The organism is Streptomyces sp. NPDC001515 (assembly GCF_053597115.1).
In genome coordinates, this window is the sequence record NZ_JBSFHN010000018.1 from 113,201 (window position 1) to 170,871 (window position 57,671).

Here is a 57,671-nt window from a genome sequence, read left to right on the forward strand (position 1 = left end):
GGTGTGGCTGGCGTCGGCGGCGCTGGACCCCGGCGCCTGCCGGTGGGCGTGGGAGCGCGATCCGTGGCGGGTGGCGCTCCTCCCGGCCGGCCGGCGCTGGGACGTGCTGACGGTGCCGGGGGAGTGGGGGCGCGTGACGCTGGAGGTGCTCGTCCGGCTCACCGGCCGGCCGGGGCCGGTCCTCGCCGACTCCGGCACCGGGCGGACCGGCTTCTTCGTGCCGCCGGGCACGGCCGCCCACTGGGTGGGCACGGGGGTGCGCGGCGCGGGGGAGGGCGACTGGATCGCCGTGCCCCGTCCGGGCCGGGCGGCGGGCGGGCTGTGCTGGCTGGTGGCGCCGGACGGGTCGGGCACGCTCACCGCGCTGACCACGCTGGAAACGGCGATGCACGAGGCCGCGGCGGTGCTCCGGTGGAGGGGAGGCGGATGCCAGAGGTCTTGACAACCCGATTGGTCTGGACCATGTTGTGCGCCACCATCAATTCCCCCCTGCACGGAGGCCGTTGTGGAACGCACGGGACCCCCCGCCCGCATGACCGGACTTCTGGCCGCCTTCTCGGCCGCCCTGCTGGCCGCCGGCGGACTGGCGGCAGCCGCGCCGTCCGCCGCCGCGGCCGACGGCGACCTGGCGCGCAACGGCACCTTCGAGGCCGGTCTCACCGGCTGGAACTGTTCGGGCGGCACCGGAGCCGTCGTCAGCACCCCGGTGCACGGCGGCACCTCGGCGCTCAAGGCCACCCCGGCCGGCGCCGACAACGCCAAGTGCTCCCAGACCGTGGCGGTCAAGCCCGGCTCCACGTACACGCTCAGCGCCTGGGTGCAGGGCAGCTACGTCTACCTGGGCGCCGAGGGCACCGGCACCACCGACGGCTACACCTGGACCCAGTCGGCCGGTGCCTGGAAGCAGCTCACCACCACCTTCACGACGGGCGCCTCGACCAAGTCCGTCACCATCTACACCCACGGCTGGTACGGCACCCCCGCCTACTACGCCGACGACCTCACCCTCGTCGGACCCGGCGGCGACCCGGTCGTGGTCCCCGCCGCGCCCACCGGGCTGAAGACCTCCTCGGTGACCTCGACCTCGGTCGGCCTGTCCTGGACCGGTTCCACCGGCGCCACCGGCTACAACGTCTACCGGAGCGGCACCAAGGTCGCCTCCACCACGGGCACCTCCGCGACCGTGTCCGGGCTGACCGCCTCGACGGCGTACAGCTTCCAGGTCTCCGCCACCAACGAGGCGGGCGAATCGGCGAAGTCCGCCGCGGTCTCGGCCACCACCACCGCGGGCGGCGGGGACGGCGGCACCTCCGACCTGCCCGCCCACGCCCTCGTCGGCTACCTCCACGCCAGCTTCGCCAACGGCTCCGGCTACACGCGCATGGCGGACGTGCCCGACTCCTGGGACGTCATCGACCTCGCCTTCGGCGAGCCGACCTCCGTCACCTCCGGCGACATCCGCTTCAAGCTCTGCCCGGTCACCGAGTGCCCGAACGTCGAGTCGGAGGCCGAGTTCAAGGCGGCCATCAAGGCCAAGCAGGCGGCCGGCAAGAAGGTCCTGATCTCCATCGGCGGCCAGAACGGCCAGGTGCAGCTCGCCACCACGGCGGCGCGCGACACCTTCGTCTCCTCCGTCAGCAAGATCATCGACGAGTACGGGCTGGACGGCCTGGACATCGACTTCGAGGGCCACTCCCTCTCGCTGAACACCGGCGACACCGACTTCCGGAACCCGACCACGCCGGTGGTCGTCAACCTGATCTCCGCGGTGAAGACCCTCAAGGCCAAGTACGGCGCGAAGTTCGTGCTCACCATGGCCCCCGAGACCTTCTTCGTGCAGCTCGGCTACCAGTACTACGGCTCCGGCCCCTGGGGCGGCCAGGACCCGCGCGCCGGCGCCTACCTGCCGGTGATCCACGCGCTGCGCGACGACCTCACGCTGCTGCACGTCCAGGACTACAACTCGGGCTCGATCATGGGCCTGGACAACCAGTACCACTCCATGGGCGGCGCGGACTTCCACATCGCCATGACCGACATGCTGCTCACCGGCTTCCCGGTGGCCGGAGACCAGAGCAAGATCTTCCCCGGACTCCGCCCCGGCCAGGTCGCGATCGGCCTGCCGGCCTCCACCCAGGCGGGCAACGGGCACACCTCGCCCGCCGAGGTCACCAAGGCCCTCAACTGCCTGACCAAGAAGACCGACTGCGGCTCCTACCAGACCCACGGCACCTGGTCGGGCCTGCGCGGCCTGATGACCTGGTCCATCAACTGGGACCGCTTCAACAACGGGGAGTTCTCGAAGAACTTCGACGCGTACTTCGGCACGTGACCACGTACGCCGGCGCGCGGCGGCCGGTCACGTACGCCGGACGCGCCCGCTGACCACCGCGAGCACCACCAGCACCACCCCGCACAGGCACCAACTGCCCGCCACGTCCAGCGGCCAGTGGTAACCGCGCAGCACCAGCCCGATGCCCGTCGCCACCGTCAGCAGGACGGTGGCGACGGGCATCGTCCATCGGCGCGTCGTGTACCGGGCCAGCAGCACCGCCGCCGCACCGTACGCCACGGCGGCGGTCGCCGCGTGCCCCGACGGGTAGTAGCCGGTGTCCGGGGTCAGCGGCCCCGGCCGGGCCACCCACTCCTTCACCGGGACGACGAGCAGCGGCACCAGCCCCATGGCCAGGGCCGCCGCCAGGGGCGCCCGGCGCTCCCCGCGCCACAGGCACCACAGCAGCGCGCAGCCCAGCACGGGCAGCGCGACCTGCGTATTGCCGAGATCGGCCAGGAATTCGGTCAGCCACCGAGGGCCGTGCCCGGTCACGGCCCGCCCGGCGCGCTCGTCCAGGCGGCGCAGCGGCCCATCGGCGGCGACCTGCCAGGTGATCAGGGCGAACAGGGCCGACACCACCGCCACCAGGGAAACGAGAAGAGCCGTCCGTCCCGGAACAGGGGGGGTTGTTCCGGGACGGACGGCCGGACCGGTGCGCCGCGCGCCCCGGGGGGTGTGGGGCGGGCGGCCGTCCGATCGGTGAGGAGTTCCGGAGCCGGAGGCTCCAGTGGTGTGCGCGAAGGCACCACCGGGACGGTGCCGGGGAAGCCCCGACCCGGTGTCGTCCGCAGGATCCTGCGGACCGGGTGTTTCTCTCATCTGCGGAAACCGTAGCGTCAGGCGGTGGGGACGGACAGCGGGAACGGTATCCCGCCATGGCCCCCGCACACCTTCTTCACAGGCCCCCACACGGTCACCGGGGCATCCCCGGAGAAAACGCCGCGCGCCGCCCCCGGCCCCCGGATCAGATGCGGGCGAACGCCTGCTCGATCACGTCCAGGCCCTCGGCGAGAAGGTCCTCGCCGATCACCAGCGGCGGCAGGAAGCGCAGCACGTTGCCGTAGGTGCCGCAGGTCAGGACGAGAACGCCCTCGGCGTGGCAGGCCTTCGCCAGAGCGCCGGCCGCCTCCGGGTGCGGGTCCTTCGTGCCCGGCTTCACCAGCTCGATCGCGATCATGGCGCCCCGGCCCCGGATGTCACCGATCAGGTCGCCGTTCGGCAGCTTCTCCCGCATCTCGGCGAGCCGGCCCTTCATGACCTCCTCGATGCGCTTCGCCTTCCCGTTCAGGTCCAGCTCGCGCATCGTCTCGATGGCCCCGAGCGCCGCCGCGCACGCCACCGGGTTGCCGCCGTACGTGCCGCCGAGGCCGCCGGAGTGCGCGGCGTCCATGATCTCGGCGCGCCCGGTCACGGCGGAGAGCGGAAGACCGCCCGCGATGCCCTTGGCGGTGGTGATCAGGTCCGGGACGATGCCCTCGTCCTCGCAGGCGAACCACTGGCCGGTCCGGCAGAAGCCCGACTGGATCTCGTCGGCGACGAAGACGATGCCGTTGTCCTTGGCGAACGCCGCGATCGCCGGGAGGAAGCCCTTGGCCGGCTCGATGAAGCCGCCCTCGCCGAGCACCGGCTCGATGATGATCGCCGCGACGTTCTCCGCGCCGATCTGCTTGGTGATCTGGTCGATGGCCTGCGCGGACGCCTCCGCCCCGGCGTTCTCCGCGCCGGTCGGCCAGCGGTAGCCGTACGCCACCGGCACCCGGTAGACCTCGGGTGCGAACGGGCCGAAGCCGTGCTTGTACGGCATGTTCTTCGCGGTCAGCGCCATCGTCAGGTTGGTGCGGCCGTGGTAGCCGTGGTCGAAGACCACCACGGCGGTGCGCTTGGTGTAGGCGCGGGCGATCTTCACCGCGTTCTCCACCGCCTCGGCGCCGGAGTTGAACAGCGCCGACTTCTTGTCGTGGTCGCCCGGGGTGAGCGCGGCCAGCTCCTCGCACACCTCGACGTAGCCCTCGTACGGCGTGACCATGAAACAGGTGTGGGTGAAGTCCGCGAGCTGCGTGGAGGCGCGGCGCACGACGGCCTCGGCGGAGGCCCCGACCGAGGTCACGGCGATCCCGGAACCGAAGTCGATCAGCCGGTTGCCGTCCACGTCCTCGATGATCCCGCCCCCCGCGCGGGCGGTGAACACCGGCAGCGTGGAGCCCACACCGGCGGCGACCGCCGAGAGCCGGCGGGCCTGGAGCTCCGCGGACTTCGGGCCGGGAATGGCGGTGACGAGGCGGCGCTCCTGCGGGATAGCGGTCATGCGGGGCTCCTGGGGGGTGTCTCGGACGCTCTTGTTTCTGCAGGCTAGGCGGGGCGAGGGGGCGCGGGCATGCTCCGAACGGGAGTGGTGCGGGGCGTGTCCTTGTCCGCGACGGACAGAACGCCCCGCGCCCACCGCGCCGCCCCGGGCGGACGCCGTACGGGCGCGTCGCCGGACCCCCCGTGCGACGGCACCCGCGCCGGACCCCGCGAGCCCCGCCCGAACCGGAGGACAGGCACTAGATTGACGGGTGCAGCGGTCGGACCCGGCTGGTCAGGGGGCAACGGTTCATGGAGAACGACGGTACGTACGGCGGGCGGGGCACGCGGGGGGCGCAGCCGCCCGACGACCGTGCCGGCGGGCCGGGCGGCACGGTGCCGCGGCCGGCCGGACCGCCGCCCTCGTTCCCGCCCACCGTCCCGGCGCCCGCCGCGCCGCCGGCCGCGCCCGCGCCCCGGGAGGCCGCCCCGCCCGCGTCGGCCACGGCCACCTGGCTGAACACCCCGCGCCCCCGGACCGCGCCGGGGGTGTGGCGCTTCGCCCATGTGCCCCGGCCCGCCGAGCGGCCACCGCGCCCCTCGCTGGTCGGCCCGCTGGCCACCCTGGTGCTCTGGCTGCTGCTCTGGCTGCTCCTCACCGAGCGCGCCGTCCCCTATGTGTACAAGCCGATCGAGATCATCACCGGACCCGAGTGGTGGTCCTTCGGCGGCCTCAGGGAGGACGCGCCGCCCCTCGTCGTCAACTCCACCACCCTCTACTACCAGGTGCTGGTGCTCGCCCTCGGCTTCTGGGCCGCCCGTCTCGGCGGCTGGGCCGACGTCTTCCGCCACTTCGCGGGGGACCGGGTCGCCCGCGCCCGGCTGTGGCTGACCGTCGGCGGCGCGGCCCTGACCGTCTGGCTCGTCTGGACCCGCCGGGTGCCGCTCGCCGACATCATCCTGCCCGCCGTCCCCACCAGCTGGATGCGGGGCGGCGGCAACCCGTACGCGGCGCTCCTCGTCGCGCTCGTGCTCTACGCCCTGATCGGCACCGCGATCGTCTGGCCCTTCGCCCGCACCGGCCAGTGGGCCGCCGAACTGCGCCGCCGCACCGGCCGCCCCGCGCCCGCCCCGCCCCGCCCCGACGCCGCGCCCGCCCAGCCCGGCGAGGACCGCGCCCACTGGCCCGAACTGCGGGCGGCCGGACACCAGGACGCCGCCGACGCGCTCACCGCCGCCGTGCGCAACGACCGGCTCAACGACGTGGACTGCGTACGGCTGCGCCACGCCTGGAGCACCGCCCGCCACCGTCCCGACCTGCGCGAGAGCTTCACCGCGGCCGTCCTGCGCCAGGGCGCCGACGCCTGTCTGCACCCCTCCGGCCTGCGCGATCTGCCCCGGCGCACCGCCCTCCACGACGCGCTCACCGGACAGGTGCGGATCGGCGCCTGCGCCGACGACCCGCGCAACCCCTACGCGCGCCGGGGCGTCGGCATGGCCCTGGACCCCGCCTCGCTCGGCACCTCGCTGCTCGTCGTCGGACCGCCCGGGTCCGGGAAGACCGAGCGGGTGGTCCGGCCGGTCGTCGAATCCCTCGCCCTGCGGGCGCTCACCGGCCAGGCCGCCGTGCTCGCCGTCGGCGGCGCGGGCGACCGGCTCGGCCCGGACGGCGCCTACGACGTCGTCGTGCGCATCGGCGACCCCGCCTCCGTCCACGACTTCGACCTCTACGGCGGCACCACCGACCCCGACGAGGCGGCGGCCGCCCTCGCCGAGGGGCTGGCCGGCGATCTGCCCACCCTGGACACCCGGCGCGCGGCCACCGCGCTCGGCCAGTTGCTGGGCCCCTACCGCGCGGTCCACGGCACCTTCCCCTCCGTCCCCGAACTGCGCGAACTCCTCGAAGGACCCGGGCCCGTCCTGGACGGTCTGCGCCGGGCCCTGGAGGCGGCCGGCCACCACCCGATGCTCCGCGAACTCGACGCCCGCAGGCGCCAGGCCGGTGCCCCCGGGGACCCCGGCGCGGTGCTCGCCGACCGGATCGCGGTCCTCGACCGGCCCGCCTTCGCCGGGTTCTTCGCCACCGGCCCCGAGGCCCGCCCCTTCTCGCTGCGCTCCCTGGAGCAGCACCCGCTGCGGGTCCGCGTCGACCTGCCCGAACGGGCCCACGCGGAGGCCTCCCGGGTGCTGGCCCGGCTGATCCTCGCCCAGTTCAACGCCATCGCCGCGGCACGCGCCGACCGCACGCTCTTCGTCTGCCTGGTCCTGGACGACGCGACCCACACGCTCACCGCCGACACCGTCCGGGGCATCCGGCGGCTGCGCTCCGTCAACGCCGGGGCCGTCCTCGCCCTGCGCACCCTGGACGACGTGCCCGAGGACCTGCACACCGCGCTGCTCGGCGCGGTGGGCTGCGCCATGGCCTTCCCCGGCGTCACCACCTGGGACGGCAAGCGCTTCGCCGAGGCCTGGGGCAAGGAGTGGGTGGAGGTCCGCGAGGTCGCCCAGCACGGCGTCTTCGCCGACCAGCCGCTCACCCGCGCCCTGCACTCCCTGCGGAAACTGGCCACCGGCAAGGCCGTCACCACGGACGCCGTCACCGTCCGCCAGGTGGAGCGCGAACGGTGGTCCGCCTCCGCCCTCGCCTACGAACTGCCGCCGGGACACGCGGTGCTCTCGCTCACCACGGTCGGCGGCGACCACGCCCCGCCGCTCCTCGTCCGGCTCGGCGACTGACTCCTCCGTACGGCGACGGTGACGGGGACTGCGCCACCCTGGCACAATCGGCCCGAGCCGTTCATACGCGACGGCGCAATCGCCCCCGTCCGAAGGTCCCCCCATTCCCATGCCGCCCACGCTCGCCTCGCTCGTCCGGCACTCGGCCCTCAGACTCACGGTGCGGGCCGGGGCGGACCGCCTGGGCGTCCCGGTGCGCTGGGCGCACGCCAGCGAGCTGGCCGACCCCGTCCCCTACATGGAGGGCGGGGAACTGCTGCTGGTCACCGCCACCAACCTCGACGCCGAGGACCCCGCGTCCATGCGGCGCTATGTGCGGCGGCTGGCCGGGGCCGGGGTCGTCGGGCTGGGCTTCGCGGTCGGCGTCACCTACGACGAGGTGCCCCAGCCGCTGATCGACGCCGCCGAGGAGGCCGGTCTCCCGCTGCTCGAAGTGCCGCGCCGCACCCCGTTCCTGGCCATCGCCAAGGCCGTCTCCTCGGAGATCGCCGCCGACCAGTACCGGGCCGTCACCGCCGGCTTCGAGGCCCAGCGGGAGCTGACCCGGGCCGCGCTCACCGGGGACGGACCCGCCGAACTGCTCACCCGGCTCGCCGCGCACGTCGACGGCTGGGCCGCGCTCTACGACGCCTCGGGCGCCGTCGTCGCCGCCGCACCCGACTGGGCGGCCCGCCGCGCCGCCCGGCTCACCCCCGACGTGGTGCGGCTGCGGGAGCGCCCCGCGCCGGCCAGCGTCGTCGTCGGCGGCGCCGAGGACCGCGTCGAACTCCAGTCCCTGGGCACCGGCCGGCGCGTCCGGGGCGCCCTGGCCGTCGGCACCGGAGCGGCGCTCGGCACCGCCGAACGGTACGCGGTGCACTCCGCCGTCGCCCTGCTCACCCTCACCACCGCCCGCAACCGCTCGCTCCAGGGCGCCGAACAGCGGCTCGGCGCCGCCGTGCTGCGGATGCTGCTGGCCGGGCAGTCCGACCACGCCCGCGCCGTCGCCGGGGACCTGTACGGCGGACTGCTCGACGCCCCGTTCCGGCTGGTCATCGCCGAGGCCGCGGACGCCCAGGACACCGCGCCGCTGGCCGAGGTCATGGAGACCGCCGCCGCCCGCTGCGGCGAGACGCTGCTGATGGTGCCCGAGGGCGAACGCCTGGTCGTGCTGGCCGCGGACGGCGGCGCGGCCGTTGCCGCCTGCACCGGCTACGCCGAGGCACGGGAGGCCGCGCCGCCGGGCGACCCGGCGGCGGAGGAGCCTGCGGTGACCGTCGGCCTCTCCGCCCCGGCCGGCCCGATCGCCGTCTCCGCCGCGTACAAACAGGCCGAACAGGCCCTCTCCGTGGCCCGCCGGCGCGGCAGGGCCCTGGTCGAGCACGAGGAACTGGCCACGGGCTCCGTGCTGCCGCTGCTCGCCGACGACGCGGTCCGGGCCTTCGCCGACGGCATGCTCCGCGCGCTGTACGAGCACGACGCCAAGGGGCGCGGCGACCTCGTCGCCTCGCTGCGCGCCTGGCTCGCCCACCACGGCCAGTGGGACGCGGCCGCCGCGGACCTGGGCGTCCACCGGCACACCCTGCGCTACCGGATGCGCCGCGTCGAGGAGATCCTCGGGCGTTCGCTCGACGACCCGGACGCCCGCATGGAGCTGTGGCTGGCCCTCAAGGTCACCGGATCCCCGGCCACCGCCTGACCCGTGCGCGGCCACCGCGCCGCCTCGGACAATCCGGCGCACTCGCGAACGCCTCCGCTCCATGCCGGACAAACGCCGGGCGGCCGTCACGGCCCTACGGTGGGGACGGCACACCCCACGACTCGGAAGGGCCGGAACCTCCATGACCTCCACCCACGCCTTCTGGCTGGCCGGCCGCGAGGCCACCGGCGAGGACAGCTTCGACGTCACCAACCCCTGGGACGGACGCCTGGTCGGCACCGTCGGCGTGCCCACCGAGGCCCAGGTGGAGGAGGCCGTGGCCGCCGCGCACGCGGTGCGCGAGGAGTTCGCCGCCACCCCGGCCCACGTCCGGGCCGCCGCCCTCGACCACGTCGCCCGGCGGCTGGCCGAGCGCACCGAGGAGATCGCCCAGGTGATCTCCGCCGAGAACGGCAAGCCCATCAAGTGGGCCCGCGGCGAGGTCGGCCGGGCCGTCTCCGTGTTCCGCTTCGCCTCCGAGGAGGCCCGGCGCTTCAACAGCGGCGACGCCCAGCGCCTGGACACCGACGCCGGCGGCACCGGCCGGCTCGGCCTGACCCGCCGCTTCCCGCGCGGCACCGTCCTCGGCATCGCGCCCTTCAACTTCCCGCTCAACCTGAGCGCCCACAAGGTCGCCCCGGCCATCGCCGTCGGCGCCCCGATCATCCTCAAGCCGGCCCCGGCCACCCCGATCTCCTCGCTGATCCTGGGCGAGCTGCTGGCCGAGACCGACCTCCCGGCCGGCTCCTGGTCGGTCCTCACGGTCCCCAACGACCGGATGCCCGCCCTCGTCCAGGACGAGCGGCTGCCCGTGATCTCGTTCACCGGCTCCGCCCCGGTCGGCTACGCGATCATGGACTCGGTGCCCCGCAAGCACGTCACCCTGGAACTCGGCGGCAACGGCGCCGCCGTCGTCCTCGGCGACTACGCCTCCGACGCCGACCTCGACTGGGCCGCCACCCGCATCGCCACCTTCTCCAACTACCAGGGCGGCCAGTCCTGCATCTCGGTGCAGCGGGTCATCGCCGACGCCGCCGTCCACGACCGGCTGCTGCCCCGGATCGTCGCGGCCGTCGAAGCCCAGGTCACCGGCGACCCCTCCGACGCCGCCACCGACGTCGGCCCGCTCGTCGACGAGAAGGCCGCCCAGCGCGTCGAGTCCTGGGTCGACGAGGCCGTCGCGGCCGGCGCCCAGCTCCTCGCGGGCGGCACGCGCGACGGGGCGACCTACGCGCCGACCGTCCTCGCCGGGCTCCCCGACGACGTCACCCTCGCCCACGAGGAGGTCTTCGGCCCGGTCCTCTCGGTCCGCAGGGTGGACGGCGAGGCAGAGGCGTTCGCCGCCGTCAACTCCTCCAAGTACGGCCTGCAGGCAGGCGTGTTCACCCACGACATCCAGGCCGCCTTCCGCGCCCACCGCGCCCTGGAGGTCGGCGGCGTGATCATCGGCGACGTCCCCTCCTACCGCGCCGACCAGATGCCGTACGGCGGCGCCAAGCAGTCCGGCGTCGGCCGCGAGGGCGTCCGCTTCGCCATGGAGGACTACACCTACGAGCGCGTCCTGGTCCTCACCGGCCTCGCCCTGTAGGACCACCGACACCACGGACCCCGCCGGCCGCCGCAGGCTTCCGCCCGGACAGCGAGACGGCGGCGGCGGACGGCGGGGGAGCGGCCCGAACCCGGACTGTGCGGGGGTTCGGGCCGCTCCGGTGCCCGGCCGGGGCGTCCACCCGATGGACGCGCCCCGCCGCCGGCCGCCCCGCACGGCAGGATGGGCGCCCGTGACCGTCATCCATCTCCCCGGTTCCAAGTCCGTCACCGCGCGCGCCCTCTTCCTGGCCGCCGCCGCGCACGGCACCACCACCCTCGTACGCCCCCTGGAGTCCGACGACACCGAGGGCTTCGCCGAGGGCCTCGCGACGCTCGGCTACCGGGTGGAGCGCGAGCCGGACGTCTGGCGCCTCACCGGCCGCCCGTCCGGGCCGGCCGCCGCCGAGGCCGACGTCTACTGCCGGGACGGGGCGACCACCGCCCGGTTCCTGCCGACCCTGGCCGCCGCGGGGCGCGGCAGCTTCCGCTTCGACGCCTCCGCTCAGATGCGCCGCCGCCCCCTCGGCCCGCTCACCGAGGCGCTGCGCGCCCTCGGCGTCGACCTCCGCCACGAGGAGGCGGACGGCCACCACCCGCTGCGCATCGAGGCCGCCGGAATCGAGGGCGGCGCGCTCACCCTGGACGCGGGCCAGTCCAGCCAGTACCTCACCGCCCTGCTGATGCTCGGGCCGCTGACCGAGACCGGCCTCACGATCACCGTCACCGACCTGGTGTCCGCCCCGTACATCGAGATCACCCTCGCGATGATGCGGGACTTCGGCGTCGAGGTCGCCCGGAGCGGCCCCGGCGGCACCGTCTTCACCGTGCCGCCCGGCGGCTACCGCGCCACCACCTACGCCGTCGAGCCCGACGCCTCCACCGCGAGCTACTTCTTCGCCGCGGCGGCCCTCGCGGGCGGCGAGGTCACCGTGCCCGGCCTCGGGGAGAACGCCCTCCAGGGCGATCTGGCCTTCGTCGACGTGCTCCGGCGGATGGGCGCGGACGTCCGAACGACGGCCGAGGGCACGACGGTCCGCTCCACCGGCCGCCTCGACGGCCTCACCGTCACCATGCGCGACATCTCCGACACCATGCCGACCCTCGCCGCGATCGCCCCCTTCGCCTCCGGACCGGTCCGCATCGAGGACGTCGGCAACACCCGGGTCAAGGAGTGCGACCGGCTGGAGGCGTGCGCGGCCAACCTCCGGCGCATGGGCATCACCGTCACCACCGGCCCCGACTGGATCGAGATCCTCCCCGGCACCCCCGCACCCGCCCGGATCGAGACCCACGGCGACCACCGCATCGTCATGTCCTTCGCCGTCACCGCGCTGCGCACGCCCGGCATCACCTACGACGACCCCGGCTGCGTCCGCAAGACCTTCCCCGGCTTCCACGACGCCTTCGCCGCCTTCGCGGAGCGGCTGGAGCGGGAGACCCCGCGCGGCACGGGAGGATAGGCTCCCAGCCATGATGTCCGCGTCCGAAGTGCTGTCCGTACTCGCTCTGTTGGAGGAGGCCGGTACGGAGGTGGCGCTGGCCGGCGGCTGGGGGGTCGATGCCCTCGTCGGCGAGGAGACCCGCGCGCACGGCGACCTCGATCTGCTGCACCGGCAGGAACAGGAACCGGCCGTCGTGGCCGCGCTCGCCGCCGCCGGCTACACCGAGACGCTCGACCGGCGCCCCGTGCGTTTCGTCATGAGCCGCCCCGACGGTGCCTCGATCGATCTGCACCCGCTCCGGTTCGCCGCCGACGGGTCCGCCGTCCAGTCCTCGTTCGACCCGGGGGAGCCGTTCGCCTACCCGGCGGACTGCTTCGTCACCGGCACGGTCGGGGGGCGCGAGGTGCGCTGCGTCTCGGCCGCCCGGCAGGCCGACTTCCACCGCGGCTACGAGCCGCGCCCGCAGGACCTGCACGACATGGCCCTGCTGCGGAGCGCGTTCGGCGTGACGACGCACTTCTGAGGCCGCGCGGCCCGGCGGCCCCGGACCGCGCACACGCAGCACAATCGACCGTCGGCCGGCGGCGCGAACGAGCGGGCGCCGGAGGATCAGGAAATGGGGACAGGCATGCACGGGGTGAGGAACCAGCGGGTGCGGTGGCGCCGGACGGCGGCCCTCGGGATCGCCGTCGCGGCGCTGCTCGGGGCGTCCGCCTGCGGCAGCGACAAGGACGAGGACGCCGGGGCGACCGCGGACGCCAAGGCATCGGCCCCCGCGGCCGGGACACCGGCCCCGGCGGACGGCGCGCCCGACGAGGCCCGGCTGACGGCGGCCGCCCTCACCGACGGTCAGAAGGTGGGCCGCTACACCGCCTCCGAGTACGTCCTCGACGGCCCGCTCGGCGACGGCTACACCGCCTCCCCCGCCGTCTGCCAGCCGCTCGTCAGCCTCGCCGCCGAGGCCGCCGACCCGGACCCGGCCGCGCAGGTGCAGCGCAAGGTCGACATCCCGGACGAGATGCTCGGTCTCACCGTCGACGTCACCCTGCGCGGCTACGGCGGCGACGGGGCGGCCACCGTGATGAAGGCCCTGGACACGGCGGGGAAGGAGTGCGCCGGCGGATTCACCGAACAGCGCGCGATCGCCTCGGCGAAGTACCTGAAGGTCGAACCGGCCAAGGCCCCCGCCTTCGCGTCCGAGGCCGACGAGGCGACGGCGTACCGCTTCACGATCCTCGACGTGAAGGGGAAGGCCACGCTGTACGAGTACCTCACGGTGGTCCGTTCCGGCTCCACGACCCTCGCCTTCCGCGGGGAGATCACCGGCACCCGGGACATCGGCGGGATCCCCCCGGAAATCATGACCGCCGCGTGGACCGCCTTCCGCGCGGCGAAGGGCTGAGGCGCGATGAGCGAGCCGACCCGAGGCGGCGCCGGGGGCGCCCTGTCCTCGCACACAGCCGATGCGGCAACAATGGGGGGCATGAGCGACAGCCCCGCCCCCCTCGCCGACCCGCATCTCGTCTTCGACGCCGTGGACGGCCGCCGGGATCTCGTCATCCTCGGCTCCACCGGGTCCATCGGCACCCAGGCCATCGATCTGGTCCTGCGCAACCCCGACCGCTTCCGCGTCACCGCGCTCTCCGCCGCGGGCGGACGCGTCGCCCTCCTCGCCGAGCAGGCCCGCCGCCTGCGGGTGCGCACGGTCGCGGTCGCCTCCGCCGACGCGGTGCCCGCCCTGCGCGAGGCGCTGGCCGAGGAGTACGGGGCGGCCGAGCAGCCCCCCGAGATCCTGGCCGGACCCGACGCCGCCACCGAACTGGCCGCGAGCGACTGCCACACGGTGCTCAACGGCATCACCGGCTCCATCGGCCTCGCTCCGACCCTGGCCGCGCTGAAGGCGGGCCGCACCCTGGCACTCGCCAACAAGGAATCGCTCATCGTCGGCGGCCCGCTGGTCAAGGCGCTCGCCGCGCCCGGCCAGATCATCCCCGTCGACTCCGAGCACGCCGCCCTCTTCCAGGCGCTCGCCGCCGGCACCCGCGCCGATGTGCGCAAGCTCGTCGTCACCGCCTCCGGCGGACCCTTCCGGGGCCGTACCCGGGACGAACTCTCCGGCGTCACCCGGGAACAGGCCCTCGCCCATCCGACCTGGGCCATGGGCCCGGTCATCACGATCAACTCCGCGACCCTGGTCAACAAGGGGCTGGAGGTCATCGAGGCGCACCTCCTCTACGACATCCCCTTCGACCGCATCGAGGTCGTCGTCCACCCCCAGTCCTACGTGCATTCCATGGTGGAGTTCACCGACGGCTCCACGCTCGCCCAGGCCACCCCGCCCGATATGCGCGGCCCCATCGCGATCGGACTGGGCTGGCCGCAGCGGGTGCCCGACGCCGCCCCCGCCTTCGACTGGACCACGGCCTCCACCTGGGAGTTCTTCCCGCTGGACACGGAGGCCTTCCCGTCCGTCGGACTCGCCCGGCACGTGGGCGCGCTGGGCGGCACCGCGCCCGCCGTCTTCAACGCGGCGAACGAGGAGTGCGTGGCCGCGTTCCTCGACGGGAAGCTGGCCTTCAACGGGATCATGGACACGGTCACTGCCGTCGTCGAGGAGCACGGAACACCACCGGCGGGAACCTCGCTGACGGTCGCGGACGTCCTTGAAGCGGAGGCCTGGGCGCGGACCCGGGCCCGGGAACTCTCGGCCGAGGCCACCGCGGAGGCGCGCGCATGAGCATGACGACGATCCTGCTGACCATCCTCGGCATCGCGATCTTCGCCTTCGGTCTGCTGTTCTCCATCGCCTGGCACGAACTCGGCCATCTGTCGACCGCCAAGCTCTTCGGCATCCGCGTCCCGCAGTACATGGTCGGTTTCGGCCCGACGATCTGGTCGCGGAAGAAGGGCGACACGGAGTACGGCATCAAGGCCATCCCGGCCGGCGGCTACATCCGCATGATCGGGATGTTCCCGCCGGGACCGGACGGCCGGATCGAGGCGCGCTCCACCTCGCCGTGGCGCGGCATGATCGAGGACGCCAGATCCGCTTCCTTCGAGGAACTGGAACCGGGCGACGAGAGCCGCCTCTTCTACACGCGCAAGCCCTGGAAGCGCGTGATCGTGATGTTCGCCGGACCGTTCATGAACCTGGTCCTGGCCGTGGCCATCTTCCTCGGCGTCGCCATGACCTTCGGCTTCCAGACCCAGACGACCGATGTCGCCGGTGTCCAGAAGTGCGTCATCGCGCAGAGCGAGAAGCGCGAGACCTGCAAGGCGTCCGACCCGGTCTCGCCCGCCCAGGCCGCCGGGCTCGAGGTGGGCGACAAGATCGTCGCCTTCAACGGGCAGCGGGTCGACGACTGGGCGACCCTCTCCGACAGGATCCGCGACACCATCGGCCCGGCCACCATCACCGTCCAGCGCGACGGGCAGGAGCAGACCCTGCACGCCGTGCTGAAGAAGAACGCCGTGGCGAAGAAGGACTCCCACGGGGAGGTGATCCCCGGGAAGTTCGTCTCCGCCGGCTACCTCGGCTTCGCGGCCAAGACCGAGATCGTCCCGCTCTCCTTCGGCGACTCCGTCGTCCGCATGGGCGACATGATCGAGAACGGCGTCGACTCGATCGTCGCCCTGCCCTCGAAGATCCCGGCCCTGTGGGACGCGGCCTTCTCGGACGGTGAGCGCGCGGCCGACTCCCCGGTGGGCGTCGTCGGCGCGGCCAGGATCGGCGGCGAGGTGATGACGCTGGACGTCCCGGCGCAGAACCAGGTCGCGATGATGCTGTTCGTGCTCGCGACGTTCAACCTCTCGCTGTTCCTCTTCAACATGCTGCCGCTGCTCCCGCTGGACGGCGGACACATCGCGGGCGCCCTCTGGGAGGCGCTGCGCCGCAACCTCGCCAAGGTCTTCCGGCGCCCCGACCCGGGCCCGTTCGACGTGGCCAAGCTGATGCCGGTCGCCTATGTCGTCGCCGGGGTGTTCATCTGCTTCACGCTGCTCGTCCTGGTCGCGGACGTCGTCAACCCGGTCAAGATCTCCTGACCGTTCCCGGACGCGCCGCGCGAGCCTCCGTACACCCCGAGTGACGGGTGGCGCGCGCGGTGCGTCCGGGCCGCCGAATTTTCCCGGGCTCCCGGACGGGGTGTGCTCCGGGCGGCACGCGGTGACGTAACCTCGAAGGCCGGAGCCCGCCGATCTCGGGACCTTGATCCACACCTTGGGGATGCTCAGCGCATGACTGCGATTTCTCTCGGAATGCCCGACGTTCCGACCAAGCTCGCCGACCGGAGGGTCAGCCGCAAGATCCAGGTCGGCTCCGTGGCGGTCGGCGGGGACGCACCGGTCTCGGTGCAGTCGATGACCACGACGCGCACCTCGGACATCGGCGCCACCCTCCAGCAGATCGCCGAACTGACCGCCTCGGGCTGTCAGATCGTGCGCGTGGCCTGTCCCACCCAGGACGACGCGGACGCGCTGGCGACCATCGCCGCGAAGTCCCAGATCCCGGTGATCGCGGACATCCACTTCCAGCCGAAGTACGTGTTCGCCGCGATCGACGCCGGCTGCGCGGCCGTCCGCGTCAACCCGGGCAACATCAAGCAGTTCGACGACAAGGTCAAGGAGATCGCGCGCGCGGCCAAGGACGCCGGCACGCCGATCCGCATCGGCGTCAACGCCGGATCGCTGGACGCCCGCCTCCTCCAGAAGTACGGCAAGGCCACCCCCGAGGCCCTGGTCGAGTCCGCGCTCTGGGAGGCGTCGCTCTTCGAGGAGCACGACTTCCACGACATCAAGATCTCGGTCAAGCACAACGACCCGGTCGTCATGGTCAACGCCTACCGCCAGCTCGCCGCCCAGTGCGACTACCCGCTCCACCTCGGCGTCACCGAGGCCGGCCCCGCCTTCCAGGGCACCATCAAGTCCGCCGTCGCCTTCGGCGCCCTGCTCAGCGAGGGCATCGGCGACACCATCCGGGTCTCGCTGTCCGCCCCGCCCGCCGAAGAGGTCAAGGTCGGCATCCAGATCCTGGAGTCGCTCAACCTCCGCCAGCGCCGCCTGGAGATCGTCTCCTGCCCCTCCTGCGGCCGGGCCCAGGTGGACGTCTACAAGCTCGCCGATCAGGTCAGCGCCGGCCTCGAAGGCATGGAGGTGCCGCTGCGCGTCGCCGTCATGGGCTGCGTCGTCAACGGCCCCGGCGAGGCCCGCGAGGCCGACCTCGGCGTCGCCTCCGGCAACGGCAAGGGCCAGATCTTCGTCAAGGGCGAGGTCATCAAGACCGTCCCCGAGTCGAAGATCGTCGAGACCCTCATCGAAGAGGCCATGAAGATCGCCGAGCAGATGGAGAAGGACGGCATCGCCTCCGGCGAGCCCGAGGTCTCCATCAGCTGAACCCGTGCCCACCACGACCGCGCCCCGCCGGAGCCCCGCTCCGCGCGGGGCGCCGTCCGTGACCGGGGTCACCGGCCGATCCGGGCCACGAGCGGCGCACCACAGCCTCTGCGGGTACAGTGCGGAAATCAGCAGACCGTATGGTGAGGCCCCCTCGTGTTGACGCAGACCACCACCCGGGTCCTCGAACCCAGCGACCTCGGCGCCGCCCTCGCGGTGCTGGAGAGCGATCCCGTAGCCAACGCCTTCGTGACCTCCCGGGTCCAGATCGCCGGGCTCGACCCCTGGCGCCTGGGCGGCGAGATGTGGGGCTGGTACGCCGACGGGCACCTGCGCTCCCTGTGCTATTCCGGCGCCAACCTCGTCCCCATCTGCGCCACCCCCGAGGCCGTCCGCGCCTTCGCCGACCGCGCCCGCCGGGCCGGCCGCCGCTGCTCCTCGATCGTCGGCCCGGCCGAGCCCACCGCCCTGCTCTGGCGGCTGCTGGAGCCGGGCTGGGGCCCCGCCCGCGAGGTCCGCGCCAACCAGCCGCTCATGGTCACCGAGAGCCCCTCCGCCGAGGTCGCTCCCGATCCGCTGGTGCGCCGCGTCCGCAAGGACGAGATGGACGTGCTCATGCCGGCCTGCGTCGCCATGTTCACCGAGGAGGTCGGCATCTCCCCGCTCGCCGGCGACGGCGGCCTGCTCTACCAGGCCCGGGTCGCCGAACTGATCGGCGCGGGCCGCTCCTTCGCCCGGATCGAGGACGGCAAGGTCGTCTTCAAGGCCGAGATCGGCGCCACCACCCCGCAGGCCTGCCAGATCCAGGGCGTCTGGGTCGCCCCGGAGTTCCGCGGCCGGGGCCACTCCGAGACCGGCATGGCCGCCGTCCTGCGCTACGCGCTCGCCGATGTCGCCCCGGTCGTCAGCCTGTACGTCAACGACTTCAACACCCCCGCCCGCAAGGCGTACCGCCGCATCGGCTTCCGCGAGACCGGCGCCTTCATGAGCGTCCTGTTCTGACCCGCCCGGACCGTACCCCGCACCGCGCCCCGGACAGTAGGGTCGGTTCATGGCAGCACTTCCCGGGGGAGGCCCCCGCACTCCCGGCGTCCGGATCGCACCGATCGATCTCGCCGCACGCGTGGACGAGGCGCTCGCCGTGCAGGCGGTCGCCTTCGGACTCGGGCCCGACGAGGTCAACGTACGCCGCCACATCGTGCTCCGGCACCTGGAGCATCCGGGGGCCCGCGCACTCGGCGCGCTGACCCCGGCCGGAGACCTGGCCGGCTTCGTCTACGGCATGCCCAACGAACGCGGCCACTGGTGGTCCACCGTCGTCGAGCCCTATCTGCGCGCCACCGGCTCGGCCGGCTGGCTCGACGACTCCTTCGTCATCACCGAACTGCACGTCCACCCCGGCCACCAGAACCGGGGCATCGGCCGCGCCCTGATCACCACCGTCACCGACGCCGTGGACGAGCCGCGCTCCATCCTCTCCGCCATCGACACGGACAGCCCCGCCCGCGGCCTGTACCACTCGCTCGGCTACCGCGACCTGGCCCGGCAGGTGCTCTTCCCCAGCGCCCCGCTGCCGTACGCGGTCATGGGAGCCCCGCTCCCGCTGCCCCGGCGCGGCTCCCTCCGAGACGTGCCGGGACGAATCGATTTCCGCCCGCCGCCGCTGCCCGGCTAACCTCCTGCACATCACCCTTCCGAGCAGGAGTTCATCATGGCCCAGGTCCAGCGCATGTCCCGATTGATGATCAAGACACTGCGCGACGACCCGGCGGACGCCGAGACGCTCAACCACAAGCTCCTCGTCCGCGCCGGTTACGTACGCCGCACCGCGGCCGGCATCTGGTCCTGGCTGCCGCTCGGCAAGAAGGTGCTGGAGAACATCACCCGCGTCGTCCGCGAGGAGATGGACGCCATCGGCGGCCAGGAGGTGCTGCTGCCCGCGCTACTCCCCAAGGAGGCGTACGAGGCGAGCGGACGGTACGACGAGTACGGCGACCTGCTGTTCCGCCTCAAGGACCGCAAGGGCGCCGACTACCTCCTCGGCCCGACGCACGAGGAGATCTTCACCCAGGTCGTCAAGGACATGTGCTCGTCCTACAAGGACCTGCCCGTGATCCTGTACCAGATCCAGACGAAGTACCGCGACGAGGCCCGCCCCCGCGCCGGTGTGCTGCGCGGCCGCGAGTTCCAGATGAAGGACTCGTACTCCTTCGACACCACCGACGAGGGCCTGGCGGAGTCCTACCAGCTGCACCGCGCCGCCTACATCCGGATCTTCGAGCGCCTCGGCCTCGACCACCGGATCGTCTCCGCCGTCTCCGGCGCCATGGGCGGTTCCGCGTCCGAGGAGTTCCTGGCCCCCGCCCCGGCCGGCGAGGACACCTTCGTCGACTGCCCGAACTGCGACTACGCGGCCAACACCGAGGCCGTCACCTTCGTCGCCACCGGGGCCGACGGATCGGCCGTCGGCCCCGTCGAGGAGCTGGACACCCCCGACACCCCGACCATCGAGACCCTGGCCGCCCACCTCGGCGTCCCGGCCTCCGCCACCCTGAAGAACCTCCTGGTCAAGGTCGACGGCGAGATCGTCGCCGTGGGCGTGCCCGGCGACCGCGAGGTCGACCTCGGCAAGCTCGGCGAGCACCTGGCCCCCGCCGTCGTCGAGCTGGTCACGGCCGAGGACTTCGTGGGCCGCCCCGACCTGGTCCGCGGCTACGTCGGCCCCCAGGGCCTGGAGAAGGTCCGCTACATCGCCGACCCCCGGGTCGCCGCCGGCACCGCCTGGATCACCGGCGCCAACAAGGACGGCAAGCACGCGAAGAACGTCGTCGCGGGCCGCGACTTCGAGGTCGACGACTACCTCGACGTCGTGGTCGTCGAGGCGGGCGACCCCTGCCCCAAGTGCGGCACCGGCCTCCAGGTGGACCGCGCCATCGAGATCGGCCACATCTTCCAGCTCGGCCGCAAGTACGCCGACATCTTCTCGCTCGACGTCCTCGGCCAGCAGGGCAAGCCGGTCCGCGTCACGATGGGCTCGTACGGCATCGGCGTCTCCCGTGCCGTGGCCGCCCTCGCCGAGCAGACCGCCGACGACAGGGGCCTGTGCTGGCCCCGTGAGGTCGCCCCGGCCGATGTGCACGTCGTCGCCGCCGGCAAGGCGCTCCAGACCGAGCTGGCCCTGGACGTCTCCGAGAAGCTGGGCGCCGCCGGTCTGCGGGTCCTGGTCGACGACCGCCCCGGCATCTCGCCCGGCGTGAAGTTCACCGACTCCGAGCTGATCGGCGTCCCCCAGATCCTGGTCGCCGGCCGCCGCTCGGCCGAGGGCGTCCTGGAGCTGAAGGACCGCCGCACCGGCGAGCGCGAGGAGCTGACGGTCGAGGAGGCCATCGCCCGCCTCACCGCCCGCGACTGACCCGCCGTACGGCGAGGGGCCCCGCACGGACGATGGTGCGGGGCCCCTCGCCGTGTACGGGAGGCGGACGGCTACAGCCAGCCGGCGAACTCCAGCGTCACTTCGCCCTCGGCGCGGCGCCCCGCGGCCAGCGCCCGGGTGCCCGACTCGACCGCGCGGAACAGCGTCCAGCCGTAGAGCCGGTCCCGGTCCACGTCCAGCGAGTCCGCGAGCTTGCGGATCCGGCGCCGGGCGGTCCCCGCCCCGCTGGGCGAGGCGATCAGGTCCTCGACCCGGTCCCGCACCAGCCGCGCCAGATCGTAGGCGCGCTCCCCGACGACCGGCTCCGGGCCGACCGTCAGCCAGGGCGCGCGTTCGCCCGAGAGCACTTTGCTCTGGCGGAAGTTGCCGTGCAGCAGCAGCGTCTCGGGGGAGTCCGCGACCAGCTCCTCACGGGCCGCGAGAGCCGCCGCGACCATGTCCGTGAGGGCGGGGTCGGCCTCGGCGGCGGCCCGCATCGGGGCCGTCGCGCGCCCGGTCCGCTCGGCGACCGTCTCGAAGCCGTGCCCGGCCGGCGGCTCCACCCAGAGCCGTCGCACGGTCCCGGCGGCCTCCAGCAGCGCCTTGGCCTCCGGCAGCGAGCGCAGCGACACCTCGGGATGCAGCCGCTCCAGCAGCAGCGCCCCGCCCGTCTCCCGCTCCGGGGCCGGGGGCTCCTCGCCGGGTCCGGGGAGCAGCGTCACCGCACCCCAGCCGTTCCAGTGCGCCAGCGCCGCCCGTTCGCACTCCGGCGCCGCCCCCCTGGGTGCGAGCTTGAGCGCCGCGGGGGAGCCGTCGGCCGCCCGGACCAGCAGGACCAGGCTGGAGCGTCCGCCGGGCGCGGCGACCCGTTCCACGGTCAGCTCCCGGCCGCCGGCAGCCAGGGCCCGCGCGGTCAGTTCGGGAAGCCGCGCGAGCCAGTCCCCGGCGGCCGTATCCCCGTACGACTCGCCGAGCGCTCGCACCAGACGCTGCGGCGGTTCAAAACCCATACGTGCCGTGTTCCCTTTCAGAGCTGCTTCAGTGCGTCGCGCCGTCCCGGGGCTTCGCATCGGACCCGGCCCGGGTGCCGGGCCCCGCCGCCTTCTTCCCCTCGGTCCCGTCCTTGAGGGACCCGTCCGGGGCCCGCTCGGCGAGCCCGGGAAAGGCTACGCCGCCGCCCCGCCAGCGCACCGCGCGCACCGCGGCCTCCCGCAGGGCGTCCGCCGCCGAGCGCCGCAGCGGCCCCCGGGAGGCCCGTACGAGGTCGGAGTAGACGTCCGCCACCCCGTCCTCCAGCGCGGCGGCCAGCCGGACGGCGGAGGCCGCGTCCGGCACCGCGAAGGGCAGAGCGTACGCGGCGGCCGCCGCCACCGGTTCACCGCCCAGGTCCCGCACCGTGCGCACCAGCGCGTCGCGCCGGGCCCGGTGGGCGTCGTGCGCGGCGGTCGCCTCGGCGCGGCGGGCCGGTGCCACCCGGGCCCCGGCCACCCCGTAGCCGTACACGGCGGCGTGCTCGGCCGCCAGCGCCGCCTGCGCGGCCCCCAGCGTGCCCTCGTCGTCGCTCATCCCTCGGTCTCCTTCGCCAGCGCGGTCAGCAGATAGGCGTGGGCGGAGGCCGCGGCGGCGACCGAGGCGAGCAGCCGGGCCAGCTCCGGAGGGGCCTCCATCAGCGCCTCGGTGTGCGCGGCGGCGGCCTGCCGCTCCGCGGTGGCCAGGGCCCGCACGGCAGCCGCCGCGGTCGTGGTGCCGGGCCGGGTGCGGACCGCGGAGAGCGAGGCCCCGGTGCCCTTCCCGAAGGCGACGACATGGGCGCGCACCGCGTCGCGCAGCGGCGCCAGACCGGGCGCGGTCGCCGGATGGGCGGCGATCACGCTCTCGTACCGGGCCAGCAGCGTGGCGCCGGTCTCCCGTGCCGCCGTCCGCAGGGCGGTCTCCGCCCGCTCCGCCGAGATCCGGTCGGCCGAGGTCCCGGCGCCCGCGCGGGCGCCGTCCCCGTCACCGCCCCCGCCGCAGCCGGCCAGCACCGCCCCCGAGGCCACCGCACCCGCGGCGGTGAGGGCTCCCCTGCGCGTCGTCCCCGTGCGCCGCACTTGTTCTCCTTCGGGCGTGGACCTGTTGTGACTGGATCTGTCCTGAAGTGATCACCGCAGGCGAGCGTACCCGCGCCCGGGGGGCAGGCGGACGGCAACACCCCTTGCGACCGGATACCCTTTGACCTGACACGCGACGATCCCCACAACAGCACACGCGGCCGAGGAGTCACCCGGATGAGCACCACCCAGAGCGAGAGGCTGCGCGGGCTGGTCGAACCGCTCGTCAGCGCCGAGCAGCTGGATCTGGAAGAGATCGAAGTGTCCCGGGCCGGCCGACGCCGGGTCCTGCGGATCATCGTGGACTCCGACGAGGGTGTGGAGCTCGACGCCTGCGCGGACCTGAGCCGCGCGATCTCGGCCCGGCTGGACGAGACCGACGTGATGGGCGAGGACGAGTACGTCCTGGAGGTCAGCTCCCCGGGCGCCGACCGCCCGCTGACCGAGCACCGCCACTACGTGCGCGCCACCGGCCGGCTGGTCAGGCTCGTCCCCCGCCAGGGCGACGAACTGGTGGCCCGGGTGCTCGGCGTGGACGAGGAGGGCCTGGACCTGGAGGTCCCCGGCGTCAAGGGCCGCAGGCCCACCTCCCGCCGGATGGCCTTCGACGAGATCGCCAGGGCGCGCGTGGAGCTGGAATTCAACCGCAAGGACAAGAAGGAAGAGGAGGCGTAGCCGTGGACATCGATGTGAAGCTTCTGAAGGGCTTGGCGCAGGACAAGGAGATCCCGTTCGGCGTGCTCGTCGAGGCGATCGAGTCGGCCCTCCTCATCGCGTACCACCGCACCGACGGCAGCCACCGCCGGGCGCGGGTCGAGCTGGACGAGCGCGGCCATGTGACCGTGTGGGCCAAGGAGGACCCGGCCGATCTGGAGGAGGGCCAGGAGCCCAAGGAGTTCGACGACACCCCGTCGGGCTTCGGCCGGATCGCCGCGACCACCGCCAAGCAGGTCATCCTCCAGCGGCTGCGCGACGCGGAGGACGACCGGACCTTCGGCGAGTACGCGGGCCACGAGGGCGACGTCGTCACCGGCGTCGTCCAGCAGGGCAAGGACCCGAAGAACGTCCTGGTCGACATCGGCAAGCTGGAGGCCATCCTCCCCGTCCAGGAGCAGGTGCCCGGCGAGGAGTACACCCACGGCCTGCGGCTGCGCACCTATGTCGTCCGGGTCGCCAAGGGCGTCCGCGGCCCGTCCGTGACGCTGTCGCGGACCCACCCCAACCTGGTGAAGAAGCTCTTCGCGCTGGAGGTTCCGGAGATCGCCGACGGTTCCGTCGAGATCTGCGCGATCGCCCGTGAGGCCGGCCACCGCACCAAGATCGCGGTCCGCTCCACCCGCTCCGGCCTCAACGCCAAGGGCGCCTGCATCGGCCCGATGGGCGGCCGCGTCCGCAACGTGATGGCCGAGCTGCACGGCGAGAAGATCGACATCGTCGACTGGTCGGACGACCCGGCGGAGATGGTCGCCAACGCGCTTTCACCCGCCAGGGTGAGCGAGGTCGAGGTCGTTGACCTGGGGGCGCGTTCCGCCCGGGTGACCGTGCCCGACTACCAGCTCTCGCTGGCGATCGGCAAGGAGGGCCAGAACGCCCGGCTCGCCGCCCGGCTGACCGGCTGGCGCATCGACATCCGCCCCGACACCGAGACGGACGCCGAGCGCGACGTCGCGGACCGGGAGCGGGCCGAGCGGGCCCGGGAGCGTTCCGAGCGCCGCTGAGGGAATAGATCTCGACGGCACGCCGCTGAGATCACGACAACATCCGTTCGATTTTTGCCCCAAAGGGGTGAGGTCGGTGCGGGGAGGTAGACTTAACCGTGTCTGGCCGGACGCACGCCCGCGCTTGCCCCGAGCGAACCTGTGTGGGATGCCGGGAGCGAGCGGGCAAGAGCGAGCTGCTGCGCATCGTGGCGGACGGGGACGTCTGTGTCCCCGATCCACGCGGTACGCTGCCCGGCCGGGGTGCGTATGTGCACCCCGTCTCCGTCTGTCTGGACCTGGCGGTTCGCCGCCGGGCATTCCCCCGGGCCTTCAAGGCCAAGGGGCCGTTCGACCCCACTGCGGTGCAGCGGTTCGTCGAGCGGGTGACACCGTAGGAATGAACGGCACGGGTCCCCGTGCGGTCAGGTACCTCGCGAGTTGGAAGTAGGTCGAGATTGCGATGAGCACTCGATGAGTACGCGATGAGTACGCCCATGAAGTAGCGACGGTCCGGCGGTAACCCGGACCTAAAAGGAGCGAAGTGGCTAAGGTCCGGGTATACGAACTCGCCAAGGAGTTCGGTGTGGAGAGCAAGGTCGTCATGGCCAAGCTCCAGGAACTCGGTGAATTCGTCCGTTCGGCGTCCTCGACGATCGAGGCGCCGGTTGTACGCAAGTTGACTGACGCACTGCAGGGGCCCGGCGGCAACGCCGGCAAGCCCGCTGCCAAGCCGGGCGCGCCCCGTAAGGCCGCCCCCAGCAAGCCCGCGGCGCCGTCTCCGGCCGCCGCGGCACGTCCCGCTGCCCCGAAGCCCGGCGCCCCGGCCCCCAAGCCGGCCGCCGCCGAGGCCCCGCGCAGCACCCCCGCCCCCTCGGCGGGTCCGCGACCGAGCCCCAAGCCGGCGCCCCGGCCCGGCCCGGCCACCCCGGTGCCCGCGGCCGAGTTCTCGGCCCCGGCCCCGGCCCAGCCGTCGGCCCCGCAGCCGCAGCAGCAGGCACCCCGCCCGGCCGGCGCCACCCCGGGACCCCGTCCCGCGGGCGGATCGGCCCGTCCGGGTCCGGCCGGCGGCCAGCGCGACGGCGGCCGCGGCGGGGAGCGCCCCGCGCGTCCCGCCGGCCAGGGCGCCCCGCGCCCCGGCGCACGTCCGGCGGGTCCCCGTCCGGGCAACAACCCCTTCACCTCCGGCGGCTCGACGGGCATGGCCCGTCCTTCGGCGCCCCGTCCCGGCGGCGCCCCGCGTCCCGGCGGCGGTCAGGAGCGTCCGGGCGCCCCGCGTCCGCAGGGCGGCCCCGGTGGCGCCCCGCGCCCGCAGGGCCAGGGCCAGGGCGGCGCACGCCCGACCCCCGGCGGCATGCCGCGTCCGCAGGCGCCCCGTCCCGGCGGCGCCCCCGGTGGTAACCGTCCGAACCCGGGCATGATGCCGCAGCGTCCCGCTGCCGGTCCCCGTCCCGGTCCCGGCGGCCGTGGTCCCGGTGGCGGCGGCGGCCGTCCCGGCGGCGCGGGCCGTCCCGGCGGCGGTGGCTTCGCGGGCCGTCCGGCCGGTCCCGGCGGCGGTGGCGGCGGCTTCGCCGGCCGTCCCGGTGGCGGCGGCGGTGGCGGCGCGGGCCGTCCCGGCGGTGGCGGTGGCTTCGGCGGCCGTCCCGGTTTCGGTGGCCGTCCCGGCGGTCCCGGTGGCCGCGGTGGCACGCAGGGCGCCTTCGGCCGTCCCGGCGGTCCCGCGCGTCGCGGTCGCAAGTCGAAGCGGCAGAGGCGTCAGGAGTACGAGGCCATGCAGGCCCCGTCGGTGGGCGGCGTCATGCTGCCCCGCGGCAACGGGCAGGCCGTCCGGCTGTCGCGCGGTGCCTCGCTGACCGACTTCGCGGAGAAGATCAACGCCAACCCGGCGTCGCTCGTCGCCGTGATGATGAACCTCGGCGAGATGGTGACCGCCACGCAGTCGGTCTCCGACGACACGCTGAAGCTCCTCGCGGACGAGATGAACTACGTCCTGGAGATCGTCAGCCCGGAGGAGGAGGACCGCGAGCTGCTCGAGTCCTTCGACATCGAGTTCGGCGAGGACGAGGGCGGCGAAGAGGCCCTGGTCTCCCGTCCGCCGGTCGTGACCGTCATGGGTCACGTCGACCACGGTAAGACCCGCCTCCTGGACGCGATCCGCAAGACGAACGTCATCGCGGGCGAGGCCGGCGGCATCACGCAGCACATCGGTGCCTACCAGGTCTCCGCCGAGGTCAACGGCGAGGACCGTCGGATCACCTTCATCGACACCCCGGGTCACGAGGCGTTCACCGCCATGCGTGCCCGTGGTGCGAAGTCCACCGACATCGCGATCCTCGTGGTGGCGGCGAACGACGGTGTGATGCCCCAGACGATCGAGGCGCTGAACCACGCCAAGGCGGCCGACGTGCCGATCGTGGTCGCGGTCAACAAGATCGACGTCGAGGGCGCCGACCCGACCAAGGTGCGCGGACAGCTCACCGAGTTCGGTCTGGTGGCCGAGGAGTACGGCGGCGACACGATGTTCGTCGACATCTCCGCCAAGCAGGGTCTGCACATCGACCAGCTGCTGGAGGCCGTCGTCCTCACCGCCGACGCCTCGCTCGACCTGCGGGCCAACCCGGAGCAGGACGCGCAGGGCATCGCGATCGAGTCCCACCTCGACCGCGGTCGCGGTGCGGTCTCGACCGTCCTCGTCCAGCGCGGCACGCTGCGCATCGGCGACACGATGGTGGTCGGCGACGCGTACGGCCGGGTCCGGGCGATGCTCGACGACAACGGCAACAACGTCGAGGAAGCGGGTCCCTCGACCCCCGTCCTCGTGCTCGGTCTCACCAACGTCCCGGGCGCCGGCGACAACTTCCTGGTGGTCGACGAGGACCGTACGGCCCGTCAGATCGCCGAGAAGCGCGCCGCCCGCGAGCGCAACGCCAACTTCGCCCGCAAGGGCGTCCGGTTCTCCCTGGAGAATCTGGACGAGGCGCTCAAGGCCGGTCTGGTCCAGGAACTCAACCTCATCATCAAGGGCGACGCGTCCGGTTCGGTGGAGGCTCTCGAGTCCTCGCTGCTCCAGCTCGACGTCGGTGAAGAGGTCGACATCCGGGTCCTGCACCGCGGTGTGGGTGCGGTCACCGAGTCGGACATCGACCTGGCGACCGGCTCCGACGCCATCGTGATCGGCTTCAACGTGCGCGCCGCCGGGCGTGCGCAGCAGATGGCCGACCGCGAGGGTGTGGACGTCCGCTACTACTCGGTCATCTACCAGGCGATCGAGGAGATCGAGGCGGCCCTCAAGGGCATGCTCAAGCCGGAGTACGAAGAGGTCGAGCTCGGCACGGCGGAGATCCGCGAGATCTTCCGTTCGTCCAAGCTGGGCAACATCGCCGGTGTGCTGGTCCGCTCCGGAGAGGTCAAGCGCAACACCAAGGCGCGCCTGCTGCGCGATGGCAAGGTCATCGCGGAGAACCTCACCATCTCCGGTCTGCGCCGCTTCAAGGACGACGTCACCGAGATCCGCGAAGGCTTCGAGGGCGGTATCAACCTCGGCAACTTCAACGACATCAAGATCGACGACGTCATCGCGACGTACGAGATGCGCGAGAAGCCGCGAGGCTGACCCGTACCTCAACAGTCGGGGCCGGTCGACGGGACGTATTTCCGTCGATCGGCCCCGGCCGTTCCGTGTACGGTTCTGATGTCCCCGCCATCGACCGGCGGGGCGCGAACCCGAACCGGCGGGACATCCGGACACACATGTATGTGGGGACACTCTCCTTCGACCTGCTTCTCGGCGACGTACGGTCGTTGAAGGAGAAGCGTTCAGTGGTCCGCCCGATCGTCGCCGAACTCCAGCGCAGGTACGCGGTGAGCGTGGCGGAGACGGGCGGGCAGGATCTCCATCGCAGGGCCGAGATCGGCCTCGCCGTGGTCTCCGGGGACACCCGGCACCTCACAGACGTACTCGACCGGTGCGAGCGCCTCGTCGCCGCCCGGCCGGACGTGGAGCTGCTGTCCGTACGACGGCGGCTGCACAGCGACGAAGACGATTGAGCAAGGCGAAGGAGACGGACCAGTGGCCGACAACGCGCGGGCTAAGAAGCTGGCGGACCTCATCCAGGAGGTGGTCGCCCAGAAACTTCAGCGCGGAATCAAGGACCCGCGCCTGGGGACGCACGTGACCATCACGGACGTCCGGGTCACCGGCGACCTGCGGGAGGCCACGGTCTTCTACACGGTCTACGGCGACGACGAGGAGCGGGCGAGCGCCGCGGCCGGTCTGCAGAGCGCCAAGGGCATCCTGCGGTCGGCGGTCGGCTCGGCGGCGGGGACGAAGTTCACCCCGACCCTCGCCTTCGTGGCGGACGCGCTGCCCGAGAACGCGCGGGCGATCGAGGACCTCCTCGACCGCGCGCGGGCCTCGGACGCCAAGGTGCGCGAGGCGTCCTCGGGAGCCGCGTACGCCGGCGAGGCGGACCCGTACCGCAAGCCGGAGGACGAGAACGACGAGGACAACAGCTCCGAATGACGCAGAACAGAACGCCGGACGGACTTGTCGTCGTCGACAAGCCGTCCGGCTTCACTTCGCACGACGTCGTCGCCAAGATGCGCGGGATCGCCCGGACCCGGCGGGTCGGCCACGCCGGCACGCTGGACCCGATGGCGACCGGCGTGCTCGTGCTCGGCGTCGAGAGGGCGACCAAGCTCCTCGGCCACCTCGCGCTGACCGAGAAGGAGTACCTCGGGACGATCCGGCTCGGGCAGAACACCGTCACGGACGACGCGGAGGGCGAGATCACCTCGTCCGCCGACGCCTCCGGGGTGACGCGCGAGGCGATCGACGCCGGGGTGGCCGCGCTGACCGGCGCCATCATGCAGGTGCCGTCCAAGGTCAGCGCCATCAAGATCGACGGCAAGCGGTCCTACGCGCGGGTGCGCGGGGGCGAGGAGTTCGAGATCCCGGCCCGCCCGGTGACCATCTCCTCCTTCCGGGTCTACGACGTCCGCGAGGCCGTCGCCGAGGACGGCACGCCGGTGACCGATCTGGTCGTCTCGGTGGTCTGCTCCTCCGGTACGTACATCAGGGCGATCGCCCGCGATCTCGGGGCCTCGCTGGGCGTGGGCGGGCATCTGACCGCCCTGCGGCGCACCCGGGTCGGTCCGTACGGGCTGGACGCCGCCCGCACGCTCGACCAGCACCAGGAGGAGCTGACCGTGATGCCGGTGGCGGAGGCCGCCGACGCGGCGTTCCCGCGCTGGGACGTGGACGAGAAGCGGGCGAAGCTGCTGCTGAACGGGGTGCGGCTCGACATGCCCGCCTACCCGCCCGGTCCGGTCGCCGTCTTCGGCCCCGACGGGCGGTTCCTCGTCCTCGTCGAGGAGCAGAAGGGCAAGGCCAAGAGCCTCGCCGTCTTCGCCTGACCCTGTGTCCGGCGAACGCCTCTGATTCACTCCAACGGGCAGGCGCTCGGAGTGAATCAGAGGTGCAAACGGGGCGCTTTCGACAGGAGTGGCGCTCGCACGGAACCGGACCGACCTACCGTCGGAATCATGGGATGCGGGGACCGGGCGACGCTGGTACGACTGTGCGATCCGGCGGGCCGGCCACGGGGGACCGGCTTCGTCGCGGACGACCGGGGCACGGTCGTCACCAGCCACGAGGCGATCGACGGCCTGCCCCACCTCCTTCTGCACGGCACCGAGGGCCGCGGCTGCCGCGTCGACGCCCTGGACATCACCGCGCTGCCCGGACTCGACCTCGCGCTGCTGCCCACCGGCGGCCCCGACGTCCTCGGCGTACGGCCGCTGCCGATCGCGTGCCGGGAGCGGATCGAGCCCGGCAGCTACGTCACCATCGCCGCGCACGGCTGGCGCGAGGCCCGGGTGCTGGGCACCGCCTCCGTCGACTACGTCGCGCGCGGCTCCACCCACCGGATCGCCCACGCGCTGGAACTGGCCCTCGGCACGGACGGCAGCGACGCGCTCCGGCTCGGCGGGACGGCCGTCGGCGGGCCCGTCCTCGACCCGGAGAGCGGCGCCGTCATCGCCGTGCTCGGCACCGCCCTGCGCGCCGGCCACGCCGCCGCCGGCTGCGCGGTGCCCCTGGCCGGACCCGGCCGCGAGGGACCGCTGGCCGAACTGCTGCGGCGCAACGCCACGGGCGTCCCGGGCTACGGGCCCGATCTGAACGCGGCCGGGGCGCTCCAGCTCACCGCCATGTCGGTGGGCTCCGCCGACGCCCCCGCCACCTGCCCCGACCCCGTGGAGCGCCCGGACGTCCTCGCCGAGTTCGACGCCTTCACGGCGGCCGAGGGGGCGGAGTCCGCCGTGCTCCTCGGACTGGTCGGCGATCCGGGCACCGGACGCACCACGGAACTGGCCGCCCTCGCCGCCCGGCGCGCCCGGGGCCCGGTGCCCGCGCTCACGCTCTGGCTGCGCGGCGCCGACCTGCTCGCCGAGGACGGCTCCGTGGCCGACGCCATCGCCCGGACGCTGCGGCAGGCCGGCCGGATTGTCACGGCCGCCGGGGCCCGGGGCGGCATGGAGAGTGCCACCCCGGAGCGGATCGCCCGGCTCGCCGCCCGGTCCGGTGCCCCGCTGCTCGTCCTGCTGGACGCCCCCGAGGAGATGCCGCCCGTCCTGGCCCACCGGCTGGACGCCTGGACCGGCGGCACCGTCGACTGGCTGCGCGCGCACGGGGCCCGGCTGGTCGTCGCCTGCCGGCCGGAGCACTGGGAGACGGCCGGGGCGCTCTGCCCGCCCGGCGCGCTGCACCGCCCGGCCCGGCCCGCCCGCCGGCTGCCCCCCGCGGTCCGGCTCGGCGACTTCACCCCCGCCCAGGCCGAACGGGCCCGCGAGCGGTACCAACTGCCCCCCGACGCGCTCGCCCCCGGCCACGACCGCCACCCGCTCACCCTGCGCCTGCTCGCGGAGGTGCGCGGCGCGCTGCCCGCGGACACCCCGGGGCGCCCCGGCACGGAGGAGGTCTTCGCCGCCCATCTCGACCTCATGTGCCTGCGCGTCGCCGTCCGGATCGCCGCCCAGTGGCACCCCGCGCCCGGCGGCACGGAGGTGCGGCGGCTCGCGGCCCGGGTCGCCGGGCAGGTCCACGAGGCGGCCCGGCGCTGTCTGGGCCCCGGCCAGGGCGAGCTGGACCGCACGGCCTTCGAGGAGGTCTTCCCGTGGCGCTCGGGCTGGGCCTCCGCCGTGCTCGCCGAGGGACTGCTGGTGCCCGCCGGAGCCGGGTACCGCTTCGCCCACGAGGAGCTGGGCGACTGGGTCCAGGGCGCGCACCTGGACGTGGACGCGGCGCTGCGCGCCCTGGTCCACCGCCGGCACGGCGGGGCGGGGGAGGAGACCGCCGGCCGGGTCCCGCGGCCCCGTCGGCCCGGCGGGCGTGCCGCGCCCGATCCCTCCGCACCCGCCGGTCCGCACAGCCTGCCGGTGCCCCGCCACCGGATCGGGCCCGTGGTCCAGGCGCTGCTGCTGCTCGGCCGCCGCCAGGGCCCGGCGGCGCTCTCCCACCGGCTGGCCGATCTGATCGAGGCCCTGGACCGGCTCTCGGCGGGGGAGGGGGACGACACCTCCGGCGGGGGGCGGGCCGAGGAACGGGCCCCCGTCGCCGATGCCCGCTGGTGGGCCGTGCACCTGCTCTCCGAGACCCTGCTGCGGGTGCCCGACGCCCGTGCCCACCTGGGTGTGCTGCGCGTGCTCACCGGGCGCATCGTCCACAGTTCGGCCGAGGCGGGCGGCACCGGGCCGCGTGGTCCGTACGCCGAGTTCGGGCCGTGGTTCTGGCGGAGGCTGCGGCTGCCCGAGGCGGACCGGATGGACCTGTTCCGACGCCTGGTGCCCGCCGACGGGCCCCCGCGCGCGGACGGCGAGGGCACCCGGTTCCTGGACGCCGTGGCCCGGCGGCTCGCCGCCCATCCGCGCACCGTCCAACCCCTGCTGTGCGCCTGGTTCTCCGATGAGCACCCGCTCGCCGCCGAGGACGGCGCGGGTGTCCGGCCCACCGTCGCGGAGGCCGCCCAGGCGCTGCTGCACGCCCGCCGCGACCTCGCCGTGGACGAGCTGGCCGACGCCCTCGTCGAGGCCGCCCACCCGCGCGCCGACGAACTGCTCGCCGCCCTCGCCGAGGACGAACCCGAGGCACTCTGCCGGGCCGTCGAGCGCTGGTCCCGCGACGACGACCACAAGGCCCGCCGGAGCGCCGCCGCTTCTTGCGCCGCACTCCTCGCCCCGCGTGTGACCCGCGACCCCGACCGCGTCCTGCTGCGCCGTGCCGCGCTCGCCCTGCTGGCCCGTCCCGCCGACACCGATCTGCACGGCCCCCCGCTCCGCCTGCTCGTCGCCGATCCGCAGACCAGGGAGCGCTGCCTGCCGCAGGCGCTGCGGGCCTTCGCGGCGGGCGCTCCGGAGGTCACGCCCGCCGTGCTGGCCGCCGCCCTGCCCACCCACCCCGAGCCGGTGCTGGCCGCCTACCGGGAGCGGCTCACCCGGCCGGGCGAGGACGCCGGAGACGTGCTCCGGGCCCTCGCCCGGACCGACTCCCCGGCCCTCGCCCTGCACGCCGCCGGGCTCGTCCGCGCCTACGCCGACAGCCACCCGGACGACACGGCGCACACCGCCGCCTATCTCGAACACCGGCTGGAGCACGGACCCGCCGCGCGCGCCCTGCTGCTGCCGCTGCTCACCGGCCTGCTCCGGGAACCGACCGTCGCGCCGCCGGTCCGGGGGGCGCTGGCCGCCCTCCTCGCCTCGCCCGGCAGCCCCGCCTCCCAGCAGACCCGCGACGAACTGCTGGAGGTGCTGCTCGACTTCGAGCAGCGCCCCGAGCACCGGGAGCCGGCCGTGCTGGACGCGCTGCTCCGGGCCGCCGCGGCGGGCTGCGCGGGCCGCGCCCCCGCCCGTACCCGGGCCCTGGTCCACCGCACCGGGATGCTGCTCGTCCGTACGCCCGAGGGGGCCGCCCTCTTCGACCGCCGGCTGGTCGCGCTCGCCCGCGCCGTGCCGGGATTCGGTGCCCTGGTCATCGGCTGGCTCTCCGAGGCCCCGCAGGAGTGGGCCGCGCTCGTCGGACCCAGCGCACGGCGCACCCTGGAGGCCCCGATGACCATGCCGATGCGGGCCGCAGGGCGTGAGCATGGCAGTCTTAGACCTGCGTAAGAGATACACCCACGTACACAGGTTCGGGCGAGGAGCGGTCAGAGTGCAGCGCTGGCGTGGCTTGGAGGACATCCCCCAGGACTGGGGACGCAGCGTCGTCACCATCGGGTCCTACGACGGGGTGCACCGCGGACACCAGCTCATCATCGGCCGGGCCGTCGAGCGCGCCCGCGAGCTGGGCGTGCCGGCCGTCGTCGTCACCTTCGACCCGCACCCCAGCGAGGTCGTCCGGCCCGGCAGCCACCCCCCGCTGCTCGCCCCGCACCACCGCCGCGCGGAGCTGATGGCGGAACTGGGCGTGGACGCGGTGCTGATCCTGCCGTTCACCAGCGAGTTCTCCCGGCTCTCCCCGGCCGACTTCATCGTGAAGGTGCTCGTCGACAAGCTGCACGCCACGCTGGTCATCGAGGGCCCCAACTTCCGCTTCGGCCACAAGGCCGCGGGCAACGTGGACCTGCTCGCCGAGCTGGGCGCCACCTACGACTACCGCGTCGAGGTCATCGACCTGCGGGTGCGCGGCGAGGCGGGCGGCGGCGAGCCGTTCTCCTCCACCCTGACCCGGCGCCTGGTCGCCGAGGGCGATGTGGCCGGGGCCGCCGAGATCCTCGGCCGCCCGCACCGCGTCGAGGGCATCGTGGTGCGCGGGGCGCAGCGCGGCCGGGAGCTGGGCTTCCCCACGGCCAACGTCGAGACCCTGCCGCACACCGCGATCCCCGCCGACGGGGTGTACGCGGGCTGGCTGCACGTGGACGGCGAGGCGATGCCCGCCGCGATCTCGGTCGGGACCAACCCGCAGTTCGACGGCACCGAGCGCACGGTCGAGGCGTACGCGATCGACCGCGTCGGCCTCGACCTGTACGGGCTGCACGTCGCCGTGGACTTCCTGGCCTATGTGCGCGGCATGCTCAAGTTCGACACGATCGACGATCTGCTCGTGGCGATGGCCGCGGACGTCAAGCGGTGCGCCGAGCTGATCGCCGCCCACGACCGGGGCTGAGAGCGCGAACGGGCGGCCCCTTCCGGGACCGCCCGCCGTCGTGTCGCACCGGGTGTCAGGCGGGCTGTCGCGGCCCCGCCTCCCCGGCTCCGGCCGTGCCCGCGTTCGCCCAGTGGCAGGCCACCTCGGTCGTCCCACCGCCCGACAGCACCGGCAGGTCCTTGGTGCGGCAGGCGTCCGCCACCCCCGCCCGCGCGGCCTCGCCCGAGGCGAGGATCTGGCAGCGGACGTGGAAGCGGCAGCCGGAGGGCACCTTGGAGGGGTCCGGCGGTTCGCCCGTCAGCACCACGGGATCGCCCTCGGCCTCCGGCAGCACCGACAGCAGCGCCTGCGTGTACGGATGCCGGGGCGCCGTGAGGATCTGTTCGACGGGCCCCGTCTCCACGATCCGGCCCAGATACATCACCGCCACCCGGTCCGCGATGTTCCACGCCAGACCGAGATCGTGCGTGACCACCAGCGCGGACAGGCCCAGTTCGTCCCTCAGCCGCAGCAGCAGCGCCAGGATCTCGCCGCGCACCGAGGCGTCCAGCGAGGCCACCGGCTCGTCCGCCACGATCAGCTCGGGCTCCAGCACCAGCGCCCCGGCGATCACGACGCGCTGACGCTGACCGCCCGACAGCTCGTGCGGGTAGCGCAGCAGGAAGCGCTCCGGCGGGCGCAGCCCGGCCCGGGACAGGGCCTCGGTGACCGCCTGCTGCTCGTCGCCCCGGAAGCCGTGGATGCGCAGGCCCTCGGCGACCGCGTCGTACACCGTGTGCCGGGGGTTGAGCGAACCGCTGGGGTCCTGGAGGACCAGCTGGACCCGCTTGCGGTACGCCTTGAGCGCCCGGCTGCCGTAGTCGAGCGGCTTGCCGTCGAAGGTGACCCGTCCGGCCGTCGGCGGGACCAGCCCCAGCAGCGAGCGGGCCAGCGTGGTCTTGCCGCACCCGGACTCCCCGACCAGGGCGACGATCTCGCCCGGCGCGATGTCCAGATCGACCCCGTCCACGGCGCGCGCCAGGTCGGCACCGTGCCGCCCGGGGAAGGTGACCCGCAGCTCGCGGGCGCTGAGCAGGTCCGTGGGGGTGGTCATGTTGTGCTCCTCGCTTCCTCGGCGCCCTCGGCGGCCCCGGTCTCCCCGGGGCCCACCAGCAGGCAGGCGGCCTCCCGGCCGGGACCGGCCACCCGCAGCACCTGGTCCTGGGTGGCGCACGCCTCCACCGCCGACGGGCAGCGCGGGTGGAAGGTGCAGCCGGCCGGCAGCGCGGCCGGGTCGGGCGGATCACCGGGCAGCCCCTGCGGGGCGAACCGCGAGGCGGGGTCCCCGATCCGGGGGAAGGCGCCCGACAGCGCCCTGCTGTACGGGTGGACGGCCCGCGCGTAGACCTCGGACGCCGGGCCCTGTTCGACGACCCGGCCCGCGTACATCACCGCGAGCCGGTCGCAGGTGTCCGAGAGCACCGCCAGATCGTGGCTGATCATGATCAGGCCGAGGTCCTGCTCGGCGACGAGCTGTTCGATCAGCCGCAGGATCTGGGCCTGGATCATCACGTCGAGGGCCGTGGTCGGTTCGTCGGCGATGATCAGTTCGGGGCCGCAGGCGAGCGCCATCGCGATCATCACGCGCTGCCGCTGGCCGCCGGACAGCTCGTGCGGATAGGCGTCCACCCGGGCGGCGGGCAGCCCCACCTGCTCCAGCAGCTCACCGGCCCGCTCCCGGGCGGCCGCGCGGGTCGTCGTCGAATGGAGCAGGATCGGTTCGGCGATCTGGTCCCCGATGCGGTGCACCGCGTTGAGCGAGTGCATGGCGCCCTGGAAGACGATCGAGGCGCCGGCCCAGCGCACGGCGCGGACCTGGCCCCACTTCATGGCGAGGACGTCCTCGCCGTTCAGCAGGATCTCGCCGGTGACCTCGGCGCCCGCCGGCAGCAGTCGCAGCAGCGCGAGGGCCAGCGTCGACTTCCCGCAGCCCGACTCGCCGGCGATGCCCAGCTTGCGGCCCGCCTCCACGTCCAGGTCCACCCCGCGCACGGCTCGCGCCCCGCCGGGGTACGTCACCGTCAGGTCGCGGACTCGCAGAAGAGGCGTCGTGCGGATGCTCGTCGTGCTCAACGGGTCACCCCCAGCTTCGGATTGAGGACGGACTCGATGGCGCGGCCGCAGAGCGTGAACGCCAGGGCGACCAGGGCGATGGCGATGCCGGGCGGGGCCAGGTACCACCAGTCGCCCGCGCTCACCGCACCCGCCTCCCGGGCGTCCTGGAGCATGCCGCCCCAGGAGGTGATGGTCGGGTCGCCGAGCCCCAGGAAGGCCAGGGTGGCCTCGGTCAGGATGGCTCCGGAGATCGCCAGGGTGGTCTGGGCGAGGACCAGCGGCATCACGTTCGGCAGCACGTGCCGGAGCATGATGTGGCCGTGTCCGCCGCCCAGCGCGCGGGCCCGCTCGATGTAGGGGCGGGACTCCACCGCCAGGGTCTGGGCGCGCACCAGCCGGGCCGTGGTCGGCCAGGTCGTGACGCCGATCGCGATGATCACCGTCCACAGCGAGCGGTCCATCACCGCGGCGAGGGCGACCGCCAGGACCAGGGTCGGCATGACCAGGAACCAGTCGGTGACCCGCATCAGGACCGTCGCGTACCAGCCCCGGAAGTGTCCGGCGACGATCCCCACGACCGTACCGATGGCCACACAGAGGAACGCGGCGAGCAGGCCCACGGTCAGCGAGACCCTGGCCCCCCAGACCAGCAGCGCCAGCACACTGCGGCCGAACTGGTCGGTACCGAGCGGGTAGGCGGCGCTGGGCGCCTCCAGCAGTCCGCCCGACGCCTTGGTGACGCTCTGCGCGTCACCGCCGGCCAGCACGGGCGCGAGCAGGGCGATCACCGCGATCAGCACGAGCCCGGCGAGGCCCCAGAGGCCGCCCCGGTGGCTGCGGTAGGCGGTCCAGAAGCGGACCAGGGAACGGCGCTTGCGGGCGCGTGCCAGCGCGCGCGGGCTCTTGACCGCCGCGCTCTCGCGCTCCTCGGGCGTGGGGGCCTCGGCGTCCGGGGTGGGCGCGGGCACGGATTCGGTCGTCATCGGCCCACCCGGGGATCGAGCAGCGGATACAGCACATCGGCCAGGGTGTTCGCCAGGATCACCGCGGTGGCGAAGAAGAAGAACAGCGCCTGCACGAGCGGCAGGTCGGGGGTGCTCAGTCCGGTGTAGAAGAGCCCGCCCAGACCCGGCCAGGAGAACACCGTCTCCACCAGGATCTGACCCGCCACCACATGTCCGAGGTTCACGAACATCAGGGTGAAGGTCGGCAGCATCGCGTTCGGCACGGCGTGCCTGCGGCGGACCAGATCGTCCCGCAGCCCCTTGGCGCGGGCGGTGGTCAGGTAGTCGCTGCCCATCTCGTCGAGCAGCGAGGAGCGCATCACCAGGAGCGTCTGGGCGTAGCCCACCGCGACCAGCGTGATCACCGGCAGCACCATGTGGTGCGCGACGTCGACCACGTGCGCGAATCCGGTCGCGCCGTCGCTCGACGCCATGCCGCCGGTGGGGAAGATCCCGGGGATCGGGCCGACGCCCACCGAGAAGACGATGATGAGGAGCAGCCCCAGCCAGAACGACGGCACCGAGTACAGGGTCAGTGCCAGCGCGGTGTGGAACCGGTCGCTGTTCGACCCGTTGCGCCAGGCGGTCCGGGTGCCCAGCCAGAGGCCGAGCGCGCTGTAGAGGACGTACGCCGTTCCGGTGAGCAGCAGCGTCGCGGGCAGCCGTTCGACGATCTTGTCCATCACCGGCGCGTGGTACGCGAACGACGTGCCGAAATCGCCGGTCAGCGCGTCACCGATGTAGCTGGTGAACTGCTGCCACATGGGCTGGTCGAGGCCGAACTGGTGCCGCATGGACTCCAGCTGCTCGACGGACACGGGGCGTCCGCCGGTCATCTGCTTCACCGGGTCGCTCGGAATGAGCCGGAAGAGGAAGAAGCTGGTGACCAGAACGGCGAAGAGCGAGACGACCGCGCCGCCGATCTTCGCCGCCGCGTACGTCACATAGGCCCGGGTGGTGCGCGCCCGTGGACCGCGGGCGGCCGGGGGGCCGGCGGCCGCCGGACCTTCCGTGTCCGCGCCCGACGGCGTCACGAGCGCCGGAGTGCTGTCAGCTGTCATGGGGAACTCTCGTTACTCGTGCTGCGCCTGGAGGACACCGGTGGGGTCCGGCCGCCCGGACCCCACCGGTCTTCCTCTCGATCCGTCCGCGGTCGGTGCCGCGGCGCGTCGGACTACTCGCGGTCGTCCGCGGTGGTGCGCCGGCGCCTCGCGAAGAGGAATCCGCCGCCCGCGAGGACCAGGACCACCACGACGACGCCGATCACGACCCCGGTGGACGAACCGGAACCCCCGCCGTCGCCGTCACCGGCGCCGTCCGCGGGAACCGCCGACCACCAGCTCCAGTACCCGTCCTGGCCGTAGATGTTGCCGGCCGCCTCGGGCATGGTCGTGATGGACTTGATCTGGTCGGTGCGGTACGCCTCGACCGCGTTCGGGTACGCGATGACGCTCATGTACCCGGAGTCGTACAGCCAGGACTGCATCTCCTTGACGATGTCCGCCCGCTTGGCCGGGTCGTACTCGGCGAGCTGCTTCTTGTACAGACCGTCGTAGGTCTTGTCGCAGATGAAGTTGTCCGTGGCCGCGCTCGCCGCCTTCTTGGCGGGCAGGGCGGCGCAGGTGTGGATGCCGAGGACGAAGTCCGGGTCCGGGTTGACGGACCAGCCGTCGAAGGCGAGGTCGTACTCGCCCGCGTACCACGGCACGGAGACGTCGTCGAGGCAGTCGACCTTGAGGCCGATGCCGAGCTTGCCCCACCACTCCTTGAGGTACTTGCCGATGGCCTTGTCGTTCGGATCGGTCGCATGGCACAGGATGCGCAGATCGAGGGGCTTGCCGTCCTCGCCGACGCGCTTGCCGCCCTTGAGTGTGTAACCCGCCTGGTCCAGCAGCTGCCCCGCCTTGGCCGGGTCGTAGCCGAGCGCCTGGTCGGCGGAGGGCTGCCAGTGGTACGCGGGGAAGCGCGGCGGGATGTAGCCCTGGCCCTCGACGGCGTGACCCCGGAAGACCTTGTCGATGATCGTCTTGCGGTCGATCGACAGGAAGAGCGCCTGGCGGACCTTCTGGTCGAGCAGCGCCTTGTTGCCGTCGCCGAACTTCTTGCCGTCCTTGGTCTGCGCGCCCGGGTTGGTGGCCAGCGCGAAGAAGCGGCGGCCGGGGCCCTCGTTGACCTTGACGTTCTTCTCGCTCTTGAGCGAGTCGGCCTGGGCGGGGGTGAGCGCGGGCGAACCGGCGACGAAGGAGACCTCACCCGTGCGGAGGGCGGCCACGGCGGCGTCCTGGTCCTTGTACGTCTTGAAGACCAGCTCGTCGAACTTGGGCCTGCCGCGCCAGAAGTCCGGGTTGGCCTTCAGCTTCACGTACTGGTCGACCTTGTAGTCGGTCAGGACGAAGGGGCCGTTGCCGACGACCGGGAAGTCCTTGTCGTTGTTGAACTTCGAGAAGTCCGTGACTTTCTCCCAGACGTGCTTGGGCACGATCGGGACGTCGAGCGCGGCCATGGTGGCCTGCGGCTCCTTCAGCTCGATGACCAGCTGCGTGGGGCTGGGAGCCGTGACCTTCTTGAAGTTGGAGACGAAGCTGCCGTTGGCCTGCGCGGCGGCGTCGTCCGTCATCATCTTGTTGAACGTCCACGCCGCGTCCTCGGCGGTGGCCTGCTGCCCGTCGGACCACTTCGAGTCGGGCCGGATGGTGTACGTCCACGTCAGCTTGTCCGCCGACGGCTCCCACTTCGTGGCGAGCCCCGGGACCGCGTGGTTGTCCTTGGGGTCGTAGTTCGTCAGGAAGTCGTACATGAGCCGGGAGATGCTCGTGCTCAGCAGCTTCTGGGCGAGGAACGGGCTCAGGGAGTCGATGCTCTGGGCGACGGCGACGGTCAGTGTCCTGCCGGACTCACCGCTGTCGGCGGCCTGCGCCTGCTGGGGGGCGGATCCGAGGGGAACGCCGGGTACGACGGACCCGGCCGCGAGGGCGAGGGCGGCGACGCCGGAGGCCAGAAGAATACGCAGACGTGAACGTGGCTGGGCTGAGGGTGGTGGAACTCTTACGACCATGGTCAGGGACCTCGCGTCAGGACTCGCACGGAGAAGGCGGGTTGATCTGTGGTTCGCCAGCTGGTGAAGCGAAGGTTTATCAGCGGTGGTCGAGCCGCGTCAACGGTCCCCGAAACGGCGTGTGGTCTGCGGTAATGCGGTGAGGGTCCCCTTCGCGAATGCGAGGGGGACCCTCATTGGTTCAGACCTCTGACGCCTTACTGCTGAGGCGCTGACGGCGGCTGCGGGGGCTGCTGCTGCCAGCCGGCCGGCGGCACCGGACCCTGGAGTTCGGGGGGTGTCGGGCCGCCCGGCTGACCAGGCTGTCCGCCGAACTGCGGGGGCTGCGGCTGCCCCGTCGGGCCGGCCGCGGACTGTGCCTGGGAGGGCGGCGTCTGCTGCCAGTTCTGCCCGGCGCCGGGGGCCGGCTGCTGCGCCGGATACGGCTGCTGAGGCTGCCCGCCCCACTGACCGGGCTGCTGCGGCGGGTACGGCTGCTGAGGCTGTCCGGGCTGCTGCGGTACGTACGGCTGCTGGGCCGGCATCTGCTGGCCCGGGGGCAGCGGCTGACCGGGCATCGGCGGCGCGTACTGCGGCGGCGGACCGCTGCCGTCCGAGGTCCACAGCCCCTGCTGCTGCTGGGCGCGCGCGAAGTCCTCGGCGACGAGAGCGGAGAGGTTGAAGTACGCCTCCCGGGTCTTCGGGCGCATCATGTCCAGGTCGACCTCGGCGCCCGCCGACAGGTGCTCGTCGAACGGCACCACGACCACGCCCCGGCAGCGCGTCTGGAAGTGCTGGACGATGTCGTCCACCTTGATCATCTTTCCGGTCTCGCGGACCCCCGAGATGACCGTCAGAGAGCGCGAGACCAGCTCCGCGTACCCGTGCGCCGACAGCCAGTCCAGCGTGGTCGAGGCGCTCGACGCCCCGTCGACGGAGGGTGTCGAGATGATGATCAGCTGGTCGGCGAGGTCGAGCACCCCGCGCATCGCGCTGTAGAGCAGACCGGTGCCCGAGTCCGTGAGGATGATCGGGTACTGCTTGCCCAGCACGTCGATCGCGCGCCGGTAGTCCTCGTCGTTGAACGTCGTCGAGACCGCCGGGTCCACGTCGTTGGCGATGATCTCCAGACCGGAGGGCGCCTGCGAGGTGAACCGCCTGATGTCCATGTACGAGTTGAGGTGCGGGATCGCCTGGACCAGGTCGCGGATGGTCGCCCCGGTCTCGCGCCGCACCCGCCGTCCCAGCGTGCCCGCGTCCGGGTTGGCGTCGATCGCGAGGATCTTGTCCTGCCGCTCGGTGGCCAGCGTGGCGCCGAGCGCGGTGGTGGTCGTCGTCTTGCCCACGCCGCCCTTGAGGCTGATCACCGCGATCCGGTAGCAGGAGAGCACCGGGGTGCGGATGAGGTCCAGCTTGCGCTGCCGCTCCTGCTCCTCCTTCTTGCCCCCCAGCTTGAACCGCGAGGCGCCCGAGGGGTTCCGGCTGCTCTTCGCCTTCTGCTTGCCTCGGACCAGCCGGTCCGACGACAGCTCGACGGCGGCGGTGTAGCCGATCGGCGCGCCCGGCATGGAGCGCTCGCGCTGGTCGTGCGTGACCGGCGTCGGCCAGGCGTTCCCGGACCGGGGATCGGCCGGCGGGCCCTGCGGCGCGGGCTGCTGGCCGGGGGCCGCCTGGGGCTGCTGGCCCGGCAGCGGACCGGCCTGGCCCGGCTGACCGGCCGGCGGCCCCTGCTGCGGCGCGTGCTGCTGCGGAAGCGGCGCGGGCAGGTTCGGCGCGGGGTTCGGTCCGGGCAGCTGCGGGGCAGCGGCCGGTGGCTGGGCCTGCTGCGGGAAGCCGTACCCGCCCTGCGGACTCTGAGGCGGCTGGGGCGCCTGCGGAGTCTGGGGCGCTGGGGGCGCCTGATGCGCTTGGGGCGTCTGGGGCGCGGCCTGCTGCGCCGGCCACGGGGGTGCGGGCGGCTGCGGGGCCGGGGGAGCCTGCGGGGAGGGCTGCTGGGGGATCGGGGCCGGCAGCGCGGCGCTCGGCTGCGGCTGCTGGGGCGGGGTCTGCTGCGGCTGCGGCTGCTGGGGCTGGGCCTGCTGGGGCTGGGCCTGCTGGGGGAAGCCGTAGCCCCCCTGCGGAGCGGCCGGGGCCGGCGGCTGCGGAAGCGCGGGCGGCTGCGGTGCCTGCGCGGCGGCGGGCTGCGGGAAGCCGTAACCGCCCTGGTCGGCGGGGGCGGCCGGGGCCGGTGCGACGGGCGCCTGCGGCGGCCAGTGCGAGGCGGGCTGGGGCGCGGCCGGCTGCTGCGCCGCCGGCTGGAACGCGGGCGGCAGCGGCGGCAGCCCGCCGGGCGGCGGACCGGGCGTCCACGGGACCGGTGCCGCGTCCTGCGGCGCCGGGACACCCGGCCGGTCCGGCGCGGCCGGGGCCGGCGGCACCGCGTCCGACGGCTCGGCGGCCTGCGAGGACCCGTCGGGGGCGACCGGCGGAAGCCCGGCGGGGGCGCTGTCGGCCGGGGCGCTGTCGGAGGGGGCGCTGTCGGAAGGGGCGTCGGCCCCGCCCTCGGCGGGCTCCTCGTCCGGTGCGGAGGAGGACGGCACGGCGTCGTGGGGCTCGGCGGAGGACGGCGACGCGTCGGAGAGCGCGGCGTCGGCGGGGACCTCGTCGGACGGGACGGCGTCGTGCGGCTCCGCGAGGGCGGACCCGGCGGACCCGTGGTTCTCGACGTCCGTTCCGTGGGTGGTGTCCGTCCCCTCGTCCCCGGTCGCCTGGGCGTCGCCCGCGTCGCCCGCGTCGGCCGGGGCCCCCGGGGCCCCCGGGTCCCCCGCGGCGTCGGCGTCCCGTGCCTCGTCGGAGGCGCCGGACCCGCTCGTGGAGGCGCCGGCCCCGGCGGCGGCCGCCGCCTCCAGCTCTGCGATCTCCCGCTTCAGCGCGGCGGAGGAGAACCGCATGGTCGCCCCGCTCTCCACGTCGCCGCCCCCGAAGGCGTCGGGCGCACCGCCGCCTTCCCCCGCGCCGGGCGGCGGGAAGGCCGAGGCGTCGGCGGCGGGCGCCGGGGGCGCCGGCGTCCAGTCGGGCTCGAAGCCGCTCCCCGGCGGCAGTCCGGGCAGGGACACCGGTGCGCCGCTGGGCGGCGGCGGGGGCGCCAGGGGCGTGCCCGCACCGCCCGAGGAGTCGCCCGGCGCGTTCTGCGTGTACCAGGCGGGCGGGGTGTAGTCGATGGTGAACTCACCCGTCAGCTCGGCGGGCTCCGCGTCGGACGACTCGTCGACGGGCTTGTCCCAGCCCCCGCGGATTCCGTCCCGATCGCCGTTCACTGTTGCCTCCTGGTGTGGTCGAGCACCCTTGTGCCGTGGTGGGCGGGGGCGACCGTTTCCGCAACGCGAGCCGCCCGGCTCTCCCCCCGGGGACGCGACACCTACCCGCAGGTTCTTCTGCCGCGCCCGGACCCACCCTAATCGTCATCGGGCTCGCTACGGCAGGCCGTGCGGCACCGCGAAGCCCGTCCCCTCCGTCACGTACTGACCTCAAGTGGACTGCGTCCGGCGGAAAGTGAAGGGAAAAGCCCTCAAACAGGCACATCTGCATGGGGAAATCCGCCCCATTCGGTCACGAAGGGGTGTCGCGGGGAGGTGTCGGACACCTTCCCATGAGCGCCGGTCAATCCACCCGGCGTGCGCCGCCCAGCAGTCCGCTCTCCGCGTCGGTCGGCCGGGTCATCACGAGCCGCCGGTCCCGCCGGGTGCACCACAGGGTGACGCCGTCCGCCATCGTCGACAGGGCCCGCACCTCCTCGTCACCGAGCAGCATCAGCCGGCCGATCGCGCGGGCCTCGTCCGGGGAGACCCGCTGCACCCCGACCAGGGACGCCTTCTCCATCAGCCCGGCGGCCACCGGACTCGGATACGGCACCAGCGTCACCACCGACTGCCAGGGCGCCGACGCCACCCGCCCGCGCGGAGGCCGCGTGCCGCAGTCCCGCACCACGACGACCGGCGATCCGACGGACGCCCCCAACGGTGGCACCCGGCCCACCTCGTGCAGCGCGATGCCGGGCTCCGCACCGCCCACCGCACGCACCAGCCCCGCCCAGGCCGGTGCCCGGCCCGTCTCGACGACCACCCGGGCCCCGGTCGCCACCGTGCGCAGCGCCAGCACCTGCGCGGTCCACAGCCCGCCGACGAGGGTGACGTCGTACGGCGTGGGCCGGAACAGCCCGAGCACGGCGGGGCCGCCGTCGCCGTCGACCCCGATCACCACCCCGTCGTCGCCCACCGGAAGCGCCAGCGACGCCAGGTGCTCCGGCCGGACCGAGTGCCGGGGACGGTGCGGGGCGAACCGCCCGAACACCGGCCGCCCGTGCCCGCGCACCGCCATCAGCGGGTTCCGCCCAACGGCACCGTGGCCAGCAGTCCGGGCAGCTGGTCGCGGTCGAGCCGCACCAGCGAGGCCCGCGCCCCGCGCGCCGCCCGCTCCAACGCGTGCCGGGCCGCGAGCAGTTCGCGTTCGTCCTCGCCGCTGACCCGGACATGGCCGGTGAGTGCGGTCTCCTGCCGCTCGCCGTGCGCCAGCGTCAGCGCGAACGTGGTGGCGCGGGCCGGGACCGAGGTGAGCAGGGCGACCAGCTCCGGCAGCGCGGCCCGCCCGCCGCCCAACTCCGGCCAGCGGCGCACCCAGTAGGTGGTGTGCGGCCGGCCGTCGCAGCTCCAGGTCCGCGAGGTCTCCCGGGTGCGGCGGACCGCCACCCCGTCCCGCGCGCCCCGCGCCGTCACCGCCGGGTCCGCGCCCAGCGAGGTGGTGAGCGCCGCGCCCAGCTCCGGCTCCGTCAGCACCGTCGCGCCGAGCCCCGCCCCGCTCAGCCGCCCGGCCAACTGGTCGGCCGCGCGCACCACGCACCGCTGCGCCCCGACGAGACCGCCGCCCCGGGCCCGTACCGCCTCCGGGCACAGCTCCGGGGCGAGCCGCAGCGCGATCCAGGTGATCCGCACCGCCGGAGCACCCGAACCCTCGCGCAGCGGCGCGTAGTTGCGGGCGGCCACCGCGTCCTCCGGGAGCCGCGGCGAGGGCGCGGGCCGGGTGTGCTGCACGATCTGCGCGGACTCCAGCCGGATGCCGTCCACATCGAGCGCGTCCCGTACCAGCTCCAGGGGAAGCGGTCGCGCGGAGCGGCCGGGGCGCAGCGCCGTACCGTCCGACTCCACGCGCAGCACCTCCGTCAGATACGTGCCGTCGCCGATCATGCCCACCGGGCGCCGCTCGCTCCCTCCGAACGCGTAGGTGCGCAGCCCCGGTTCGCACGCGGAGAGGGGTGCCGGGACCGCTCCGTGTCCGTCCGCCGCCCCAGGGACGCGGGCGGCGCGGACGCGCGCCCGGAAGGCCAGGACCGTGCGCAGCAGCGCGGGAAGGGATCGGCGCCGCCGGCGCACCAGGGCCAGCACCGCGAGAACCCCGGCGAGCACCGAAGCGGGCGCCAGCAGCAGCGGATCGACCACCCAGGCGCACAGCAGCAGCGCCCCGGCCAGCTCGCACAGGACCAGCTGGTGGACCCGCAACGGCCTCCGGAAGCCCACACGTTCACTCGGCCGGGTGATGCCCGGCCCGGCACCGGGGACCGGGACGCCGTCCGCGTCCGCCCCGGCGGTCCGCGCGCCCGGAACCGGAACCGTTCGCGTCGCGGAAGCCGTCATCGCGGCACCCCCCGTCCGTCCGCCCCCGAAGAGACCCGTGCACGCCCGCCCGCCGAGCCGTCCGACGGGGGCCATCACCCTACCCGGCACCCGGCACCCCGGGGCCGACAGGCATAGTAGGGGTCCGGTCAGGCAACGGGGGCCCGGCACGGGACGCCGGCCGGGGCGCTCCCCGGTGCCGCGCGGACGGACGGGGGCGGGACCCATGGCATCGCGGCGCGACGAGTTGAACGCGTACACCTTCGCGAAGCGGCGCGTGGTGGCGGCCTTCCTGCGCCCCTCTCCCACCGGCTCCGACGAAGGGGCCCCGCGCCCCCTGCGCGCCGTCCTGCCCGGACTGGTCGCCGGTGCGCTGATCCTCGCCGGATTCGGCGCGTACGGGATGTTCCGCCCGGCCGCGCCCCGCGACTGGGACCGCCCCGGCGCCAAGGTCGTCGTCGGCAGGACGTCGACCACCCGGTACGTCGTGCTCACCACCGGCCGGGGCGCGGAGCGCCGGACCCTGCTGCACCCGGTGCTGAACCTCGCCTCCGCCCGGCTGCTGCTGGACCCGGGGCAGTACGGAGTCGTCCAGGTCGACGACGCCGTCCTGGACGCGGGCGACCCGGCGCGCGGCCCGGTCCTCGGCATCCCGTACGCCCCCGACCGGCTGCCCGAACCGGAGGACGCCGGGACCGCCAAACGGTGGGCGGTCTGCGTGCAGCCGGGCGGCGGGTCAGGCTCCGTGCAGAAGGCCGCCTTCGTCCTCGGGGCGCGCGACCGGCACCTGACCGAGGGGGCCGGCCGGCTCACCGGCGGCCAGGTCCTCTACGTCCAGGGCCAGGACGCCACCCGCTACCTCGTCGACGCCCGCGGCACCAAGTACCGCATCGACGAGACCCCCGAGGACCTCGGCCACCTCACCGGCGCCCTCGTCGGCGCCGCCCGCCCGCAGCCCGTCACCGACGACTGGCTGGCCACCCTGCACGACGGCAGCCCGGTCGCCTTCCCCGACATCCCCGGCGAGGTCGGCGCCCCCGCGCACATCGAGGGGCACCTCTCGGCGCGCGAGAACCGCGTCGGCACGGTGCTCCGCACCAGGAACGGGGAGGGCACCGCCTACTACGTCGTCCTCGACCGCGAGGTGAGGCCGGTCTCCGAGTTCACCGCCTGGCTGCTCATCAACTCCCCCCGGACCGCCGCCCTCGACCTGGCCGGCGAGGCGCGCCCCGCCGGACTCCAGGACTTCGTCCCCGCGAGCGAGCCGTTCGAGGACCCGGCCCTGCGCTGGCCCGCCCACCGGGCCGTCCGCGTCAACAGCACCGGCACGGGGTCCGCCGCCCGCGACACCGTGTGCAGCGTGCTGCGCTCCACCGACGGCTCCGGCCGCACGACCCTCGCCACCTGGGCGGGCACCGCCTATCCCGCGCCCGTGGGAACCGGCGGCACCAGCACCTATGTCACTCCGGGCAGCGGGCTGCTCTACACCCCGGTCCGCGAGGGGCGGACGGGCCCGGACGGTTCACTCTTCCTGGTGACGGACACCGGACTTCGGTACGCGGTCCGGGCGAACGGCGACGCCGGCGCCACGCGCCCCGGCGCACGCCCGGTGCCCGGCGAGGCGCAGATCCGGCTGGGATACGGGAAGACGGTCCCCGTCCTCGTCCCGCACGCCTGGTCGGAGTTCCTGGCCCGGGGGCCGAGGCTCGACACGGAGAGTGCCCGCAGGCCCCAGGGCTCCTGACGGGCGGCACCGGCGCGGGGACGGGCGGGGGAGAGGACACGATGCGACACGGGACGAGGGCGCTGCCGGCGACGGCCGCCGCCCTGGCGCTGCTCGCGGGACCGCAGGCCGCGTACGCCGCCGCGGAACCCGGCCCGCACCTGGACGGCGGCGGGGAGTGCGCGTTCCCGATGAGGGAGCAGTTCGCGGGCCGCCCCTGGCCGCTCCAGCGGATCCTCCTCGACGCCCTGTGGAAGGACACCCGGGGCGAGGGCGTCCGCGTCGCCGTCGTCGACACCGGCGTGGACACCGCCAATCCGCAGCTCACCGCCGCCGTGGACCGGTCCGCCGGAATCGACTACACCGGCACCGGGGGCGACGGGACGCTCGACGGGTCCGGCCACGGCACCAAGGTCGCGGGCATCATCGCCGCCCGCCCCCGCGCCGGAACGGGATTCGTCGGCCTGGCCCCCGGGGCCACGCTCATCCCGGTCCGCCAGAACGACGGCCGGCACAGCGGCAGGGACAGCACCATGGCCGCCGGGATCGACCACGCGGTCGCCCATGGTGCCGAGGTCATCAACATCTCCCAGGACACCTCGCGGCCGCTGACCGAGGACTCCGTGCTCGGCCGCGCGGTCGCCCGCGCCGTCGCGAAGGACGTCGTCGTGGTCGCGTCGGCGGGCAACGACGGCGCGGACGGCCGGTCCCGGAACACCTACCCGGCCGCCTTCCCCGGCGTCCTCGCCGTCGCCGCCTCCGACCGCGACGAGGAACGGGCCGACTTCTCCCAGCCGGGCGGTTTCGTGGACGTCGCCGCCCCCGGCGTCGACATCGTCTCCACCGTCCCGGGCAACGGCCAGTGCACCGACAGCGGCACCAGCTTCTCCGCGCCCTACGTCAGCGGCGTCGTCGCCCTCATGCGCGCCAAGTACCCCGAGTGGACGGCCGCGCAGATCGTCGCCCGCCTCGAACAGACGGCCCAGCGACCCGTCAACGGCCGTGACCCCTTCGTCGGATGGGGTGTAGTCGACCCGGTCCGCGCGCTGTCCGGCGACGACACCCCGCAGGACGCGCCGCACCCCGGCCCCGCGCCCGCCGCCGCCCCGGCGCCCGAGCCCGCGCCGCTGTCGGCGGACGGACCCCGGCAACGGCGCACCAAGCGGTACGCGGCCTACGCGCTGTCCGCGGCCGTCGTCGCGGTCGGCGCGGTGGCCGGCACCGCGACCGTCGCCCGCGACATGAGGCGCCGCCGCTCCCCGCGCCCGCGCTGACCCCCGGACGGCCCGGTCCGGTGCGCCGGAGCGTCCGGGGAGCGGTGGCGACGTGGCTAGGGTGAGCGCCGGGTCCAGCCCCCACACCCACGTCACCGCGCCCCCCGGCGCCCTCGGAGAGGACCTCCGCATGACCAGCCCCGCGGGTGGTTTCGCCCTCGCCGACGATCCGCTCGTCCAGGCAAGGAACCGCATCGTCGACACGGCCGAGGCGGTCTCCAGACAGTCCAGGGAACTGGCGGACATCCTCGCCACGGCCGGAGCCGGCTGGACCGGCGCCGGAGCCTCCGGCTTCGCCTCGGCACAGCTCGCGCTCAACGAGGACCACGACCGGATCCGCCGCCTCCTCCACGTGCTCCACCACGCGGTAGCGAGCACCAAGAACCTCAGCAACGCCACCGACGAAGAGGTCCGCGCGGCCTTCGCCGCCGTCGGGGAACAGGCCCCGGCCCCACGCGGCGGCTCCGGCCTCGACTCCCTCTGAACCCGCCCGCCGCGCCTCCGGGCCGCCCCTTCCACCGCAGAGGAACACCCATGGGCCACGACCCGCACACCAAGGTCCGCTACGCGAGCGTCCAGGAGATGGCCGACCGCATCCGCGCGGTCTCCCGGAACATCTGCCGCGACCTTGAGGAGATGGACACCGCCCTCAAGGTCGTCACCGACACCTGGGACGGCGAGGCGCACGCCGCCTACGTCACGCTCCAGAACGACTACCGCTCCCGGGCGGACCACATGCGCACCCGCCTGGAACACATCGCCCGGATCGTCGAGAACGGCAAGGACCGCTACCGCGCCACCGACCTCAAGGCGTCCGGCCTGTTCACCGAGGCGTACTGAACCGTCCGCCACAGGCCGCGAAAAGGGGGCGCGCCCGCCGGACGCGCCCCCCTCCCCGTCGCACGGCTACTTCAGGTCGAACTCGCCGTCCCGGGCGCCCAGAACGAACGCGCGCCACTCGGCCTCCGTGTAGCGCAGCACCGTGTCCGGGTCCAGCGACGAGCGCATCGCCACCGCTCCGCCCGGCAGATGCGCGATCTCCACACGCTCCTCCTCCTGCTCGGTCCCCGGGGCGCTCAGCCATTCCACCCCCGAGATGTCGAGTGCGTACAGCTCGTCCTTCTCCGCCTGTGTGCCCATGGTCAAGGGTCCTCTCCGTACGTGGCTCTGCACGGCACCGTACAGGCACCGCCACCACCGCTGGACACGTCCGGGAAGCAGCGTGTACGTATGCTTCCGTGCCTCCCCCGCGCGCCCCCCGCGCACCCTTCAGGGGCGCTCGGCCAGCCATCCCGTCTGCACCAGCCGGGCACCGCCGCGCCGGCCGACGAGGTACCCGCGCCCCGGCGGCATCGGACGCGCCCGCACCCCGCCCACGAGCTCCCCCTCGCCCGGATCGCCGGAGAGCACCACCCCCTGCGCCCCCAACTCCCCGGCCCGTTGCAGGAACGGCTCGTACAGCCCCCGCGAGGCCCCCGCCGAGGTCCGCGCGACGACGAAGCGCACCCCGGCGTCCCGGGCGAACGGCAGGTACTCCGCCAGCGGTGCCAGCGGACTGCCCGACGCCGTCGCCACCAGGTCGTAGTCGTCCACCACGACGAAGATCCGCGGCCCCGACCACCAGGTGCGCTCGCGCAACTGCCTCGGCGTCACGTCCGCCGGGGGCTGGCGCCGCGCGAACACCCCGGCCAGCGCTTCCATATGGGTGCGCAGCGCGTCCGCCGACGGCGCGTACTCCAGCAGATGGCTCTCCGGCAGCGCCCCCATCAGCCCGCGCCGGTAGTCGCCGACGACGAGCCGCGCCTCCTCGGGGGAGTACCGCTCGGCCAGTTGCCTCACGACCAGCCGCAGCAGATTGGTCTTCCCCGACTCGCCCTCGCCGAACACCAGCAGGAACGGATCGCTGTCGAAGTCCACGAACACCGGCTCCAGATCCGACTCCGCGACCCCGAGGGCGATGCCCCGGCCGGGGAACTCGAAGCCCTTCGGCAGCCGTTCGGCGGGCAGCCGGTGCGGCAGCAGCCGTACGGCGGGAGCCGCTCCGCCCGTCCAGTGCGCGCGGACCCGCTCCACCAGCGCGGCCGTGCCCTCGGCCGGATCCGCGCCGTCCGGGACCGCCTCGACCACCGGCAGCGCCGCCATGAAGTGCAGCTTCTCCGCGACCTGGCCGCGCCCCGGCACCCCGGCCGGCACCCGCGCGGCGACCTTCCGGTCGAACTCGGAGTCCAGGGCGTCGGCCAGCCGCAGTTCGAGCCGCCCCAGGAGCTGGTCCTTCAGCGCCGCCCGGACGTCTGGGTAGCGCGCGGCCGACAGCACCACGTGCACCCCGTAGCCCAGACCCCGCGCCGCGATGTCCGTGATCACCTGCTCCAGCGGCTCGTGCTCGGCACGGAACGCGCCCCAGCCGTCGACCACCAGGAAGACATCGCCCCACGCCTCGTCCGGCAGCCTCCCCGCCGCCCGCTCGCGCCGGTACGCCGCCATCGAGCCGATGCCCCGGTCCCGGAACAGCTCCTCCCGGCGGCCGAGCACCCCCGCCACCTCCGCGACGGTCCGCCGCACCCGCTCCGGGTCCAGCCGCGAGGCGACCTGCCCCACGTGCGGAAGGCCCGCCAGCGGGGACAGCCCCTCCCCGCCGAAGTCCAGCCCGTAGAACTGCGCCTCCCGGGGCGTGTGCGTCAGCGCGAACGACGCCACCAGCGTCCGCAGCAGCGTCGACTTCCCCGACCGGGGACCGCCGACCACCAGCAGATGACCCGCCGCCCCCGAGAAGTCCTGGTACAGCACCTCGCGCCGCTGCTCGAAGGGCTTGTCCACCAGCCCCAGCGGAACCGTCAGCCCACCGGGCCTGCTGTACCCCGTGGCGGTGAACCCCCGCCCCTCCTGAGGAGCCAGCCCCGGCAGCACCTGGTCCAGCGCCACCGGCCGGTCCAGCGGCGGCAGCCACACCCGGTGCGCCGGCACCCCCTGCCCCTCCAGCCTCCGCACCACCACCGAGAGCACGGTGTCGCGCGCGGTCTCCGCACGCCCCGGCGGCGGCACGGGCGCGGCGCCCGGCTCCGCCTCGGCCACCGGCACCGGGAGCGCCCGGAACACCGCCGCCCGCCGCGCCACCGGCCCCGCCTCCGCCGCACCCGCCGCGCGGTACGCCCCCGACACGTACGCCGCCTTGAAGCGGATCATCTCCCGCGTACCGGAGGCGAGATACCCCGACCCCGGCACCGACGGCAGGTGGAAGGCGTCCGCCACCCCCAGCGCCGCCCGCGACTCCGCCGCCGAGAAGGTCCGCAGCCCGATCCGGTACGAGAGGTACGTGTCCAGGCCGCGCAGCGAGCCCTCCTCCAGCCGCTGCGAGGCCAGCAGCAGATGCACCCCCAGCGACCGACCGATCCTGCCGATCTGGAGGAACATGTCGATGAAGTCGGGCCGGGCGGCCAGCAGTTCCGAGAACTCGTCGATGACCAGGACCAGCGAGGCCAGCGGCTCCAGCGGCGCCCCCGCCGCCCGCGCCCGCTCGTAGTCGTGGATCCCGGAGTAGTCGCCCGCCGCCCGCAACAGCTCCTGGCGCCGCCGCAGTTCGCCCCGGATCGTGTCGCCCATCCGGTCCACCAGGGACAGGTCGTCGGCCAGATTGGTGATGAGGGCGGCCACGTGCGGCAGCCGCGCCAACCCGCTGAACGTCGCCCCGCCCTTGAAGTCCGCGAGAACGAAGTTCAGCGTCTCCGACGGATGCGTGACCGCCAGCCCCAGCACCAGCGTCCGCAACAGCTCCGACTTCCCCGCCCCCGTCGCCCCCACGCACAGCCCGTGCGGACCCATGCCGTCCAGCGCCGCCTCCTTGAGGTCCAGCAGCACCGGCAGCCCGTCCTCACCGACCCCGATCGGCACCCGCAGCCGCTCCGGGGCCGGACGCGGCCGCCACGTGCGGGCCACGTCCACCGCGCCCGCGTCCCCCAGACCCAGCAGCTCCGTGAAGTCCGGATCGGACAGGAGCGGTTCGCCCTCCCGGCCGCCGCTCAGCCGCAGCGGCGCCAGCTGCCGGGCCAGCGCCTCGGCCGCCACCGGCGACAGACCGTCCGGCACCCCCGCGACCACGGGGCCCGCGACCGGCTCCAGCCGCAGCAGCCCCGGACCGACGCGCACGGTCAGTCCGCCCCGGACCGGCACCGGTTCCCCCCGCACCACCTCCAGGACCGTCACCCCCTGAAGCCCCTCCGGAGCCCCCAGCGGCGAATCCGGCGCCGCCCGCCCGCCGTCCACCACCACCACGACATGCGGCTGCTCCGGCGCCTGTCCGGTGTCCCGGCCGAACCGGGGCCGCCCCTCCAGCCGCCCCGCCAGCAACTCCTCCAGCGCCGCCGTGTCCGCCCCGAACAACCGCCGCGTCCCCGCCCCGTCACCCGGCCCCGGCGCCTGCGCGTGCGGCAGCCACTTCGTCCAGTCCCAGTGCTCCACCGCACCCGGCGCCGCCACCACCCCGACCACCAGATCGTCCGGCGCGTGCGCCGTCACCAGTTGCGCCACCACCGCCCGCACCACCGAACGCGCCTGCTCCACCGGCCCCGCGAACGCCACCCGGTGCACCTCCCGCACCGGGAACACCACCGGCAACCCCTCCTGCGTGCCGTGCACCGCCGCGAACCGGCGCAGCGCCCCCGCGCACACCGGCTCGGGATCGTCCGCGGGGCCGGGCTCCGGCACCGACAGCGGCGTCGCCAGCGGCTGCGGCCCGAGCCCGACCCGCACCAGCCCGAAGTCCGCGTCCCCGGCCCGCCGTTCCCACACCCGGGTCCCCTCGGCCACCACCGACCACAACTGGTCGGGCGCCGGATGCAGATACCACTGCGCGTCGCGCTGGGCACGCGCCGTACGCCGCACCTCGCGCCGGGCGCGCGCGAGATGGGCGAGATAGTCGCGCCGCGCCTCGGCCAGGTGCCCCTGCGCGCCCCGCCGGAACCGGACGACCTGCGCCGCCGCCAGCCCGGCCGTCGACACCAGCATCAGCACGCCCATGATCCGCATGAACGGCGGAGCCTGCGGCGAGAAGAAGAAGACCACCGACGCACCCATGCCGAGCACCGGAAGCAACTGGAGCAACAGCCCCTCCCGCTGACCCCGCGCCAGCACCGGAGGGGCCTTCAGCTCCAGGGGCTCCGCCGGGAGCCGGGGCGGCAGGGCCCTCGGCGGACGCTTCACGACGATCTGGCCCACCGGTCCAACCACCCCATCCGTGCCCGTGCGCCGGAGGGCCGGGGCGGACCCGCACCGGCGCCCCCGTGGCTGCCGCCGCCCCATGAACCGGCCTCCGCGCGACCGTGATCCTACTGGCCGGACCCTCCCGGTAGGGTGGCGCGCGGCAACCGCCGAAGCGGACCGCAGGGGGATCAGACAGGTGAGTACGACCGCGGGGAGCGGCTTCTGCCGCGTCACAGTCGTGGCGCCCGACAGCAGGATCGACGTCGCCCTGCCGGAGGACCTCGCCGTCGCCGACGTCTGCCCGGAGATACTGCGCCTCACCGGCCGCACCCAGGCCGTCGCCACCCCCACGGGCTACCACCTCGTCCGCCGGGACGGCACCGTCCTCGACGGCGCCCGCACCCTCGCCGAGCAACAGGTCCTGGACGGCGAGATCCTCACCTTCCGGCCCTTCGCCGCCTCGCTGCCGCCCGCCGTCTTCGACGACGTCTCCGACGCCGTCGCCTCGGCCGTCGGCCGCGACCGCCACCTGTGGAGCGACGAACTGCTGCGCGGCGCCGGAGCGGCGGGCGCCGCCCTGCTGCTCCTGCTGATGACCGTCGTCCTCTGGTACGCCGACCCGGTCCGCCACGACACGCACGGACTGCCCGCCGTCGCCGCCGCGACCGCCGGAACGCTCTTCACCGCCTTCGCCGCGGTCCGCGCCCGGGTCTACGCGGACCGGCTCACCGCCGTCGCCCTCGGCCTCGGCGCGCTGCCCCTGCTGCTCCTCGCCGGCTCCGGCGTCATCGGCCCCGACCCCGGACAGGGCCCCGGCCGCCTCCAGCTCCTGCTCGGCTGCGTCGCCGTCCTGGTCGCGTCCGTGGTGCTGGTCGCTCTCGCCCCCGGCGGGGACGCCCCGTTCGTCGCCGCCGCCCTGCTCTCCACCGCGGGCACCCTGGCCGCCTTCGCCGCGATCCTCACCGGGTCCACCGCCGCGTCGGCCGCCGCCGTCTGCGCCCCCACCGCCATCGGCCTGATCGCCTTCCTCCCCGGCCTCTCCGCCCGCTTCGCCCGGCTCCCCATCGACCCCGCCCCGCCGCGCACCCCCTCCGCCGGCCGCACCGACCCCCTCACCGACCCGCTCACCGGCCCGGACGATCCGGTAAGCGCGGTCCCCGTCGACGCCCGGACCGTCGCCGAACGCGCCCGGCGCGGCCACGAACTGCTCCTCGGCCTCGTCGGCGGCTGCGCCGCCCTGGCCGTCGCGTCGTCCGCCGTCCTGGGCTTCTCCGGCTCCCCCTGGGGCCTGCTCCTCGCCCTGGCCACCGGTCTCGCCCTGCTCCTGAGGGCGCGGCTCTTCCGCTACACCTCCCAGGTGGTCTGCGTCCTGGCCGCCGGTGTTGTCGCGCTCGCCGCCCTCGTCCTCGGCCTGGCGCTGAACCCGCCCGAGGACCTGGTGACGGGGCTCACCCGCTACGGCGAACGCGGCGACCTCGATCTGCGTACCCTCGGGATCTGCGCGGCCCTCGCCGCCGGAGCCGTCCTGCTCACGGCCGTCGGACTGATCGTCCCGCGCACCGGGCTCTCCCCGTTCTGGGGCCGGGTCCTGGACCTCGCCGAGAGCGTGCTGCTGCTCTCCCTGGTCCCGCTCTGCCTGGCCGTCCTCGACGTGTACGCGCGCGCCCGGGACCTCACCGGCTGAACCCCGTCGGGGCGGGCTGCGAACGACTGGTAGTCTGGCTGTGGCCGTTTGTGTACGCGTTCCCGGTCGTTTCTGGGAACTGCGCTCATCGGACCTTCGTCCCCGAGTCACCCGAGCCCCCCTGAGACCAAGACCAGGGGCACTCGTGGGCGCTTCGAACACCAAGAGGAGTACCGCGTGCCGCTCGACGCCGCTACGAAGAAGCAGATCATGACCGAGTTCGCGCAGAAGGAGGGCGACACCGGTTCCCCCGAGGTTCAGGTCGCCATGCTCTCGCGCCGCATCTCGGACCTGACGGAGCACCTCAAGACGCACAAGCACGACCACCACTCCCGTCGTGGTCTGCTGATCCTGGTCGGCCAGCGTCGCCGCCTCCTGCAGTACCTGGCCAAGAAGGACATCCAGCGCTTCCGTGCGCTCGTCGACCGCCTCGGCATCCGCCGCGGTGCGGCCGGCGGCGCCAAGTAAGGACGCTGTGAAAGGGAGCGGTTCCCACATCCAGGGGGCCGCTCCCTTTGCCGTACGTGCGCGACCGGGGACAACCTCAGTAACCTGGACGTACGACAACGCACGAGGAGAGGCGCGCCGTCGCCGCCGCCGGTCCTCGGTAGTGGCCCCCGGGACCATGCCCGGGAGCTTCGATCGAAGACCGGCCCCGCACCCAGGGTGCGCTTCTCCGCACCGCCCCGCGCCACACGGGCGCCGGGGCGAAAGACGACGAGTATGGAGAAATCACTAGTGGAGAACGAGACCCACTACGCCGAGGCCGTTATCGACAACGGGACCTTCGGCACCCGCACCATCCGCTTCGAGACGGGCCGCCTGGCCAAGCAGGCCGCCGGCTCCGCCGTCGCGTACCTGGACGACGACACCATGGTGCTGTCGGCCACCACCGCTTCCAAGCGGCCCAAGGACCAGCTCGACTTCTTCCCCCTCACGGTGGACGTCGAGGAGCGGCAGTACGCCGCAGGCAAGATCCCCGGCTCCTTCTTCCGCCGCGAGGGCCGCCCCTCCGAGGACGCGATCCTCACCTGCCGCCTGATCGACCGCCCGCTGCGCCCGTCCTTCGCCAAGGGCCTGCGCAACGAGATCCAGATCGTCGAGACGGTCATGGCGCTCAACCCCGATCACCTGTACGACGTGATCGCGATCAACGCCGCGTCCTGCTCCACGCAGCTCGCCGGCCTGCCCTTCTCCGGCCCGATCGGCGGCACCCGCGTCG

The 57,671-nt window shown here is 74.1% G+C and carries 45 protein-coding genes (2 of these 45 running past the window's edge); 30 read left to right on the plus strand and 15 right to left on the minus strand.

Going from position 1 to position 57,671, the window contains the following annotated elements; genetic code table 11:
• Positions 1–442 carry the 3' portion of a hypothetical protein gene (locus tag ACWCXC_RS20465; RefSeq protein WP_450680708.1) on the plus strand. It extends 29 nt beyond the left edge of the window, so the window shows 442 of its 471 coding nt (coding positions 30–471); its start codon lies beyond the left edge, outside the window; the stop codon is at positions 440–442.
• A gap of 63 nt (positions 443–505) precedes the next feature.
• Positions 506–2,332, plus strand: a complete 1,827-nt coding sequence (locus ACWCXC_RS20470) for a chitinase (protein WP_450890131.1) — start codon at positions 506–508, stop codon at positions 2,330–2,332.
• A gap of 27 nt (positions 2,333–2,359) precedes the next feature.
• Here the strand turns inward: ACWCXC_RS20470 and ACWCXC_RS20475 are convergent, their stop codons facing one another.
• Positions 2,360–2,920: a phosphatase PAP2 family protein gene (locus ACWCXC_RS20475; protein ID WP_450680706.1), complete on the minus strand. Its 561-nt coding sequence runs from the start codon at positions 2,918–2,920 to the stop codon at positions 2,360–2,362.
• A 379-nt stretch (positions 2,921–3,299) separates the two neighbouring features.
• A complete protein-coding gene (gabT, locus tag ACWCXC_RS20480) occupies positions 3,300–4,640 on the minus strand; it encodes a 4-aminobutyrate--2-oxoglutarate transaminase (RefSeq protein ID WP_450890132.1) in 1,341 nt (446 codons plus the stop codon).
• 290 nt (positions 4,641–4,930) lie between these two features.
• On the opposite strand from gabT, the gene ACWCXC_RS20485 reads away from it, so the two are divergent.
• The 12 genes from ACWCXC_RS20485 (at position 4,931) to ACWCXC_RS20540 (ending at position 20,867) form a co-directional block, all read left to right on the plus strand.
• The gene (locus tag ACWCXC_RS20485; protein ID WP_450890133.1) at positions 4,931–7,354 is read left to right on the plus strand and encodes an ATP/GTP-binding protein; all 2,424 of its coding nucleotides are present in this window, start codon (positions 4,931–4,933) and stop codon (positions 7,352–7,354) included.
• A gap of 109 nt (positions 7,355–7,463) precedes the next feature.
• On the plus strand, positions 7,464–9,032 hold the full coding sequence (locus ACWCXC_RS20490) for a PucR family transcriptional regulator (protein WP_450680703.1): 1,569 nt from the start codon (positions 7,464–7,466) through the stop codon (positions 9,030–9,032).
• Between the two features lie 142 nt (positions 9,033–9,174).
• Complete coding sequence (locus ACWCXC_RS20495) at positions 9,175–10,620, plus strand: aldehyde dehydrogenase family protein (RefSeq protein WP_450890134.1); 1,446 nt, start codon at positions 9,175–9,177, stop codon at positions 10,618–10,620.
• Positions 10,621–10,813: 193 nt separating this feature from the next.
• On the plus strand, positions 10,814–12,082 hold the full coding sequence (aroA, locus tag ACWCXC_RS20500) for a 3-phosphoshikimate 1-carboxyvinyltransferase (RefSeq protein WP_450680701.1): 1,269 nt from the start codon (positions 10,814–10,816) through the stop codon (positions 12,080–12,082).
• 10 nt (positions 12,083–12,092) lie between these two features.
• A complete protein-coding gene (locus ACWCXC_RS20505; protein WP_450680700.1) occupies positions 12,093–12,587 on the plus strand; it encodes a nucleotidyltransferase domain-containing protein in 495 nt (164 codons plus the stop codon).
• Positions 12,588–12,692: 105 nt separating this feature from the next.
• Positions 12,693–13,466 (plus strand): hypothetical protein, encoded by a 774-nt coding sequence (locus ACWCXC_RS20510; protein ID WP_450890135.1) that lies wholly within the window; start codon positions 12,693–12,695, stop codon positions 13,464–13,466.
• 81 nt (positions 13,467–13,547) lie between these two features.
• A complete protein-coding gene (gene dxr / locus ACWCXC_RS20515) occupies positions 13,548–14,801 on the plus strand; it encodes a 1-deoxy-D-xylulose-5-phosphate reductoisomerase (protein ID WP_450680698.1) in 1,254 nt (417 codons plus the stop codon).
• Positions 14,798–16,108 carry a M50 family metallopeptidase gene (locus tag ACWCXC_RS20520; RefSeq protein WP_450680697.1) on the plus strand — a complete coding sequence of 437 codons (1,311 nt, stop codon included), beginning with the start codon at positions 14,798–14,800 and terminating at the stop codon, positions 16,106–16,108. Before dxr ends, ACWCXC_RS20520 begins: the two co-directional genes overlap by 4 nt.
• A 192-nt stretch (positions 16,109–16,300) precedes the next feature.
• Positions 16,301–17,455 (plus strand): flavodoxin-dependent (E)-4-hydroxy-3-methylbut-2-enyl-diphosphate synthase, encoded by a 1,155-nt coding sequence (ispG, locus tag ACWCXC_RS20525; protein ID WP_450680696.1) that lies wholly within the window; start codon positions 16,301–16,303, stop codon positions 17,453–17,455.
• Between the two features lie 159 nt (positions 17,456–17,614).
• Positions 17,615–18,457: a GNAT family N-acetyltransferase gene (locus tag ACWCXC_RS20530; RefSeq protein WP_450680787.1), complete on the plus strand. Its 843-nt coding sequence runs from the start codon at positions 17,615–17,617 to the stop codon at positions 18,455–18,457.
• A gap of 49 nt (positions 18,458–18,506) precedes the next feature.
• On the plus strand, positions 18,507–19,130 hold the full coding sequence (locus tag ACWCXC_RS20535; RefSeq protein WP_450680695.1) for a GNAT family N-acetyltransferase: 624 nt from the start codon (positions 18,507–18,509) through the stop codon (positions 19,128–19,130).
• A gap of 36 nt (positions 19,131–19,166) precedes the next feature.
• Positions 19,167–20,867 carry a proline--tRNA ligase gene (locus ACWCXC_RS20540; RefSeq protein WP_450680694.1) on the plus strand — a complete coding sequence of 567 codons (1,701 nt, stop codon included), beginning with the start codon at positions 19,167–19,169 and terminating at the stop codon, positions 20,865–20,867.
• Positions 20,868–20,938: 71 nt separating this feature from the next.
• Here the strand turns inward: ACWCXC_RS20540 and ACWCXC_RS20545 are convergent, their stop codons facing one another.
• From ACWCXC_RS20545 to ACWCXC_RS20555, 3 genes are read right to left on the minus strand one after another with little or no spacing between them, the layout of a single operon-like run.
• A complete protein-coding gene (locus tag ACWCXC_RS20545) occupies positions 20,939–21,877 on the minus strand; it encodes an aminoglycoside phosphotransferase family protein (protein ID WP_450890136.1) in 939 nt (312 codons plus the stop codon).
• A gap of 28 nt (positions 21,878–21,905) precedes the next feature.
• Positions 21,906–22,433: a ferritin-like domain-containing protein gene (locus ACWCXC_RS20550; protein WP_450890137.1), complete on the minus strand. Its 528-nt coding sequence runs from the start codon at positions 22,431–22,433 to the stop codon at positions 21,906–21,908.
• Positions 22,430–22,957 carry a hypothetical protein gene (locus ACWCXC_RS20555; protein WP_450890138.1) on the minus strand — a complete coding sequence of 176 codons (528 nt, stop codon included), beginning with the start codon at positions 22,955–22,957 and terminating at the stop codon, positions 22,430–22,432. Before ACWCXC_RS20555 ends, ACWCXC_RS20550 begins: the two co-directional genes overlap by 4 nt.
• Before the next feature lie 177 nt (positions 22,958–23,134).
• On the opposite strand from ACWCXC_RS20555, the gene rimP reads away from it, so the two are divergent.
• The 9 genes from rimP to ACWCXC_RS20600 all read left to right on the plus strand — a co-directional run bounded on the left by rimP (position 23,135) and on the right by ACWCXC_RS20600 (position 34,813).
• Positions 23,135–23,632, plus strand: coding sequence for a ribosome maturation factor RimP (rimP, locus tag ACWCXC_RS20560; protein ID WP_450680690.1), 498 nt, complete (start codon positions 23,135–23,137; stop codon positions 23,630–23,632).
• Between the two features lie 2 nt (positions 23,633–23,634).
• Positions 23,635–24,675 carry a transcription termination factor NusA gene (gene nusA, locus ACWCXC_RS20565; RefSeq protein WP_450680689.1) on the plus strand — a complete coding sequence of 347 codons (1,041 nt, stop codon included), beginning with the start codon at positions 23,635–23,637 and terminating at the stop codon, positions 24,673–24,675.
• Between the two features lie 98 nt (positions 24,676–24,773).
• Complete coding sequence (locus ACWCXC_RS20570) at positions 24,774–25,052, plus strand: YlxR family protein (RefSeq protein WP_450680688.1); 279 nt, start codon at positions 24,774–24,776, stop codon at positions 25,050–25,052.
• A 146-nt stretch (positions 25,053–25,198) separates the two neighbouring features.
• Entirely contained in the window at positions 25,199–28,267 is a 3,069-nt protein-coding gene (gene infB / locus ACWCXC_RS20575; RefSeq protein WP_450680687.1) for a translation initiation factor IF-2, read from the plus strand.
• Between the two features lie 137 nt (positions 28,268–28,404).
• On the plus strand, positions 28,405–28,701 hold the full coding sequence (locus ACWCXC_RS20580) for a DUF503 domain-containing protein (RefSeq protein ID WP_450680686.1): 297 nt from the start codon (positions 28,405–28,407) through the stop codon (positions 28,699–28,701).
• 22 nt (positions 28,702–28,723) lie between these two features.
• Positions 28,724–29,176, plus strand: coding sequence for a 30S ribosome-binding factor RbfA (rbfA, locus tag ACWCXC_RS20585; RefSeq protein WP_450680685.1), 453 nt, complete (start codon positions 28,724–28,726; stop codon positions 29,174–29,176).
• Positions 29,173–30,069 carry a tRNA pseudouridine(55) synthase TruB gene (gene truB, locus ACWCXC_RS20590; RefSeq protein WP_450890139.1) on the plus strand — a complete coding sequence of 299 codons (897 nt, stop codon included), beginning with the start codon at positions 29,173–29,175 and terminating at the stop codon, positions 30,067–30,069. The genes rbfA and truB overlap by 4 nt, the downstream gene beginning before the upstream one ends.
• A gap of 129 nt (positions 30,070–30,198) precedes the next feature.
• Positions 30,199–33,816 carry a trypsin-like peptidase domain-containing protein gene (locus tag ACWCXC_RS20595; protein WP_450890140.1) on the plus strand — a complete coding sequence of 1,206 codons (3,618 nt, stop codon included), beginning with the start codon at positions 30,199–30,201 and terminating at the stop codon, positions 33,814–33,816.
• A 43-nt stretch (positions 33,817–33,859) separates the two neighbouring features.
• Positions 33,860–34,813 (plus strand): bifunctional riboflavin kinase/FAD synthetase, encoded by a 954-nt coding sequence (locus ACWCXC_RS20600; RefSeq protein WP_450680682.1) that lies wholly within the window; start codon positions 33,860–33,862, stop codon positions 34,811–34,813.
• A 55-nt stretch (positions 34,814–34,868) separates the two neighbouring features.
• On the opposite strand, the gene ACWCXC_RS20605 is transcribed toward ACWCXC_RS20600, so the two are convergent.
• From ACWCXC_RS20605 to eccE, 8 genes are all read right to left on the minus strand, one after another.
• Positions 34,869–35,888: an ABC transporter ATP-binding protein gene (locus ACWCXC_RS20605; RefSeq protein WP_450890141.1), complete on the minus strand. Its 1,020-nt coding sequence runs from the start codon at positions 35,886–35,888 to the stop codon at positions 34,869–34,871.
• Positions 35,885–36,907 carry an ABC transporter ATP-binding protein gene (locus tag ACWCXC_RS20610; RefSeq protein ID WP_450680680.1) on the minus strand — a complete coding sequence of 341 codons (1,023 nt, stop codon included), beginning with the start codon at positions 36,905–36,907 and terminating at the stop codon, positions 35,885–35,887. Before ACWCXC_RS20610 ends, ACWCXC_RS20605 begins: the two co-directional genes overlap by 4 nt.
• Entirely contained in the window at positions 36,904–37,872 is a 969-nt protein-coding gene (locus ACWCXC_RS20615) for an ABC transporter permease (RefSeq protein WP_450890142.1), read from the minus strand. The genes ACWCXC_RS20610 and ACWCXC_RS20615 overlap by 4 nt, the downstream gene beginning before the upstream one ends.
• Positions 37,869–38,954, minus strand: a complete 1,086-nt coding sequence (locus ACWCXC_RS20620) for an ABC transporter permease (RefSeq protein ID WP_450890143.1) — start codon at positions 38,952–38,954, stop codon at positions 37,869–37,871. Before ACWCXC_RS20620 ends, ACWCXC_RS20615 begins: the two co-directional genes overlap by 4 nt.
• A gap of 113 nt (positions 38,955–39,067) precedes the next feature.
• On the minus strand, positions 39,068–40,948 hold the full coding sequence (locus ACWCXC_RS20625; protein WP_450680677.1) for an ABC transporter substrate-binding protein: 1,881 nt from the start codon (positions 40,946–40,948) through the stop codon (positions 39,068–39,070).
• Between the two features lie 197 nt (positions 40,949–41,145).
• Complete coding sequence (locus ACWCXC_RS20630) at positions 41,146–44,223, minus strand: SCO5717 family growth-regulating ATPase (RefSeq protein WP_450890144.1); 3,078 nt, start codon at positions 44,221–44,223, stop codon at positions 41,146–41,148.
• A gap of 343 nt (positions 44,224–44,566) precedes the next feature.
• Positions 44,567–45,283 (minus strand): hypothetical protein, encoded by a 717-nt coding sequence (locus tag ACWCXC_RS20635; RefSeq protein ID WP_450890145.1) that lies wholly within the window; start codon positions 45,281–45,283, stop codon positions 44,567–44,569.
• The gene (gene eccE, locus ACWCXC_RS20640) at positions 45,283–46,593 is read right to left on the minus strand and encodes a type VII secretion protein EccE (RefSeq protein WP_450890146.1); all 1,311 of its coding nucleotides are present in this window, start codon (positions 46,591–46,593) and stop codon (positions 45,283–45,285) included. Before eccE ends, ACWCXC_RS20635 begins: the two co-directional genes overlap by 1 nt.
• 205 nt (positions 46,594–46,798) lie before the next feature.
• Here eccE and eccB point away from each other — a divergent pair, with 205 nt between their 5' ends.
• The 4 genes from eccB to ACWCXC_RS20660 all read left to right on the plus strand — a co-directional run bounded on the left by eccB (position 46,799) and on the right by ACWCXC_RS20660 (position 50,409).
• Positions 46,799–48,316: a type VII secretion protein EccB gene (eccB, locus tag ACWCXC_RS20645; protein WP_450890147.1), complete on the plus strand. Its 1,518-nt coding sequence runs from the start codon at positions 46,799–46,801 to the stop codon at positions 48,314–48,316.
• A gap of 41 nt (positions 48,317–48,357) precedes the next feature.
• Complete coding sequence (mycP, locus tag ACWCXC_RS20650; protein WP_450890148.1) at positions 48,358–49,569, plus strand: type VII secretion-associated serine protease mycosin; 1,212 nt, start codon at positions 48,358–48,360, stop codon at positions 49,567–49,569.
• 130 nt (positions 49,570–49,699) lie between these two features.
• A complete protein-coding gene (locus ACWCXC_RS20655) occupies positions 49,700–50,053 on the plus strand; it encodes a WXG100 family type VII secretion target (protein WP_450680671.1) in 354 nt (117 codons plus the stop codon).
• A 50-nt stretch (positions 50,054–50,103) separates the two neighbouring features.
• Positions 50,104–50,409 (plus strand): WXG100 family type VII secretion target, encoded by a 306-nt coding sequence (locus ACWCXC_RS20660; RefSeq protein ID WP_450680670.1) that lies wholly within the window; start codon positions 50,104–50,106, stop codon positions 50,407–50,409.
• Between the two features lie 66 nt (positions 50,410–50,475).
• On the opposite strand, the gene ACWCXC_RS20665 is transcribed toward ACWCXC_RS20660, so the two are convergent.
• Positions 50,476–50,709, minus strand: a complete 234-nt coding sequence (locus ACWCXC_RS20665) for a DUF397 domain-containing protein (protein ID WP_450680669.1) — start codon at positions 50,707–50,709, stop codon at positions 50,476–50,478.
• Between the two features lie 129 nt (positions 50,710–50,838).
• Positions 50,839–54,780, minus strand: coding sequence for a type VII secretion protein EccCa (gene eccCa, locus ACWCXC_RS20670; RefSeq protein ID WP_450890149.1), 3,942 nt, complete (start codon positions 54,778–54,780; stop codon positions 50,839–50,841).
• Positions 54,781–54,961: 181 nt separating this feature from the next.
• On the opposite strand from eccCa, the gene eccD reads away from it, so the two are divergent.
• The 3 genes from eccD to ACWCXC_RS20685 form a co-directional block, all read left to right on the plus strand.
• Complete coding sequence (eccD, locus tag ACWCXC_RS20675; RefSeq protein ID WP_450890150.1) at positions 54,962–56,449, plus strand: type VII secretion integral membrane protein EccD; 1,488 nt, start codon at positions 54,962–54,964, stop codon at positions 56,447–56,449.
• Between the two features lie 177 nt (positions 56,450–56,626).
• Positions 56,627–56,917 carry a 30S ribosomal protein S15 gene (gene rpsO, locus ACWCXC_RS20680; RefSeq protein ID WP_018551846.1) on the plus strand — a complete coding sequence of 97 codons (291 nt, stop codon included), beginning with the start codon at positions 56,627–56,629 and terminating at the stop codon, positions 56,915–56,917.
• Positions 56,918–57,187: 270 nt separating this feature from the next.
• A protein-coding gene (locus ACWCXC_RS20685) for a polyribonucleotide nucleotidyltransferase (protein WP_450680666.1) crosses the window boundary here: on the plus strand, positions 57,188–57,671 show its start. The gene runs 1,730 nt beyond the window's last position; only the first 484 of its 2,214 coding nucleotides appear in the window; its start codon is at positions 57,188–57,190; its stop codon lies off the right edge, out of view.

What these genes read in the sequence shown, in the direction of transcription:
- ACWCXC_RS20615 (WP_450890142.1), bottom strand. Translation starts at nt 37,872, where the DNA reads ATGACGACCGAATCCGTGCCCGCGCCCACCCCGGACGCCGAGGCCCCC.
- rimP (WP_450680690.1), top strand. Translation starts at nt 23,135, where the DNA reads ATGAGCACCACCCAGAGCGAGAGGCTGCGCGGGCTGGTCGAACCGCTC.
- ACWCXC_RS20485 (WP_450890133.1), top strand. Translation starts at nt 4,931, where the DNA reads ATGGAGAACGACGGTACGTACGGCGGGCGGGGCACGCGGGGGGCGCAG.
- gabT (WP_450890132.1), bottom strand. Translation starts at nt 4,640, where the DNA reads ATGACCGCTATCCCGCAGGAGCGCCGCCTCGTCACCGCCATTCCCGGC.
- eccE (WP_450890146.1), bottom strand. Translation starts at nt 46,593, where the DNA reads ATGACGGCTTCCGCGACGCGAACGGTTCCGGTTCCGGGCGCGCGGACC.
- ACWCXC_RS20605 (WP_450890141.1), bottom strand. Translation starts at nt 35,888, where the DNA reads ATGACCACCCCCACGGACCTGCTCAGCGCCCGCGAGCTGCGGGTCACC.
- ACWCXC_RS20665 (WP_450680669.1), bottom strand. Translation starts at nt 50,709, where the DNA reads ATGGGCACACAGGCGGAGAAGGACGAGCTGTACGCACTCGACATCTCG.
- ACWCXC_RS20545 (WP_450890136.1), bottom strand. Translation starts at nt 21,877, where the DNA reads ATGGGTTTTGAACCGCCGCAGCGTCTGGTGCGAGCGCTCGGCGAGTCG.
- ispG (WP_450680696.1), top strand. Translation starts at nt 16,301, where the DNA reads ATGACTGCGATTTCTCTCGGAATGCCCGACGTTCCGACCAAGCTCGCC.
- ACWCXC_RS20620 (WP_450890143.1), bottom strand. Translation starts at nt 38,954, where the DNA reads ATGACAGCTGACAGCACTCCGGCGCTCGTGACGCCGTCGGGCGCGGAC.
- dxr (WP_450680698.1), top strand. Translation starts at nt 13,548, where the DNA reads ATGAGCGACAGCCCCGCCCCCCTCGCCGACCCGCATCTCGTCTTCGAC.
- ACWCXC_RS20625 (WP_450680677.1), bottom strand. Translation starts at nt 40,948, where the DNA reads ATGGTCGTAAGAGTTCCACCACCCTCAGCCCAGCCACGTTCACGTCTG.
- ACWCXC_RS20535 (WP_450680695.1), top strand. Translation starts at nt 18,507, where the DNA reads ATGGCAGCACTTCCCGGGGGAGGCCCCCGCACTCCCGGCGTCCGGATC.
- ACWCXC_RS20635 (WP_450890145.1), bottom strand. Translation starts at nt 45,283, where the DNA reads ATGGCGGTGCGCGGGCACGGGCGGCCGGTGTTCGGGCGGTTCGCCCCG.
- ACWCXC_RS20520 (WP_450680697.1), top strand. Translation starts at nt 14,798, where the DNA reads ATGAGCATGACGACGATCCTGCTGACCATCCTCGGCATCGCGATCTTC.
- ACWCXC_RS20655 (WP_450680671.1), top strand. Translation starts at nt 49,700, where the DNA reads ATGACCAGCCCCGCGGGTGGTTTCGCCCTCGCCGACGATCCGCTCGTC.
- mycP (WP_450890148.1), top strand. Translation starts at nt 48,358, where the DNA reads ATGCGACACGGGACGAGGGCGCTGCCGGCGACGGCCGCCGCCCTGGCG.
- ACWCXC_RS20580 (WP_450680686.1), top strand. Translation starts at nt 28,405, where the DNA reads ATGTATGTGGGGACACTCTCCTTCGACCTGCTTCTCGGCGACGTACGG.
- ACWCXC_RS20510 (WP_450890135.1), top strand. Translation starts at nt 12,693, where the DNA reads ATGCACGGGGTGAGGAACCAGCGGGTGCGGTGGCGCCGGACGGCGGCC.
- truB (WP_450890139.1), top strand. Translation starts at nt 29,173, where the DNA reads ATGACGCAGAACAGAACGCCGGACGGACTTGTCGTCGTCGACAAGCCG.
- ACWCXC_RS20540 (WP_450680694.1), top strand. Translation starts at nt 19,167, where the DNA reads ATGGCCCAGGTCCAGCGCATGTCCCGATTGATGATCAAGACACTGCGC.
- ACWCXC_RS20550 (WP_450890137.1), bottom strand. Translation starts at nt 22,433, where the DNA reads ATGAGCGACGACGAGGGCACGCTGGGGGCCGCGCAGGCGGCGCTGGCG.
- ACWCXC_RS20660 (WP_450680670.1), top strand. Translation starts at nt 50,104, where the DNA reads ATGGGCCACGACCCGCACACCAAGGTCCGCTACGCGAGCGTCCAGGAG.
- ACWCXC_RS20505 (WP_450680700.1), top strand. Translation starts at nt 12,093, where the DNA reads ATGATGTCCGCGTCCGAAGTGCTGTCCGTACTCGCTCTGTTGGAGGAG.
- ACWCXC_RS20495 (WP_450890134.1), top strand. Translation starts at nt 9,175, where the DNA reads ATGACCTCCACCCACGCCTTCTGGCTGGCCGGCCGCGAGGCCACCGGC.
- ACWCXC_RS20595 (WP_450890140.1), top strand. Translation starts at nt 30,199, where the DNA reads ATGGGATGCGGGGACCGGGCGACGCTGGTACGACTGTGCGATCCGGCG.
- ACWCXC_RS20490 (WP_450680703.1), top strand. Translation starts at nt 7,464, where the DNA reads ATGCCGCCCACGCTCGCCTCGCTCGTCCGGCACTCGGCCCTCAGACTC.
- eccB (WP_450890147.1), top strand. Translation starts at nt 46,799, where the DNA reads ATGGCATCGCGGCGCGACGAGTTGAACGCGTACACCTTCGCGAAGCGG.